Below are 57671 nucleotides of genomic sequence, written 5' to 3'. Positions count from 1 at the left end.
ACGAGGCAGGACCGGCTGAGGCGTGGGGATGGACGCGTTGGCGTCGCCCACCTGCGCGTACGCGATCTGCCCGCCCTTGATGACCAGGTGCGGTTTGACGCCGAAGAACTTCGGCTCCCACAGCACCAGGTCGGCCAGCTTGCCGGTCTCCACGGACCCGACGACTTCGTCGATACCCTGGGCCAACGCCGGGTTGATGGTGTACTTCGCGACGTAACGGCGGGCGCGCCGGTTGTCGGCGAGCGGCGGCTCGGCCTCCGCCGTCATGTCCACCGGTGATCCGGCCTTCGCCTTGCCACCCTTCGGCTCAGCTGCCGCCGGCTGATCCTCCTCCAGGAAGCCGCGTCGTGCCTTCATGACGTGCGCGGTCTGCCAGGTACGCATGATCATTTCGCCGATCCGGCCCATGGCCTGGGCGTCCGAGGACATGATCGAGATGGCGCCGAGGTCGTGGAGGATGTCCTCGGCGGCCATGGTGGAGGGCCGGATGCGGGAGTCGGCGAAGGCCAGGTCCTCCTCCACCTTCGGGTTGAGGTGGTGGCAGACCATCACCATGTCGAAGTGCTCCTTGACCGTGTTGACGGTCAGGGGGCGGGTGGGGTTGGTGGAGGCGGGCAGCACGTTCGGCTCGCTCACCATCTTGATCATGTCGGGAGCGTGGCCACCTCCGGCCCCTTCGACGTGAAAGACGTGGATGGAGCGGCCGTCGACGGCGGCGATGGTGTCCTGGACGAAACCTGCCTCGTTCAGCGAGTCGGCATGGAGCGCGAGCTGGACACCGGTCTCCTCGCAGACCTCCAGACACTTGCGGATGACGGCCGGGGTGGCACCCCAGTCCTCGTGGATCTTGAGTCCGAGGACACCGGCGTCCACCTGGTCGAGCATCGACTCCTTCGACATGGTGGCGCCCTTGCCGAGCAGTCCGATGTTGACCGGGAAGCCGTCCAGTGCCTCGAACATGCGGTCGATGTGCCATGACCCCGGTGTCACCGTGGTGGCCGTGCTGCCGTCCGCCGGGCCGGTGCCGCCTCCGATCAGGGTGGTGACCCCCGCGGCGAGTGCCTCGTCGACCTGGTCGGGGCAGATGAAGTGGACGTGGGTGTCGATACCACCTGCGGTGAGGATCCTGCCCCTGCCCGCGATGACCTCGGTGTCCGGACCGACGACGAAGTCGGTGGGCTCGGGCCCGATGCCGTTGTGCGGGGGTGCTCCCTCGTGCAGCGGGTTCATGGTCTCGGGGTTGTACGCCTTGCCGAGCGCGACGATGATGCCGCCGCGGATGGCCACATCGGCCTTCACGACGCCCCAGTGGTCCAGGACCACGGCGCCGGTGATGACGGTGTCCGGCGGGACAGCCCCCGGGGGGCCGGCGGACGCGTCGGCCTTGCCCCTGCCGGGGTCGCGCGGTACGACGGACTGGCCCATCGACTCACGGAGCACCTTGCCGCCGCCGAAGACCATCTCGTTGCCGCTGCGCCCAGGACCTCCGGACCAGTCGTCCTCGATCTTGATCCGCAGCGCCGTGTCGGCGAGGCGGATGCGGTCGCGGGTCGTCGGGCCGTACCGGTCCGCGTAGGCGGCGCGGGTCAACGGGTCGAAGGCGGTCGGTTCGTCCTGGCAGCAGGAGCAGTCGGGGCACTGGGTCATCGCGTTCACACCCGCTCCTCGTCGAAGGATCCCTTGACCTTGTCGAGCGAGCCCTTGACCTTCTCTGGGAGGCCCTTGACCTTGTCCCGCAGGCCGTGCACCACGCGGTCGCCCTCGATGGGCACGAGCTGCACGACCTCGGTGATGCCGGGCTCGAAGCGTACGGAGCTGCCGGCGGGGACGTTCAGACGCTTGCCCCACGCCTTCCGGCGGACGAACCGCAGCCCGTCGTTGGCTTCGGCGAAGTGGTAGTGGGAACCGACCTGGACGGGGCGGTCGGTGGGATTGCCGACCTCCAGCTCGGTGACCTCGTCCTGTTGTCTGTTGCGCTCGTTGAAGACGACCACGCGGTCCTCCTTCCGCGTGGAGAAGTCCACCTTGCCCGGACTCACGAGGGGTTCGTCGTCCTCGCCCGTCTCGGGGAAGGGGCCGTGGACGGTGACCAGCTTCGTGCCGTCGGGGAACGTCGCCTCGACCTGCACGTTCTCGATCATCTCGGGGACGCCTTCCATGACTTCCTCGCGGGACAGCACCTTCCGCCCCGAGGACATGAGGTCGGCGACGGTCCTGCCGTCCCTGGCGCCCTCGAGGACGTGCACGATCAACAACGCCATCGTCTCGGGGTAGTTCAGCCGGACTCCGCGTGCCCGCCGCTTCTCCGCGACGTCGGCCGCCACATGGATCATCAGGCGTTCCTGTTCGTGCGGTGTCAGATGCACAGCCACTTCCCTGCGTTCGCTCCTGTCCAGGACGTCTGTCGCTGGAGTCGCGTGCTGGGGACGTGGGCGTGCGCGGCTCCGTCTTCGGCCGCCCGGCCCCAACCCGACGTACGACATCTTGATCACGACGGGGAGTGGCCCCGGGGTATAACGGCGACAGGGCACCCGGATGAGTGATTTCACGGGCTGCGGCGACGAGGGGCCCGGGGGCCGGCAGTCAGACGGTGACCGGCGGGCGGCCCGGGCCCAGGTGGTGGACGGCGGTCTGCTCGGCGTGAGCTCCGAGCAGTCCCCGCAGCTCCAGTGCCGCGTCTTCGAGGAGCCGGCCGTCACGGGTGGCGTGGAGGGTCTCGAGGGCGAAGACGATGCGGGTGGAGTCCTCGGTGACGCGTGTGCGGTGGGCGTCGCGGTGGTTCCAGTGGCGGGTCAGGACGCCGGCGGTGTCCGCGTAGACGATCTCGCCCGGCCCGGGGTGCTCGACGGTGCCGGGTTCGCCGAGCGGGGTGAACTCCTCGCTGCCGTCCGCGTACCGGATGCCGACGTCCCCCGCGACACGATCGAGGTCGAAGGCCCCGGCCGGCAGGCCGTGGCGGACGGAGACGGCGTTGTACGAGTCGACGGCCGGATTGATGCGCGGCAGGGCCCCCTTCTTCGCGAGGCGGCGGCCGAGCGCGTCGACACTGGGACGGACGCGGCGCGGGTTGGTGCCGAACGAGCGGTAGGCGGTGTGCCAGGCCTCGATCCGCGGGTCGGTCTCGTCCGCCGGCTGCCAGGTGCCGTCGGCGAGTTGCCGCTCCAGCTCCTGGAGCGCGGTGGTGGTGCCGGGCCACGGCTCGCGGCCACGGAGGCCGGTGGCGGTGACCAGGGCGATGAGGGTGTCGGGGAATGCCTCGGCGACGGCGGGGGCGAGACGGAAGGTGGTGGTCATGTGCGGAGGACTCCTTCTCCGGGTGGGGGTGCGGGCTTGTGGGCCGGGGCTTCCGGACGCGCAGGGGCCAGGAGGTCCTGGACGAGACCGGCGCCGACGGCTTCCCCCCTTTCGAGCGGCCGACGGGCCGGACCACGGACTCAGGCCAGAGCGAGCAGGCTGACGGCGACGGCGGCGGTGCCGAGCCCGACCAGCTGGCCGCGGTGGACGCGTTCGCCCAGCACGCTGCGCGCCAGCAGCACGGTGCCCGCCGGATAGAGGGCGGTGATCACGGCGACGACGGCGAGGTCGCCGCTGCGGGCGGCCATGAGGAACAGCAGATTCGCCACCGAGTCCAGCACACCCGCGGCGGCCGACACCGCGTACGCGGGCCGCTCGGATCCCAGCTTCCGGTACATGAGCCCCGCCGCGGCCAGGGTGACGGCCGAGGAGACCGCCCGCCCCACGATCAACGGGGCCACGCCGCTGTCGGACGGCGCCTGATGCAGGAAGACCAGCTGGAGCGCGATCGCGGCGCCGGCGCCGAGGGCCAGCAGCAGAGCGGCGCGCGAAGGCCGCGCCTTCCCCGCGCCGTGACCGGCGCTGACCATCACCACCGCGGCCAGGGCGAGCGGCAGCCCCATCAGTCCGACGAGGCCCAGGTGCTCTCCCTGCAGCAGACCCACCCCGACCGGAAGCACGGCGGACACCAGCGCGGTCACGGGCGAGAGCACGTTCATCGGTCCGATCGCCAGGGTGCGGTAGAGCAGGGCGAAGGCGGCGGCCGAGGCGATGCCGGACGCTGCGCCCCAGCCGACGGCGCCGGCGTCGAACGAGGCGCCGAGTACCGGCCACAGCATCAGTTCGACCGCGAGTGAGGCCGGGGCCGCGATCATCACGGTGCGCAGCACATGGGCCCTGCGGGCGCCGAGGCCGCCGAGGAAGTCGGCGCAGCCGTAGGCGAGGGAGCTGCCCAGGGCCAGCAGCAGAGCGATCACGGCACATCCTTTAGTATTCGGTGGAACGACTGAAACGTACAACGAACCGACCGGGCTCTGTCAACCGAACGACCGCAGGGTGCATTCCAGTGGTCCATCGATGAGGATGGTGAGCAGATGGATGAGACGGACGCGGCCCTGCGGACCCTCGCGCGCAACGTCAGGGCGGCCCGCACCCGGGCCGGGCTGTCCCTGGACGAACTGGGCAGACGCGCCAAGGTCAGCAAGGGTGCTCTGGTCGTCCTGGAGAAGGCACAGGGAAACCCGAACTTCGCGACCCTCGTCCGGCTCGCCGACACGCTGGGCGTATCCGTGTCAGCCCTCCTGGAAGGCCGGGCGGAGGGCCGTGTGAGAGTCGTGTCCGGCGACGCGGTGACGCCGCTGTGGACCGGCGAGCAGGGCAGTGAAGCCCGGCTCATGCTGACGACCTCTGGCCCGGCCCCCACCGAGGTCTGGCGCTGGCGGCTCCAGCCGGGCGAGGAGTACCCCAGCCATCCCCACCAGGCAGGGGTCGTCGAAACCGTCAGCGTCACCTCAGGCCGGATGATCCTCGTCGTCGACGGTGCCGAGCACCCGGTCGACGCGGGAGAGACCGCCGCCTTCGACGGTGACGCCGCCCACACCTACCGCGGAGCCGGCACCGAGCCGTGCCACCTGATCATGACCGTCCACCTGCCTCCGGGGCCCGCTGCCTGAGCGGGTGCCGGGCGGGGGCGCCCAGCAGCGCGCAGGTGCGCGTCCCGTCGGGGTCGTCACGCAGCGAGTAGATCTCGATGCGCTGATCGGGCCGGTCCGCCTGGGCCCAGAGCTGGAAGTCGACGGTGATCTCGCCGGCCCGGGGATGGATCATGCGTTTGGTGCCGGCGACGCATTCGCCCACGCGCCCCGATGCCCACAGGGCGGCGAAAGCGTCGTCACGGACGCACAGCTCGCCGACCATGCGGGTAAGGGCCTCGTCCTCCGGGTACTTCCCGCTGATCAGCCGCAGGTAGGCGACGTAGTCCGCGGCTTCCTGGCTCCAGTCCCGGTACAGGGCGCGGGCCTGGGGGTCGAGGAAGAGGAGGCGGGGCAGGGAGGGCCGGGTGTCCGGGTGGTCGGGGGCGTCGGCGGGCAGGTGCGGGGCGACCAGCGCGTGCCCGGATCCGTTCCAGGCCAGGACGTCGTTGCGCCGGCCGAGGACGACCGCGGGGCGCGCGGCGACGAGAGAGAGCAGGGTCCGTGCGTTCGGGCTGACGCTCTCCGGGGCGGGGTCGGTGCCCGCGGCGGGGGTGCGTCTGGTCCGCGCCAGGTCCAGCAGGTGTTCCGTCTCGGTGACGGACAGCTGCAACGCCCGGGCCAGGGCGAGCAGGACCTCGTCGGAGGCGCGGCGGCTGTGGCCCTGCTCCAGGCGTGTGTAATACGTGACGCTGACCCCGGCCAGCTGTGCGACCTCCTCCCGCCGCAGTCCGGGCACCCGTCGGCGGACGCCGAACCCGTTCATGGGGGTCGCTTCCGGCGGGAGGGCGGCACGCTTGGCCCGGAGGAAAACGGCCAGATCACCGGGATCATTCATATATCAACCGTATGCGGTGGGACCGGACGCGACCATATCCCTGTCGGTGCCACCCTTCCTGAGGGGCGCAAAGAACGGGATCTGGTAGCTGACCTGCGTGTATCCCACGATCGGGAGCATGCCTCCACCCCTCCTCGCCCTCGCCCTGACCGCCTTCGCCCTGGGAACCGCCGAACTCGTCCCCAACGGTCTGCTGCCCCTCATCAGCGACGATCTCGGGGTCTCGGTGTCCCGGGCGGGCTGGGTGACCACCAGCTTCGCGCTCGGTGCGATGCTCGGCGGCCCGCTCGTCGCCGCCGCCACGCTCCGCCTTCCACGCAAGCCCCTCGTGACGGCCCTGGCTCTCGTCTTCATGATCGCCAACGCCGTCACCGCCCTCACCGGAAGCCTGCTCGTGGTGTCCCTCTCACGTGCCCTCGCCGGAGCGATGCTGGGCGGCTTCCTCGGCATCGCCATCACCATCGCCGGCGGCATGGTCGAACCCAACCGGCGCGCCATGGCCATTGCCGTGGTCTTCACCGGATTCACCGTCTCCAACGTGATCGGCGTCCCCATCGGCAACCTCGTCGGGCGCGCGGCCGGCTGGGAGTCGGCCTTCTGGGTCGTCTCGGGCCTCGCCGCCGTCGGAGCGCTCGCCATGTGGGTCCTGCTGCCCGGCACCCCTGCGGGCGGCGACGGAGCGGGCGAGGACCGGGGGTTCACGGTCCTGCGCAGCGGGGCGCTGTGGGCCGCGTTCCTCGCCATCGCGCTCAGCTACGGCGGCCTGTTCGTCGTGTACACCTACATCGCCCCGTACCTCACCACCGTCACCGGCGTGTCCGCCGGATCCGTCACCTGGCTGCTGCTCCTGTTCGGAGCGGGCCTGATCGCCGGCAACACCCTCGGCGGCCGCTACGCCGACCGCTCGGTGTCCCGCACGGTCATCGTCATCCTCGGCACACTGATCGCCGGGCTGCTGGCCCTGTGGGCGCTGGGCTCCGTGCTGCCCGCCGTGCTGGTTCTCCTGGTGCTGCTCGGCGGCGCGGGCTTCGGCATGGTGCCCCCGCTGCAGTCCTACGTCCTGCACATCGCCGGCACCGCGTCAGCCCTGGTCTCCGCGCTCGCCGCGGCGTCGTTCAACGGAGGCGTCGCCCTGGGGTCGGCGGTCGGAGGCCTGGCCCTTGATCGCGCCCCCCACTACCCCGCGCTTGCCCTGGCCGGCGCCGCCATGACGCTGCTCGGGCTGGTCGTCTTCCTGCTCACCCACCGGCACCACGTCCGCCGAGCCGCCCGGCAGGGCGATCCGGTGGCCCGGCCCGCCTGAACCGATCCGGGCCCCAGCCGCGCACTCGCTTCCCGCACCGGCCCGTTCAGAGACGCCTGGCCACGTCGGAGGCCGCCTGCCGCACCGCGGGGGCGAAGGCGCGCAACTCCTCGGGGCCGACCAGGAAGGTGAGCGCGGAGACCGAGACGGCGCCCACCGGGTAACCCTCCCCGTCGAGTACCGGAGCCGCCGGCGAGCAGCGTCCTGTCGCTGAGATGCTCAACGTCCGGTACGGCGACGGGACAGTGCTGCGGGCGAGCCTCGACGGCCGAGCGGCAGCACCCGGCGGGTGAACCGTGTCCGCCCGGTTCAGGGGCGGTACTCGTCCGTCAGCATCGCCGAGGCGAGCTCGACGCGGGAACGGTAGCCGGTCCGCTTGAAGAGCCTGCCCAGTCTGCCTTCCACACTCTTCTCGCTGCTGCCCAGCACGGCGGCGAGTTCGCGGTTGGTCAGGCCCTCGGTCACCAAGGTGGCCAGCAGCCGCTCGTTCTCCGCGATGACGACGCCCCTGTGCGGCACGGTGACGCCACGCTCGCGCATCAGGTTGCGCAGCTGTGCCCTGCGCAACAGCGCGCCCAGGCCGCCGTACAGTGCGTACGCCTCGTGCAGCAGCCGGGCGTCGGCCATGTCGTGACGGACCACCACGGCCATCGTGTCGGCCAGTTCCAGCGGCTGGCCGCGCTGCCGGGCGAGCTGGACCGCCGCCGCCGCGGCGGCGCGGTCGTGGTGCACCGTCGCGGTGGCGAGCAGGTGGCACACCCGGGCCAGGCCGGTGCCGATCAGCTCGGCCGTCCTGCGCGTCTCGTCCACGCACCCCTGTGCCGCGGGCAGGTCGCCGCGGGCCAGTTCCAGCTCGGCCATCCTCAGCCACAGGACGTCCGTGCCGACCACCAGGCCTCGCTCGACAGCCTGCTCCAGACCGCGGGCGACGACGCGGCGGGCGCGTTCGGCGGCGCCCAGGGCCTCGTCCAGGAGTGATTCCGGCCCAGCCAGCAGATGGAGCATCACGGGCTGTACGGAGCGTGCCCGCTCGATCACCGAGCGGGCCTCGGTGAGCCGGCCGCGCGCACCGAGGATGATGCTCGTCTCCCGGGTCACCAGGGTGTGGCTGGGCATGTAGCCGACGGAGAGTCCGGTGGCCAGGCCCAGCCGCGCCAGATCGAGGGCATGGTCCCAGCGCCCGCTCTGGCTGTCGGCCACGACCTGGTCGGGCACCGTCCGGTATCCGGCGGGCAGTTCGTGAGCTGTCAGCAGGCGGTCCGCGCGGTCCCGCTCGCCGAAGGCCAGCAGTGTGCGGGTCAGCTGTCGCAACCGCTCGAAGCGGTACCGTGCTCCCGACGTCCACAGGGGCCAGTCCGGTGGATCGGCCACGGCGCGGTCGAACGGCCCGGTCCGGCCCAAGTACGCCCCGACGCACTCGCTGATGAGCAGACCCCAGGCTGCGACATCGTTGTCCTCCTGCAGGACGCGCTGTTGGGACGCCAGGTGTTCGTCCGCTTCCCGCCACCGGTCCAGGTGGCACAGTGCGACATGGCGGGTCAGGACGCGGTGCAACTCCCCGCCCGGCAGGGAGCGCCAGTCGTTGTCGCAGAACTCGGTGAGCGCCGCCGTGTCCAGGGTTCCGGCCAGCGCGACGACGTAGGCCATCTCCGTCTCGAACAGCGACTGGGAGCTGATGAGATGGGCGTACTCGGACAGCACTTTCCACGCGCTGTCGATGGCTTCGGTGAACCGCAGATGGACGCAGCAGGTGGCAGCGTGCCTGACCAGTGCCTGAGCGCGTTGTCGCGGTTCGGTCATCAGCTCGACGGCGGCGCGCAGCCAGCGCTCCGCGGAGTATCCGTCGTCCAGCATGGCGGCGGTGCCCCGGGTGAGCAGTTCACCGGCCGCCCGCCGGGAGTCCACGAACCGTCCCGCCACCACGAGTTGCTCGGCCATGTACCGGTCGTCGGCCGCGGCGTCGCCCGCCCAGATGGCGGTGACGGCCAACTGGGCGAGTCTGCGCCGCTCGTAGGGGCCGAGGCAGCCGGTCAGGGCGGAGGTGAGCAGCGGGAGCCGGAACCTCCAGTGCCCCTCTTCCGGTTCCTGCCGGAGCACACCTTCGGCGCACAGCTCCGACAGCGCGCCTCGCACCTCTTCCTCGTTCCGGTTCACCGCTTCGGCGATCAGCCCGACGGCCGCTCCGCCCAGCGGGAGGAGTACCGCCGCCGCCTTGGCCACCGGCCAGACCGGAGCGCCCAGCCTGCGCAGGTACTCGATCGGCGGCAGGTCGACGGGCAGTTCGGGCGGCCGGTCCGGCGAGGTGAGGTAAACGTGCCGGTCGAACACGTAGAGTCCTCCGGTGCGCTGGTGCCCGGCCAGGGCGGCGAGCACGGCGGCGGGTCTGCCGCGGCACTCCCGTTGCAGGTAGGAGAGCAGCGCTGCCGTGGGCCTGGCCTGCAGTCTCCGGGCGATCAGGGCACTGATCTCCCGCTCGCGCAGTGGACGCAGCGGCACCACCTCGGCGAGGGAGGCGGCCCGCAACTGCTCCACCGCGGCCCGGTCGCCCGCCGGGTCGGCCGGTGACGGGCGCACCGTGCAGACGAACGTGACCGGGCCCCCCGCCAGCACACGGACGAGAGACAGCAGTACGGCGCGGGAGCCGGGGTCGGTCCAGTGCGCGTCGTCGATGAGCACCGTCAGTTTGTCGCCCGTGGTGAGTGCCGAGCGGAGCTCGGCGGCGACCTGTCGGCCGGCCTCCGCGAGCGGCGCCGTGGCCGAAATCTTCGCTGCACGCCGGACGTCACCGCCCCGGTGGAGGACGGCCACTTCGGCGGAGAGCCGGGAGACCAAGGAGTAGGGGCGGTCGCGCTCGTTGCGCGCGACCCGGAGGGACAGGGGGGTGAGCCCCCGCGCGGTCAACTCGTCGCGGACCGCGGTCAGTAACGAACTGCGTCCCATGCCGATGGGGCCGGTGACCAGGACGAGCGGTGCCGAGTCCGGTGAGGCGGCCAGGTCGACGACCTTCGCCACGACAGCGTCACGGCCGAACGGCGCCTGTGCCGACGAGGCCGTGTCGGGCGCACGGCGCCAATTGTCGATCATGCTTCCAGTATGCCCGCAGCGCCCGGCCGGCAGGCGGCTGAAAAGTATATGATCGGAGGGCGTTGCTGATTGTGGTGTGTGTCAACAAGGCTTTAACCGGTCGGAGTTGGTCATGGTGACCGGATCAGGCGGCCTGTGGGCCGCAGCCGCGCGAGGCGTCACAGGAGGAGCGGGCAAGTGGGCCGAGCGCGTGCCGTGGTGCGGGGCAGGGACCATGAACTGACAGCACTGCGCACAGCGCTGGCGTACGACGGCGGACGCCTGATCGTCCTCGACGGACCGGCCGGAATCGGAAGGACCACACTGCTGGACGCGGTGGGCCGGCTGCTGACGGCGGACGGGGTGCGGGTCCTTCCGCTGCGGCTGGGCACCGGTCCGGACGGTGGCGGCGACACGTTCGCCCTCGCCGCGCTGCTGCGCGCCGTGCGCGAGCGGTTCGAGGAGTTGCAGGAGACCGGGCTGGCCGAGGCGCTCAGTGCGGTGGCCCACCTGCATGACGCGGGTGGCCAGGACAGCGGTGGATGGACGCCGTCCATGGTCGCCGCGCTGGGCAGCCTGTTCGACACCCTCGGCCGGCAGGAACGCGTCGCGGTCCTCGCCGACGACGTGCACGCGGTGGCCGAACCCGCCCTCGTGCTGAGCGCGGCCCGCCGGTCCGGCTGCCTGGTCGTGGCGACCTGTGAGGAGGGCGCCGAACGCGGCGCGGGCCTCGCGGAGCTGCTGACCGACGCCGACCAGATGATGACGATCGGTCCGCTGGCCGACGACGTCGCGGAGTCCCTGGCCCGTCGCGCACTGGGTGCCCGCCTGGACGAGGCGGTGCCGACCGCCCTGCGCACGGCGCTGGGACCGCTGTTGGGCAACCCCGGCACCGTCCTAGGCACCCTCGAGGAGCTGCGCGGAGGCGGTCGGCTCATCGCCTTCCGCGGCCGGCTGTGCCTGAGCTCGCCGTCGGAACCCGTCGCACTGCCGGCCGACCACCCGCTCCTGCGCCGTGCGGCCGCGCTGGGTGATCCCGCGGTCCGGCTCATGGGCACGGTCGCGGTCCTGGACGGCCTCGACATGGACGACCTGCCACTGCTCGCCGAGATCCTCGGGGCCGAGCCGGTCGACTGCGGCCGGCTGCTCGACCTGCTGATCGAGGCGGGGGTGCTGACGGCCGACCCGGCGGGCCGGATCTCCTGCCTGTGCCCCGCCCTGGCGGCCACCGCGGCTGGCCGCTTCGGCGCCCGCCAGGGCATCGCGCTGCACGCGTCGATCGCCGAGCGGTTGCTGGCCCGGCAGCGCGAACAGGGGGGCGTCGACCCCGCGGCCCTCGCCGACCACATCGCGCACGGCGGAGCGGCCGTGGCGCTCGACGACGACATGGTCGGCCGACTGCTCGACATGAGCTCCGCCGCCGAGCAGGAGGAGCCCGAGCGCGCCGTCCTGTGGTACTCGGCAGCCCTGCGCCGCCTGCCGCCGAAGGGGCCCGAACACGCCCATGTGCTGTGCAGACTCCTCGTCCTGGTCGTCCGGACAGGCCGGTACGAGCTGCTGCGCGAGGTGCTGACCCGGTATGCGGAGCACGGCTGCGCCGAGAAGTCCCTGAAGGAGATCCGGCTCGCCGCCGTCCTCGTCGCCCTGCACACCGGCGAGCCGCCCGCCGAGCGTGCCGTACGGGCGCTGCTGGACGCACCGTTCCCGGGCCGCGGGCCCACAGCCTTCTCGGAGTGGTGGTTCGGCCGCCGTCTCGCTCCCGGCGCGCGTCAGCCGGTGCCCCCGGCCGCGGTGCGCGCCGGGGCGAGGGCCGGGCGGACGGACATGCTCAGTGCCGCACTCTGCGGTGACGTCGACGCCTGCGAGCGTGCCTGGTGGAGCTCGGGCGGCACCGCGCCCTCCCCGGAGCTGGACCGGTTGCACCAGGCCGCGTCGGTCGCCGACATGGCTGATGTGGCCAGACTGGTGATCGGCGCCGACTACCAGGTGCCGGTGACCGGCGTGCTCGGCGCCTACCACCGGGTGGTGCGCGGCTACGCCGACGCCGACTGGGCGCAGGCCATGTCCGCGGTCCGGGAACTCGAACTGTCCGGTACCGAGGACACACTGGCCCACCACGCGGCACGCCTGCTCGCCGCGGACATCTGTGCCGCCCGCGGCGAGTTCGCGCAGGCCAACGAGTGGATGGCCGTGGCGGCGCCGGTTCGCAGGTTCGCGGTGATGCGGACCTGGGTGCGCGTCGGGCTGGCAGCCAGGACGGGCGACGACGGCCAGGCGGTGCGGGTGGCGCTGCTCGCCGGACCGAGACTGCGCCGGGCCGGGCTGGGAGCGGGTCTGTCCTTCCTGTTGTCACGTGCGGTGCGGATCGCGGTGCTGAGTGATGACCACGAAGGCGCGGCGGAGCTGCTGGCGGAGGTCGAACTCCTGCCGCAGGAGGGCCGTGCGGACGAGCGGGAGACCCTGCTGCTGGCGCGCGGCCTGGTCATGCGGGACCTGGGGCACGCCCGGGCAGCCATCGACATGACGCGCGCGAGGGGGGATCTGCCCGCACTGCTGGAATCCTGCCTCGCCGTCGCCCGGTTCGCCGAGGATCCGCGGCCCTGGCTGCGCGAGGCCCACACCCTGGCCACGCGGTGCGGTGCGTCGGCGCTCCTCGAACGCGTCCGCGTGGTCACCCGTGAACGCGGCGTTCCGGCCCCGCGCGCCCGCGGCCGGCGTGACGCCCTGGCCGTCACCGAACAGCGGATCATCGAGCTGATCGGAGAGGGCCTGACCAACCGGCAGATCGCGTTGCGTCTGCAGCTCAGTGAGAAGACCGTGGAGAACTACCTGACTCGCCTGTTCGCACGCACCGGCTACCGTTCACGGGTCGAGCTGGCCGCGGCCAGCCTGAGCGGACGGCTCACACGACCCACGGTCTGAGAGCCGCGGCGCCCGGTCCGCCGGGGCCGAAGATGCCAGAGTGCGGTCCCACTCGGGCCCATGCGGAACAGCGTTGACGACAGCCGGATACGGCGTGCCTAACGTCGTGTGCATGACCGACATGGATGTGCCTCAGGTCGCGGATCGCGAACTGGCAGCGATTGTGGGGGCCGAGGTCGAGGGCCGGTGGCCGGACGACGTTTCGGGCCTCGACGAAATAGTTCGCTACGGACTGGTGCCTTTCGGGAAAATGATGGGGCCCTGGCTGGTGACCCACTCCAGCCTGGCGGTGGGTGGCGACATAGTGACCGTCCTGCCCGCCGCGGTGGCCGTGGAGTGTATCCAGGTCGGAGCGATGATGCACGACGACATCATCGACGACGACGGAGAGCGGCGCAGCAAGCCCGCGGCCCACACCGTGTACGGGCAGCCGACGGCGATCGTCGGGGGGGACGGCCTGTTCTTCCACGGCTTCGCCGCTCTCGCCGAGTGCCAGGAGGCCGGCGCGCCCCCGGAACGGGTGGCGCAAGCGCTGGTGGTGCTCTCCAAAGCGGGCCTGCGCATCGGGGACGCGGCCATCCGGGAGATCCGGATGAGCCGTGAGATCTGCTCCGTCGACGGCTATCTCAGCATGATCGCGGACAAGAGCGGTGCCCTCCTGTGGATGGCCTGCGGCGTCGGCGCCACGCTGGGCGGCGCGGACGACACGGCCCTGCGGGCACTCAGCCAGTACAGCGACCGACTGGGCATCGCCTACCAGATCCGCGACGACCTCATGGCCTACGACGGCACACGGGCGGGCAAGCCGAACGTCTCCGACGTCCGCAACGGCCGGCCCACCCTCCCCGTACTGCTCGCCCACGAACGTGCTCCCGCGGCGAAGCGCCGACGCATCGAGCGACTGCTCGCCGACACAGCCGTACCGGTCGAGGAACGCTACGAGGCCATGGCCCAACTGGTCCACGACCACGACGGCGTGCCGGCGGCGCGAGAGGTGTCGCACCGTTACGGGGAGACGGCCGGGAAGGCGCTGGAGGTCCTCCCGCCCGGCGTCCACAGGGACGCGCTGACCGATCTCACCGTGCCGGGGCGCCTGGTATAGCGCGGACCGAATCCTAGGAGCTGGGCCGATGACCTCCCCGAACTACGCGACATATCTGCACCTCGACGAACTGCTCGCCCTGCAGCGCCCGCTGACACCGGTCGGACAGCAGGACCTCAGTGACAGTGAACGGCTCTTCATCGTCGTGCACCAGGCATCCGAGACCCTGCTCAGCCAGGTCCTGGTCGACCTGCGGCACATCGACGCCGACCGGTGCGAACGGCAGTGCCACGACCGGCGCGTGGAGCGGGCGACGCGGCTGGTGGACTCCCTGGAGGGACAGCTGACGCTGCTGCGCCACACGCTGCCCCGGGAGGACTTCATGCTCTTCCGGGACCGGTTCGGCACGGCGAGCGGGCTCCAGTCGAAACAGTTCCACGAAATGTTCGGCCTGGTGAAGAAGTTGACGAGACGTGGTGATGAGGACCGCACCCCGTCCGACGTCCGGCGGCTGACCGAACTGGGCGACGCCGTACGCCGGTGGCGGCTCACCCACCTGGAACTGGTCAGTCACATGCTCGGCGACCTGCCGGGCTCGGCCGAGACCTCCGGACTGCGCTTCCTGGCCGCCCGGCTGGACGACACCTCCGAGGACGGACCGGCCGGCGCCGACCGGGTGCCCGCCGCGTCGCGACGGGGGCCGGACACCGAGGACCTCACCGACAGCCGACCGCTGCCCGCACCGCCCGTACGCTCCGGCCGGTCCGGGCAGGGACACGTGGTGGTGATGGGAGGCAGCGTCGCGGGGCTGCTGGCCGCACACGTCCTGGCCGACCACGCGGAACGGGTGACGATAATCGAACGTGACCGGTACGAGGACACCCCGGGGCCCCGCGCCGGTGTGCCGCAGTCCCGCCACACCCATGTCCTGCTCACCAGCGGCATGCGCGCCCTCGACGAACTGCTGCCCGGTCTGCTGTCCGCCATCGAGGACTCCGGGGCGCCGCGGCTCGCGATACCCGGGGACCTCGGAGTCTGGCAAGGGGGGCAGTGGGTCTCCCGCCGCAACCCGTCCCAGCCCATCATGACCCCGTCCCGCCCGCTGCTGGAGCACCACATCCGTCGACGCGTCCTGGACGACTCCCGCATCGACGTCCGCACAGGCGTGGAGGTGACCGGCCTGCTCGGCCGTCCAGGTCACATCACCGGCGTCGCGGTCCGGGACCGGGACGGCGACCCGCACACCCGGCTGGAGATCGAGGCCGACCTCGTGGTGGACGCGACCGGCCGCAGCAGCCGTACCCCGGGCTGGCTGGCCGACATGGACGCCCCGGTGCCGGCCGAGGAACTCGTGGAGACCGGGCGGGCGTACTCCACCTGCGTCTTCCACGCCGATGACCTGCCCGAGGACCTCAGCGGCTTCTACATCGTGCCCGACGCCGACCAGCCCCTCGGCGCGATCATCCTGCCCGCCGAGGGCGACCGCTGGATGGTCACCCTGTCCGGGCCGCGCGACCAGGCACCGCCCGGCGCCACCGAGGACTTCGTCGACTTCGCCGGCCGACTGCCCCACTCCGCCCCGCACAAGTGGCTCAGCTCGGCGCGGCCGGTCGGCCGGCCCGTGGGCTACCGGCACACCTCCAACCGGCGCCGCCGCTACGACCGCCTGGGACGGGACCACAGGGGACTGCTCGTCGTCGGGGACGCCTTCTGCGCACTCAACCCCGTCTACGGACAGGGCCTGTCCGTCGCCGCCCTGAACGCGCTCGCCCTCGGAAAGGCGCTGGCCGGGGACCGGGCCCTCTCCGCCAACGCCCTGCAACAGACGGTACTGCGCTCCTCCCGTTGGGCGTGGGAGGTGGCGACGGGCGCCGACAGCCCGATGCCGGGCGTCACGGGCAACGCGGTGCGGTCCGGGCCCGTCGCCCGGCTGCTGAACCGGTACCTGGCCCGCGTGCGCGCTCACGTGCCCCACGACCCGGTCGTGTGCGGAGCCAACCGTGACGTCCTCTTCCTGCTGGCTCCGCCCCGCACGCTCGTCACCTCCCCCGAGGTACTGCGGCGGACCCTGCGGAGTCCTGCCGGGCGGACGATCTCGCCCGACCTTCCCACTCCTTGACCATCACCAGCCGACAGCGAAGGTGCACCATGCGACACGCCAGCGTGCTCCCGGACCGTCCGGGACGGGGCCGGTACCGAACCGGGCCCCGGTTCCCCCTCCAACGAGCGGACGGCCGGTGGACTTCATGACGACGACGATCCGAAGCCTGACCGCCGTCCTCGACACCGGCCGCACCTTGCTCGAACCCGCCCTGCGCGACGCCGTGGATGTGCACCTGGGTCCGGAGATGAGCAGGATCGCGCACTACCACTTCGGCTGGGCGGACGCCGAGGGCCGCCCCACCGGAACCTGGGGCGGCAAGATGATCCGCCCCACCCTGGCGCTGCTGTCGGCCAGGGCGGCCGGCGGCGCCGCCGCGGACGGCCTGCCCGCCGCGGTGGCCGTCGAACTGGTGCACAACTTCTCCTTGCTGCACGACGACATCATGGACGGCGACGAGACCCGGCGGGGCCGGGCGACGGCGTGGACCCTCTTCGGAGTGCCGGGCGCCATCCTGGCCGGTGACGCCATGGTCACCGCGGCGACGTCCGTACTGATGAACGCGCCGGGTGCGGGCGCCCGGTCCGCCACCCTGGCGCTGATGACCGCGACCCAGCGGATGATCGACGGCCAGTCCTCCGACGCCGAGTTCGAACGGCGCGAGGACGTGACCCTCGCCGAGTGTGTGCGCATGGCCGGCGACAAGACCGGCGCCCTGCTCGGAAGCGCCTGCGCGCTGGGCGCCGATCTGCTGGGCGCCGAACGGAACATGGTCGAGCGGCTCGGCGCCTTCGGCGAACACGTCGGTCTCGCCTTCCAGCTCGTCGACGACCTGCTGGGCATCTGGGGCGACCCGGAGCGTACGGGGAAGCAGGTAGGGGCCGATCTGCGGGTCCGCAAGAAGTCCCTGCCCGTGGTGGCCGCGCTCGACTCGCCCGGAACGGATGAGCTGCGTGCCCTGTACTTCCGCCCGGAACCGCTGACCGAATCCGATGTCCGACGGGTCACCGAGCTCGTGGAACGGGCGGGCGGACGGGACTGGGCGCGCGACGAGGCGGACCGCCGGATCACCGCGGCGAAGGAGTGCCTGTCCGCCGTCGACATCCCCGACGACGTGCGCCGCGACTTCCAGGAGATCGCCGGGTTCGTGGTCGGCAGGCGGCTGTAGAGGGGAGACCACACCCCCTCACGCCGAGTGTCGCGACGCGCTCTCCGAGCGGCGGCCCGGCTCGGCGAGCGCCTCCTCCCCTCCTCCGTCCCGGTGGCCCCGGCCACCCCTCGAACGCCTTCCTCCCCAGACCAGAAAGGTCGCCCCATGACCGAGCCGACTACCATCCCCATCGGCGGACGGGCCGCCGGATGCCCGTTCGCCCCCGTCGCCGAGCTGTACGACGCGCAGAAGGACGACGAGCTGAGCCGCGTCAAGGTGCCCAGCCCGATGCTGGGCGAGTTCGACGCGGTGGTCGTCACCCGTTACGACGACGTCAAGAACGTGCTGGCGGACGACCTGCTGCGCATGGGCGGCTCCATGCCGCACCAGCCGGGCAACCTGCTGGGCTACGACGGCCCCGAACACACCCGGCTGCGGCGCATGCTGACCGCGTCGTTCACCACCAAGCGGGCGCGCGAGCTGAGGCCCGGCATCGAGGCCGCCGTCGATTCCGCACTGGACGCGCTGGAGGAGGCGGGTCCGGGCGCCGACCTGGTGCAGGTCTTCAGCACCCCGATCCCGACGCTCGTCATCTGCGACCTGCTGGGGGTGCCCTACAGCGACCGCGAAGGGTTCCAGCGCCGTACCGCTCTCGCGCTGGACTTCAGCCAGAGCCGCGAGAGCCAGATGGAGAAGGCCGCCGAGATGATGGCCTACATGGCCGGGCTCGTGGCGCAGCACCGGAAGGACCCGGGCGACAACGTACTGGGGCGCGTGGTGAGTGACTTCGGCGACCAGCTGAGCGACGAGGAGCTGGCCGGCATCGGCAACATGCTGCTCATCGCCGGGCACGAGACGATCGCCAACACCCTCTCGGCGAGCGTCGCCCTGCTGTTCCAGCACCCTGAGCAGCTCGCTGCGGTGCGCGACGACCCCTCGGTGACCGACGGCGCGGTCGAGGAACTGCTGCGGTACACCGCCCCTGCCACCGTCCTGCCGCGGCAGGCGGCCGGGAACATCTGCGTGCGCGACCAGGAGATCAAGGAGGGTGAGCACGTCGTGGCGTCCGTACTGGCCGCCAACCGGGACCCCGGCACGATCGACGGGGACGACGCGGACCTGGACAGCCTGGACGTCCGCCGGACCCCGCACCGCCACCTCACCTTCGGCTTCGGCCCGCACCAGTGCCTGGGCCAGCAACTGGCGCGCATGGAACTCCGCGTCGCCCTGCCGGCCCTGTTCACCAGGTTCCCCACGCTGCGCTCGGCGGTCCCGCACGAGGAACTGGACTACCGCACCAACGCGTTGGTCTTCGGCCTGAACGCCCTGCCGGTCACCTGGTGACCCGCGGCGGGAGGGAGACGACCGTGAAGATCGAGGTGGACGACAGCAGATGCCGCTCCATCGGGAACTGCGCGCTGTACGCGCCGGCGGTCTTCGACCAGAACGACGAGGACGGCAGGGTGACGCTGCTCGACGCGATGCCGCCGGTCCACGAGCACGCACAGGTCCGGGAAGCCGCCTCGCGGTGCCCGGCCTCGGCCATCGCCGTGCACGAGAACACGTCGGCCCACGACGGGTGACCCGCTCGGCCAGCAGTCCGTCCGCAGCTCAGAGGGAAAGCGATGTTTGACATAGAAGTGCCTGTTCTCCTGGTCGGCGGTGGCGGCTGTGGACTCGCCGCGTCGGTCTTCCTGTCCGACGCGGGGGTGCGCCACCTGGTGGTGGAGCGCCGCGAGTCGACGTCCGTCCTGCCCAGGGCGCACTATCTGAACCAACGCACCATGGAGATCTTCCGGCAGCACGGCATCGCCGACGACGTCTACCGGATCAGCTGCCCGCTGCCGAACATGAGCGAGGTGGCCTGGCGCACCTCCCTGGGCGGCGACGGCCCGGCGGACGGGCGGGAGCTGCACCGGATGGACGCCTTCGGCGGCGGCAGCACCGCCGGCCCCTACGCCGCCGACAGCACGGGACCCTCGACCAACCTCCCGCAGCACCGGCTCGAACCACTGCTGCGCCGGCACGCGGAGCGACGGGCACCCACCAGCCTGCTGTTCAACCATCAGATGGAGGAGTTCACCCAGGACGAGAACGGGGTCCGGGCGCGGGTGACCGACCGGGTCACCGGTGAGGTGGGCACCGTCCGGGCCCGGTACCTGGTGGGCACCGACGGCGGCAGGAGTGTCGGGCCTTCGCTCGGCATCCCGATGGACGGGGCCGGCGGCGGGTTCACCATCATCTCGGTCCACTTCAGCGCGGACCTCTCCCGCTGGTGGAGCGACTCGGTGCTGATGACCCACATCTTCGGTCTCGACGGCGAGGTCTCGGTACTCGTCGCGTCGGGGCCCGACTGGGGCTCGGCGTCCGAGGAGTGGGCACTGCACTTCCGGGTACCGCCGGGCACGACCGCGGGCGACCTCGAGGCGGAGGCGATCACGACCCGGGTGCGGGGGCTGCTGAAGCTGCCGGAGGACCTCGGCGTACGGATCCACCATGTGAGCGAGTACCGGCCGGAGGCGGTGGTGGCCCGGTCGTTCCGGTCCGGCCGTGTCCTCCTCGCGGGCGATGCCGCGCACCGGCAGCCCCCCGCCGCCGGCGGCGGCCTGAACACCGCGATCCAGGACGCCCACAATCTCGCCTGGAAGCTCAGGGCCGTGCTCGACGGCCGGGCCGGCGACGCGCTGCTCGACTCCTACGAGGCGGAGCGGCTGCCCGTCGCCCGGCGGAACGTGGACTGGGCGATGGGCTGTCTGCTCAACTACGGCCTCCTGTTCGCGGCCCTCGGCATGGCGCACGGGAAACCGGCGGCCACCGAGGCCAATATCAGCGAACTGCTGAAGGACACACCGATGGGCGAGACCCGGCGCTCCGTGGTGCGGGAGGTGTTCGGCACCCAGCGCATCGAGTACCAGGCACACGACATCGAGCTCGGTCACCACTACGAGGCCGGTGCGGTGCTCCCGGACGGCACCCAGCCGCCGCCCCGGGACCCGTACGGCGCGGTCTACCGGCCGACGACCCGGCCGGGGCACCGGCTGCCGCACGCATGGCTGAGGCGCGGCGACACCAGGGTCTCCACGCACGACCTGGTCGGTGGTGACGGCGGCTTCGTGCTGATCACCGGGCCGCTGGGCGAGGCATGGGCGTCCGCGGCGAAGAAGGCCGCGAGCACCCACGGGGTGGAGCTCACCGTGGTGCCCATCGACAACGAGCCCGATGGGGTGGGCCACTGGGACGCCGAGGGCGCCTGGGCCGCGGTGCGGGGTATCGACGACGACGGCGCCGTCCTGGTGCGGCCGGACCAGCACGTGGCCTGGCGCAGTGCCCGGGGGAGCCGCCACGCCGACCAGGAGCTCGGTGCGGCGTTCGACCGTGTACTCGGCCGGTCCGACGCCACGGACGACGGGAGATGACCATGCCTGCCACCGACGGCGAGCGTCTCGTCCACGACTTCCTGACGTCGATGGGGCCGGCCCCGGCAGATGTCCGGGCGGCCGTGGACCGCTACCTGACCGACGACTGCGTGTGGGAGAACCCCGGCTCCCCGGTGTGCCGGGGCAAGGCGGAGATCGTCCGGCTCCTGCCACCCGACTTCGCGCGGCTGGAGGTGAAGTTCCGGCACCTGGCCACGGCCGGGGGAGTCGTCCTGACCGAGCGTGTGGAGAACATGCTCCGCGTCGACGGCACCCACCTCGCCCTGAACCTGAAGGTGATGGGGGCCTTCGAGCTGCGGGCCGGCCGGATCAGTGCCTGGCGGGACTACTTCGACTTCACCCATCTCATCACCGAAAGCCCGGAATGGTGACCATGACGAACATCCGAACGGACCCGACGGAACTGCGGACCGAACTGGTGGACAGGGTCCACAAATTCGGGCCGGTCTTCGCGGACGGCGTCGCCGAGGGGGAGCGGGAGCGGCGGCTGCCCGACGCCACGGTCCGGGCCATCGACCAGTCGCAGCTCGCCATGATCTGGACGGCCAAGGCCTACGGCGGCCTCGAGGCCGACGTCCGGACGATGAGCGAGGTCGCCAAGGCCCTCTCCCACTACTGCCCGTCCACCTCGTGGGTGGTCAACAACATCAACGGCTCCAACCTGCTCGCCGCGAAGTTCCCGCAGGCGGCGCGGGACGAGGTGTTCGGGGACGATCCCGGCGCCAAGCTGGCGTCGATCTTCGCGGCCGCGGGCACCGCGGTGCGCACCGACGGCGGCTATCTGCTCTCGGGCACCTGGCCCTACGGCACCGGCATCCTGCATGACGACTGGGCGATCCTGGTCGCCCGGGAGCTGGGTGCCGACGGAGAGCCCGTCGGCGGGTTGTCCGTGCTGGTGCCCGTCGCGGATCTGACGATCGAGGACACCTGGCACACCGTCGGTATGCGCGCCACCGGCAGCCACACCGTCGTGCTCCGGGACGCGTTCGTCCCCGAGCACCGGGTGATCCCCGCCGAGTTGCAGCGCGGGCGGGAGAACACCACCGACGACAGCCTGCCGCCGCTGTTCCGCACCGCGGCGATCGCGGCCATGGCCGTCGTCTGCGCGTCCGTGGTGCTCGGCGCCGGCCAGGCGGCCCGCGCCTTCGTCGTGGAGAAGGCGCCCACCCGGGGCATCGCGCCCACCAGCTACACCCGCCAGACCGACTCACGGACCTTCGTGTCCTCGCTCGGCAGGACGGCTCTGTCGATCGACGCCGCCGAGATGCACGTGAACCGGGCCGCGACCGTGCTCGACGAGGCGGCCCAAGGGGCCGTCGCGCTCCCGGAGAGCGAACTCCTGCGCATCCGCGGCGACGTCGGACAGGCGGTCGCCCTGGTGACCACCGCGCTGGACGAACTGCTGTGGGCGCACGGTGCGGCGTCCTTCGCCGAGTCGAACCGTTTGCAGCAGTACTGGCGGGACGCCAACACCGCGGCCCGCCACGCGATGCTCAACGTGCACGTCGGTCACGAGCTGTACGGCGGGTCGTACTTCGGCCTGGAGCCCGTCGTGCCCAGTCTCTGACCCGTCTCCCGCCCGCCCGTCCGTGCCGCCCGTCCGTCCCGCCCGTCCCGTGCTCCGACCCACGAGGAATCCCCATGGCCTGGTTGCCCCCCTTCCTTATCCCGATGTCGGAGGTCCCACCGGTCTCGGTGGGGGCGGCCGATGTCCCGGACGCGCTGTTCGCGGCCGTCGCCGGGCCGACCGCGCTGGGCTGGATGGTGACGTACGTCCTGGCGATCCGGCAGGGGGCCCGGGACGGGCGCGTGGGAATCCCCGCCTACCTGGTGGCGGTCAACATCGCCTGGGAGTTCAGTCTGACCTTCCTTCTGGAGCAGACGCCGACCCAGCGACAGATCAACTTCCTCTGGCTCGTGTTCAACGTCGTCCTGCTGTACCAGGCACTGAGGTACGGGCCGCGCGATCACCCCACCCTGTCGGCGCGGGTCTTCCGGTGGACGCTCGCCGGTGTGCTGGTGTGGGCGTCGGTGGTGGTCATGGTCGGTGCGAACGAGTTCCACGACCTCGACGGCATGTACACCGGAATGATCATCCAGGTACCGCTGAGCGCCTCGTTCATCTACCTGCTCAGGAGGCGCGGGTCCAGTGCGGGACAGTCGATGTACATCGCCGTCGCGAAGACCGTGGGGTCGCTCTTCGCCGGGCTGACGGCCGTCGTGGTCTACCCCTCCCACCACCTGCTTCAGGTGCTCGTGCCGACCTACGTGGCTCTGGACATCGTCTACATGGTGCTGTTGCGCAGGACGATGCGCCGGGAGGGACGGCCGCCGTGGGCCTTTCGCGCTCAGACGGCCGTCACCGGGGCTCCGAGGGGATCCTCGACCACGGGTTCCGGGACCGGGCCGACGCCCCGTGCGGGCGTCGGCCCCCGGTCAGATGACGCCGCTGCGTAGGGCGTACGCCACCGCGTGAGGCCGGTTGCGGAGATTCAGGCGTTGGGTGACCCCGAAGACGACCCGTTTGACAGCCCGTTCGGACAGGCACATGCGGACGGCTATCTCGGCGGTGTCCAGGCCCTCCGACATCAGGCGCAGCACGTCGATCTCCCGGGGGGTCAGCCCGGAGGTGTGCAGGCCGTGCGGTGAGAGGACCTCACGCTGCATCCGCTCGAACTGCCGGAGCAGTTCGCCCAGCAGCTTCGCGGGGAGCACGCCCCCGCCGGCCGCCGCGGTCAGCACCGCCTCCTCGATGCGGCTGCTGGTGGCGGCGGCCCGCGGCAGTACCGCGACCACGTTGCACTCCACCGCGGTCAGCAGGTCGGCACGGTCGATCTCCGACGGGATGAGCACGACCGGTATGCGTAAGGAGTTCTTGAACTTGCGCAGTAGCGAGGTCACTTCCACCGTCATGCGCTCGGTGACGACCACAGCCACGTCTGCGGGACCGGGGTGGTCCACCGTGACGACTTCAATGTTCGGCGCGGCGCCGAGCTGACTGCTGACCGCCGAATGCGTCAGAGGATCCGGTGCGCGGACCAGTGTTCTCACCGGACGTATCGCGGTTTCGGCGGTTCTGGTGTTGGTGATCATGGCAAGCCTCCAGGAAATAAGCAGCGCGGCATCTGGAGCATTCGTTCCTGCCCGATTCGGGTGCGGGGCTGCCCGAATCGGTTTTGTTTTTCGCTTTCCTCTTTTTGCGCGGCCTCGTCCGCTCAGTGTGGCCGGAAAGTGGGGGTGGCCAGGGGGGATCGACAACAGGGCCGGGCGTGCGGGCCGCTGGGGGAGGTGCGACGGAAGCCGCTCCGGCGCTGCCAAATCTCCGTTACCCGTAGCGAAGTCCGCGTCCGGGGCCCGTTTAGCGTCAATCGATGTACTGCGGTCACGTCAAAACTCCCCGAAAGTGGCCCGATATGGTCATTGGCAGTCGGAAAGGCGACGTCAATGACCTTACTGGGGTCCACTTCGGGGAGCCGAGTGATCTACCTGTTTCTGTTCCTCCAGGGGGAATCCCTCATTCAGCCGGCGACGACCGTGACGGAGCCTCCCGCTTCCCGCTCCATCGTCTCGGCGAGGTTCATGGCCTCCTCGATGAGGGTCTCCACGATCTTCGACTCCGGGACGGTCTTGATGACCTCACCCTTGACGAAGATCTGACCCTTGCCGTTGCCGGACGCCACTCCGAGGTCGGCCTCGCGCGCCTCCCCGGGACCGTTCACCACACAACCCATGACGGCCACCCGCAGGGGTACCTCCATGCCCTCCAGGCCGGCGGTCACCTCCTCGGCGAGCTTGTAGACGTCCACCTGCGCCCGGCCGCACGAGGGGCAGGAGACGATCTCCAGCTTGCGGGGTCGCAGATTGAGCGACTGGAGGATCTGGGAACCGACCTTGACCTCCTCCACCGGCGGCGCCGAGAGGGAGACGCGGATGGTGTCACCGATGCCCTGGCGCAGCAGCGCGCCGAAGGCCACAGAGGACTTGACGGTGCCCTGGAACGCCGGCCCCGCCTCGGTGACGCCCAGGTGCAGCGGGTAGTCGCACTGCTCGGCGAGGATCTCGTAGGCGCGGATCATGACCACGGGGTCGTTGTGCTTGACCGAGATCTTCAGTTCGTGGAAGTCGTGCTCGGCGAAGAGCGACGCCTCCCACAGCGCGGACTCGGCCAGCGCCTCCGGGGTGGCCTTCCCGTACTTGCGCATCAGTCGTGCGTCCAGTGACCCGGCGTTCACCCCGATACGGATCGGGGTGCCGTGGTCCTTGGCCGCCCGGGCGATCGCACCCACCTGGTCGTCGAACTTCTTGATGTTGCCGGGATTGACACGTACCGCGGCGCAGCCGGCCTCGATGGCGGCGAAGACGTACTTGGGCTGGAAGTGGATGTCGGCGATGACAGGGATCTTCGACTTCCGGGCGATCGCGGGCAACGCCTCGGCGTCGTCCGCGCTCGGGCAGGCGACGCGGACGATGTCGCAGCCGGCGGCCGTGAGTTCGGCTATCTGCTGCAGGGTGGCGTTGATGTCGGCCGTGACGGTCGTGGTCATCGACTGCACCGAGACGGGGTGGTCGCTGCCCACCCCGACCGCTCCGACCCCCAACTGGCGGGTCTTACGGCGGTCGGAAAGCGTGATGGGCGGCAAAGCGGGCATTCCGAGCGCTACCTGGGTCACCGTGGTGTCCTCTCCCGACGAGATGCGGGTGCGTGTGATGTCGCCGTGGCGTTGTGGAGGGCGAGCGCGGTGTCGGCGACGGACCGCGCGCTGAGACCGTGTTCGGCGAGGATGTCCGCTCGATCACCGTGGTCGAGGAACGCGCGGGGCAGCCCCAGAGCATGCACCGGCGTGGGTACCCGGGCGTCGGCGCACGCCTGGGCCAGGGCCGCGCCCACGCCGCCCGCACGTACCCCGTCCTCGATCGAGAGGGTCAGCCGGTGCCGGGCGGCCAGATGGGTCAGGACAGGATTGACCGGCAGGACCCAGCGGGGGTCGACGACCGTGACACCGATACCCTCCTCGGCCAGCAGCTCCGCCGCGCGCAGCGCCGTCCCCGCGAGCACACCGGTGCTGACGAGCAGGACGTCCAGCGGCCGGGACCGGGTGCGGTGCAGGATGTCCACGCCCTCCATACGGTTCAGGGCGGGGATCTCCGGGCCGGCCCCTCCCTTCGGGAAGCGCAGTGCCGTGGGGCCGTCGCGCGTGTCCAGCGCCTCGTCCAGCAGTTCCGTGAGGCGTGCGGGATCGCGCGGCGAGGCGACACGCATGCCCGGCACCGTCCCCAGCAGGGCGAGGTCCCACATGCCGTGGTGGCTGGGTCCGTCGGGACCGGTGACGCCCGCGCGGTCCAGGACGAAGGTCACCGGCAGTTCGTGCAGGGCGACGTCCATCATGATCTGGTCCACCGCCCGGTTGAGGAAGGTGGCGTACAGACAGACCACCGGGTGCAGGCCGCCCATGGCCATTCCCGCGGCGCTGGTGACCGCGTGCTGCTCCGCGATGCCGACGTCGAACACCCGGTCGGGGAAGCGCTGGGAGAACCGGTGCAGACCGACCGGTCGCAGCATCGCGGCGGTCAGCGCCACGACGTCGGGCCGCGCTTCACCGACGCGTTCCATCTCACCGCCGAACGTGCCGGTCCACGACGGCGACGAGCCGCCCCGCGACCGGCCCGTCGCGGAATCGATGACACCGATACCGTGCATGCGGTCGGCCTCGTCGTTCTCGGCGTGGGCGTATCCCCGGCCCTTCTCGGTGACGCAGTGCACCACGACCGGACCGCTCAGTTCCGTCGCCCGGCGGAACGCCTGCTCGACGGCGGCGATGTCGTGCCCGTCCACCGGGCCTATGTAGGTGAAGCCGATGGTCTCGAAGAGGTTGGGCCCAGGGTGCCGACCGGCACGCAGGGCGGTCAGATGCTCGGCCAGCCCACCGACCGTGGGGTCGTAGGAGCGGCCGTTGTCGTTGAGGACGACCACCACGGGACCGGCGCCGCGGCCGAGGTTGTTCATGGCCTCCCAGGCCATGCCACCGGTCAGCGCGCCGTCGCCGGTGACCGCGACCACGCGGCGGTGGTCCTCGCCGAGCAGCCGCTGTGCCTTGGCCAGGCCGTCCGCGTAGGACAGGGCTGTGGAGGCGTGCGAGTTCTCCACGAGATCGTGCTCGGACTCCTCGCGGAACGGATAGCCGGACAGGCCCCCGGCCACGCGCAGTGAGTCGAATGCGGTCTGTCGGCCGGTGAGCATCTTGTGGACGTAGGACTGGTGTCCGGTGTCGAACACCATCCGGTCCGTGGGGGAGTCGAACACCCGATGCAGCGCGATGGTCAGTTCCACCACGCCGAGGTTCGGGCCGAGGTGTCCGCCGGCCGCGCAGACCTTCTCGACCAGGAACCCCCTGATCTCACTCGCCAATGTGGGCAGTTGTTCCGGACGCAGTCTCTTGAGGTCCTCGGGGCCGGTGATACGGCCGAGCACAGAGAATGACACGGCTCTCCTCGCTCAGCTGGGTCGGCCGTCCGCCGGCCGCCGCGTGTCGCCACGCACCGCCGAGGGAAGGTCGAAATGTATGTTCTCGCGGGTGATCTCGCGTTCTTCGACGCTGACAGGACCCAGGGCTTCCAACCAGGTCACGACCTCCGTCACCAGGGCGGGCGGCGCCGAGGCGCCGGCCGTGAGCCCTACCGTCCGTACGCCCTGAAGCCACTCCGGCCGGATGTCGGCGGCACGGTCGATCAGCTCGGCGCGAGTGTCCTCGCGACGCGCCATCTCCACCAGGCGGACCGAGTTGGAGGAGTTCTCCGAGCCGACGACCAGGACGAGGTCCGACTCCGCGACGATCGCCTTGAGTGCGGCCTGCCGGTTGGTGGTGGCGTAACAGATGTCGTCGGACGGTGGTTCCTGGAGCAGTGGGAATCTCTCCCGCAGAGCGCCGACGACCTCCGCGGTCTCATCGACGGCCAGCGTGGTCTGGGTCAGGTATGACACGTTCCGCCCGTCGGCTCCGGTCAGTGCGCGTGCCTCCTCGGCCGTCTGGACCAGCACCATGGACTCGGGCGCCTCGCCGAGGGTGCCCTCGACCTCCTCGTGTCCCGCGTGTCCGACGAGGACGACGGTGTCACCCCGGGCGGCGAAGCGACGCGCCTCGGCGTGCACCTTGGCGACCAGGGGACAGGTTCCGTCGATCACGTCGAGACCACGCCGGTCCGCCTCCTCACGCACCGCGGGTGAGACCCCGTGCGCGGAGAACACCACCGTCGAGTCGTCCGGCACCTCGTCCAGTTCGTCGACGAACACCGCACCGCGCTCGGCGAGGTCGTCGACGACGGTGACGTTGTGCACGATCTGTTTACGGACGTAGACAGGTGCGCCGCGGGACTCCAGCGCCCGCTCGACGATCTCGATGGCCCGCTCGACACCCGCGCAGAAGGATCGAGGACCCGCCAGCAGGACGCGGCGGGTCACACCGCTGTCCTCGTACTTATCCGAGCTCACATTAGCCACGCCCCGGAGATTAGGGAGGACGAGGTCCCGCCCTCAACACCCGTTTCCACTTTCCGGAACGGGCGTGGAAACCGTTGCCCCGGACCGCCCGGCACGGGCCACGGCTGTCAAAAGGGCCTGATGCCGTGGCCCCACGGGACAACCGGCCCGGTTGATCTTGAGTTCGCCGTCCGCGCGCAGGTAAGCATGGACCGGTTGGATGCGACTCAGCGACGGGAGTTCCGCGTGGACGACGAGCGAGATCCTCCGGCGCCCGGATTGGCGGGAGGCCCGCTGCGCAAGACGCTCGCCGTCCTGGAGGTGCTGGCCGAGTCGGCACGGCCGCTGACCCTGTCGGAACTGTCGCGCCTGGTGGACCTTCCCAAGTCCACGCTGCACCGCCTGATGAGGGTGCTCACCGACAACGGCCTCGCGGTGCGGAAGGAGTCGAAGTCCTACGAACTCGGCACCTACCTGCTGCGCTTGGCGGCCACCAGCGGTCCTGCTTCGGCGCAGTGGCACAACTACCCGATCACTCCCTTCCTGATCGAACTGTTCCAACTGACGAACAGGATCGTCAGCCTCGGTACGCTGTCGGGCACCAAGGTCCAGCACGTCGGGACCCTCTACGGCCAGGAACACGTCCGTCTGGCGATGGCGCTGCGGCAGCCCGTCCCCGCCCACCGCTCGGCGGCGGGCAGGCTCCTGCTCGCGATGGCCCGGCGGAACCCCGCCGACATCTTCGCCACCACGATGCCCGGCTCACGCATGATCCCGGCCAGGACGGACGCGATGCGGCGCGAGTTCGAACAGATCCGGCGGACGGGACTGTCCTACGCGAGGAGCGAGCACATTCCCGAACTGGTCGAACTGGCCGCCCCCGTCCGTCTGGGCCGGGCCGGGCCGATGGCCGCGATCGTGGTGGCCGACACGGTCACGAACCGGGACCTGCGCAGCGTCGCACGGGCCCTGCTGGACACGGTGGACGCCATCGAGCAGGACCTCGTCGCCGCGTGCTGAACGCTCCTTGGGACCGGCCGGTGTTCCGCCCGGCTCGAACGAGTGGGGGAAGGTGAAGGCGTACGGCGCGGAGCCGTGGTCGTGGAGGTGTTCCAGCCTGGCGACCCCGTCCTGCCAGGTGGGTATCGTCCCCTCGGCGACCCACCAGCACACGTGACCCGGATGTCCCGTCCTCTCGAACCAGTCGTGACGCCTGCTGAGCGCCGCGCGGTGCAGACCGGTGTGGACGGATTCGAAGGCGGACCGGAGGTCGGTCCAGAGCGAGAGGGTCGCGGCCAGGGCGATGGTTTCCGCGGTGCGGCCCTTCCCGTACCAGGCCGGTACGGCGAACTCTCCCCACTCACCCCAGTCCGAGTCGAAATCCGTCCGTGCGCCCAGGCTGCGGTCCGCCGCTTCGGCGCGAGCGACATATCCGGGGTGCCGGCCGATCTCCTCGTAGACGGCTCGGCCGCTCTCGTGGAACTCCCGCGTGAGAGGGGCGGGATCGGCGAGGGCCGATGTGAGGACACCGAACGTGTACAGAGCAAGGTGCGGCATGCGTTTCTCCCTGGCCGAGGTGCCTGGTGCGGACGTCCCTGACGCTCCCGCTGTCCGGGCGTGGGGGCGGGGAACTGCGAGCGGCGCCGAATGTCTGGAGAAGGTAGCCCCGACCTCGGGCCCTGTCGAAGTTGCCTTTTCCCTGTCCGAGTGGCCTCCCACGCTCGTACATCTCCCCTCCCGCAATCACCCTCGGTCACTGTGCTCAGTTCGGGAGTCGGAGGCCGCCGCGAGTGGCGTCGCTGCGCGTGCTGCCCCTATGGAGACGGCGGGCAGGACGAACCCATAGGTAAAAGGCTGAAACGCCTGCGAGATCGTCTAACGTTGCTCCATGGACGCCTTCGAAGACATGTTCCGTAACGTGCGGGCTCAAGGGTCGTTGTTCGGCAGCTCAACCGTTACCGCCCCCTGGGCGTTGCGGTTCGTCGACGGCGCGCCGCTGACGCTGTGCACCGTGCTCGAAGGGTCCGGGTGGATCCTTCCGGAGGGGCGCCCGCCCGAGCACCTCACGGCCGGTGAAACGCTGATCCTGCGCGGACCCGCGCTGTTCTCCTTCGTCGACGGGATCGACACCGCGGCCGAACCGATCGAATGCGGGGAGAGCTGCGCGACGCCTGATGAGGGCGGGACCTACCACCGGCTGGGCTGGCACGACGCCGCTCCGGGCGACTCGAACAGCGCGACGACGCTGGTCACCGGCGCCTACCCCGTCCGCGGCGAGATCGGCCGGCAACTGCTCGACGCGGTGCCCGACGTCCTGCGTATCGCGGGCGACGGCACGGTCGACGCCGTGCGAGCCCTCCTGGCCGCGGAGGTCGCGGTCGATGCCCCGGGCCAGCAGATCGTGCTCGACCGGCTTCTGGACTGGATGCTGGTGTGTTCCCTGCGCGACTGGTTCGACCGGCCCGGCGGCAACCCCCCGGCCTGGTACACCGCACACCGTGACCCGGTCGTCGGGCACACACTGAGGCTGCTGCACGAAAAGCCGGCTGCGCCGTGGACGGTGTCCTCCCTGGCCAAAAGGGCTGGGGTGTCACGCGCCACCTTCGCGAAACGCTTCACCGACCTGGTCGGCGAGCCGCCGCTGACGTTCCTCACCCGCCGGCGAATGATGATCGCAGCGGACCTCATGCGGGAACGGAGGACGGCGACCCTCGCCGAGATCGCCCGCGAGGTCGGCTACTCGGACGCCTTCGGCTTCAGTGCCGCGTTCAAACGCATCCGCGGCGTCAACCCGACGGAGTTCCGGCGTGAACTCGTATAGCTTCCCGACCCCGGCAGCCCTCACGCCGCAGACGAATGGACAGGCTCTTCGGCTTCCTGCCCATGGGATCGTGCGGCCGGGTCGGGTTGCCTGGAGATCATGAGCGTAGACATCCAAGTCCGGCTGGGCTTCCTCCCGCATTCGTCACGCCACCCCGGACCCGTGCGCCGACGTCCCCTGTGACCGCCCGCACAGGGCGCACAGTCACCCCGACGGAACCACACTCCCTACTCCTCACCTCTCGACAAGGAAGCACCGGAATGAACACCGGCCACATGCCGCGGACTTTGCTGGTCACCGCGAACCCAGACCCTCGGTCCCTGACGCATCACGTGTCGGCCAGGCTCCAATCGGCCCTGCACCCCCTGCCGGTCGAGGTGGCCGACCTGCACCAGGAGCAGTTCGACCCCAGGTTCAACCCGGCGGATCGCCGTGCGTACCACGAGGGCGGCGACTACCCGTCCGACGTCGTCCGTGAGCACCGTCGTCTCGAGCAGGCCACTGACGTCGTTCTGATCTTTCCCGTGTACTGGTGGTCGATGCCGGCACTGCTGAAGGGGTGGATCGACCGGGTCTTCGTCAACGGCTGGGCCTTCGAGTACTCAGCGGACTCGGGCCTGCGCCCCAAGCTGCAGCAGCTCACGACGCATCTTCTGCCCGTGGCCGCCAGTGATCCGGGCCTGTTCGAGCGGCACGGATACGAGAAGGCCCTGCGGACGCAGATCGAGCATGGCATCGTCGACTACTGCGGAAGCCGCCGCGGCGCCACCGCCTTCATCTACGAATCCGAACTGCCTTCCCCCGAAGCCACGGCGGAGAAGGTCGAGCGCGCGGTGAGCATGATCAGCACGGCTGTCCGGGCTCCTGCACCCCGGTGACGAAGCACTACCAGCTGACCTGCGTACGCCTTCGTGGTGGCCCGCAGGACCTCGGCGGTCGGCCTGTCCTCTGATTCCGCTGATCGGACGCCCCTGCCCTTCGCGCTTCGCCCACCCGGGCACGCCTGCGATCACTCTCGGTTACTATGCTCACTTCATGCCGGAGGCCGGTAGCAGGGCCGCCGCACCGTCGAGGGTCTGCCCGGGGAGCGCGGGGGCGGGATCGCCGGCCGGAGTTCCTCGGCGCCTCCCCGGCGCCGCCGGCCGGTGATTCCCGCTACGCGCCCCCGAGAGGCTCTCCATGGATTGCAAGGCTAAAGAGATGGGTGGCCTGAGAAAGTGTTGCAAGAGGTCGTAGCGACTCGCTATGTCACGCCCCTTAGGGAGGGCGGGTCGCTCCCCGGGATCGTCGAGGCCGACGACCTGGGCACGTATGTCATGAAGTTCACCGGAGCCGGACAGGGGCGCAAGACCCTGGTCGCCGAGGTCATCTGCGGAGAGCTCGGCCGGAGGCTGGGGCTGCGGGTGCCGGAGCTGGTGACCATCCAGCTCGACCCGGTCATCGGACTCGCCGAGCCGGACCAGGAGGTGCAGGAGCTCCTCAAGGCCAGCGCCGGGCTGAACCTCGGGATGGACTACCTGCCCGGCTCGCTCGGCTTCGACCCGCTCGCCTACGAGGTCGGCGCGGAGGAAGCGGGGCGGGTCGTCTGGTTCGACGCGCTGATCAACAACGTCGACCGGTCGTGGCGGAATCCCAACATGCTCGTCTGGCACGGCGATCCATGGCTGATCGACCACGGGGCCACCATGATCTGGCACCACAACTGGCCAGGCGCGCAGGCCTCGGCCGCGAAGCCGTACAACGCCTCCGATCACGTCCTCGCACCGTTCGGGCCGGACATCGCGGCCGCGGCCGCCGCGCTGGCTCCGCTCGTCACCGAGGAGCTGGTCACCGAGGTGGCGGCCGAGGTGCCGGACGCGTGGCTGGCCGGTGAGCCGGGCTTCGAGACCACGGACCAGCTGCGCCGGGCGTACGTCGAGCCGCTGCTGGCCCGCGCCGGGAGCATCCACGAACGCATCGTCCTGGAGGCGCCCACGAAGACCCGGCCCTCCCAGGTGCCCGGGTGGCTCACCGACCATCTCGGCGCCTGGCCGCATCCGGCCAAGAAGGACCGCGACGCACAGGCCGGCGCCGGCCGCACGGGTAAGGACGGCGGCCGATGAGCGAGCGTCACGTCTTCGAGTACGCGGTCCTGCGCGTCGTGCCGCGCGTGGAGCGTGGGGAGTGCTTCAACGCCGGCGTGCTGGTCTACTGCCGGGCCAAGTCGTTCGTCGCGGCCCGGACCCATCTGGACGAACGCAAGCTCGAAGCGCTGGATCCGCAGGCCGACGTACTCGGTGTGCGGGCGGCTCTGCGGGCGGTCGAGGGCGTCTGCGGCGGGGGCGAGGGGGCGGGCCAGGCGGCCGGCGACGACCCGGGGCGACGCTTTCGCTGGCTGATCGCGCCGCGCTCCACGGTCGTCCAGCCCGGTGTCGTGCACAGCGGTCTGACCGCGGATCCGGCTGCCGAGCTCGATCGGCTGCTCGACGTCCTGGTGCGCTGACGGCGGGCGGGTGCCGCCGCCCGGACCTGTGAGGCGGCGGCGCCGTCCGGTGTGACATGCGCCCGGCTCCCCGCGTGCCGTTGACACCGGGTGCCGGGGCTTCTAGCGTCTCGTCTGCTGAAGGTACTAAGCGGTTGCTCAGTTATCGGGAACTTCCTGACGTCCGCTGAGCCGCGATCCAAGGGCGAGGAGAACCAAGCATGTCCACCACCGAGCAGCGTGTCGCCATCGTGACGGGAGCGGCACGGGGCATCGGCGCCGCCACTGCCGTGCGCCTGGCGGCCGAGGGCCGTGCCGTCGCCGTACTCGACCTCGACGAGGCGGCCTGCAAGGACACGGTCGAGAAGATCACCGGCGCCGGGGGCAAGGCCCTCGCCGTCGGCTGCGATGTGTCGGACAGCGCTCAGGTCGAGGCAGCCGTCGCGCGCGTCGCCGCCGAGCTCGGCGCCCCGACGATCCTCGTCAATAACGCGGGTGTGCTCCGCGACAACCTGCTCTTCAAGATGAGCGAGTCCGACTGGGACCTCGTGATGAACGTGCACCTCAAGGGCGCGTTCCTCATGGCGAAGGCCGTCCAGTCGCACATGGTCGAGGCCAAGTTCGGCCGTATCGTCTCGCTCTCGTCCTCCTCGGCGCTGGGCAACCGTGGTCAGGCCAACTACTCCGCGGTCAAGGCCGGTCTCCAGGGCTTCACCAAGACGCTCGCCAAGGAGCTCGGCAAGTTCGGTGTCACCGCCAACGCCGTGGCTCCCGGCTTCATCGTCACCGAGATGACCGCCCAGACCGCGGCCCGTGTCGGCATGGGCTTCGAGGAGTTCCAGGCCGCCGCCGCGACGCAGATCCCGGTGCAGCGCGTGGGGCGCCCGGAGGACATCGCCAACGCCATCGCCTTCTTCACCGGCGAGGACGCGGGCTTCGTCTCCGGGCAGGTCATGTACGTCGCCGGCGGACCGCTCAACTGACCCCGGAAGGGCAACGGACAACATGACTGTGCAGGACAGTGGCAAGGTCGCGCTCATCACGGGCGCGAGCCGGGGCATCGGCTACGGCATCGCCCAGGCGCTCGTGGCCCGGGGCGACCGGGTCGTCATCACGGGCCGTGGTGAGGACGCCCTGAAAGAGGCCGTCGAGAGGCTCGGCGCCGAACGGGCCATCGGAATCGCGGGCAAGGCGCACGACGAGGCGCACCAGGCGGCGGCCGTCGAACGCGCCATGGAGGAGTTCGGCCGGGTCGACTACCTGGTCAACAACGCCGGTACGAACCCGGTCTTCGGGCCGATGGCCGAGCTGGATCTCAACGTCGCCCGCAAGGTCTACGAGACGAACGTGATCTCGGCGCTCGGGTTCGCACAGCAGACCTGGAAGGCGTGGCAGCGGGAGAACGGCGGGGCGATCGTCAACATCGCCTCGGTAGCGGGTGTTTCCGCGTCCCCGTTCATCGGTGCCTACGGCATGAGCAAGGCCGCCATGGTCAATCTGACCCTCCAGCTGGCGCACGAGTTCGCACCGGTGGTACGGGTCAACGCGATCGCCCCGGCGGTGGTGAAGACCAAGTTCGCCGAGGCGCTGTACGAGGGCCGCGAGGCCGAGGCCGCAGCCGCCTATCCGCTGGGCCGGCTCGGGGTCCCGGAGGACATCGGCGGGGCAGCGGCGTTCCTCACGTCCGCGCAGTCCGACTGGGTGACCGGGCAGACACTCGTGGTCGACGGCGGGATTTTCCTGAACGCAGGCGTGGCCTGAGGGAGGCCTGCGCCGCTTTGGTCGTGATTGACTCAAGTGCCCTGCCGGGTCAGCGAATTGACCCGGTGGGGCGCTGCGGTATGGTCTGCCGACCTTAAGGCCGATCGAGGAGCGTTCACGTGTTCTACCGGGCCAGTGTGCGGGCTGTCGCAGCCCTTTCTTCCCTTTCTGTGCTCGCCGGCTGCGGCCTGCTGTCCGACGGCAGTTCAGAAGTGGACCAGCACATATCGGTCGGAACGACGAGCTCGCCCTCGACCCTTGACCCGGCGGCAGCGTGGGACGGCTCCTGGGAGCTGATGAGGAACGTCTTCCAGACCCTGGTGAGCTTCCCGACCGGCAGCACCAGCCCCGAGCCCGACGCGGCGGAGGAATGCCGGTTCGCCGACGCGTCGAGCCGGGAGTACCGGTGCACCCTGCGTGCGGGCCTGCAGTTCTCCAACGGGGAGAAGATCGACGCCGAGGACGTGAAGTACTCCATCGACCGGATCAAGAAGATCAAGGTCAAGGGCGGTCCGGCCGGTCTCCTCGGCTCTCTCGACCGGGTGGAGACCAAGGGCGAGGACACCGTCGTCTTCCACCTCGCCAAGTCGGACGCGACCTTCCCGTTCATCCTGGCCACCCCGGCGATGTCGATCGTCTCCCCCGACGAGTACCCGGCGGACAGCATCCGCGACGACGGCGAGGTCACCGGTTCGGGGCCGTACGTCCTGGACTCCTACGAGCCCGGCAAGCAGGCCGAGCTGACCAGGAACGCCGACTACAAGGGCTTCGCCGACAGGAGGAACGAAGCGGTCACGATCCGTTACTTCGACGGCTCCGCCCCCATGGTGGCGGCTCTGAAGAGCAAGGAGATCGACGCCACCTACCGCGGCCTGACCGCGGAGGAGGTCATCGGTCTCGAGGACGACAAGTCGGACAACAACGGTCTGCAGATCATCGAGTCGGTCGGCGCGGACATCCGGTTCCTGGTCTTCAACCCCCAGGACCCGGCGGCCGGGAAGCTCGCCGTCCGGCAGGCCGTCGCGCAGGTGGTGAACCGCGACGCCCTCGTCGCCAAGGTGTACCGGGGCACCGCGGAACCGCTCTACTCCATGATCCCGAAGGGCATCGCCGGGCACGCGACCAGCTTCTTCGACGTCTACGGCGACGCGGACGCGGCCGAGGCCAGGGAGATCCTCGCCGAGGAGGGCATCACCGAACCGGTCGAGATGACCTTCTGGTACACCACGGACCGCTACGGCTCCTCCACCGCTCCCGAGTTCGCCGAGCTGAAGCGCCAGCTGGAGGCGTCCGGCCTGTTCCGGATCACGCTGAAGAGCGCGCCGTGGAAGTCCTTCCAGGAGGGCTTCACCAAGGGTGAGTACCCGGTCTTCGGGCGCGGCTGGTTCCCCGACTTCCCGGACCCGGACAACTTCGTGGCTCCCTTCGTGGGCCAGGACAGCGTCACCGGCACCCCGTACGTGTCCGAGGAGATCACCGAGGACCTGCTGCCCTCGTCCCGTGAGGAGAGTGACCGCGGAGCCGTCTCCAAGCAGTTCAAGCGGGCCCAGGAGATCCTGGTCAAGGACGTCCGCCTGCTGCCCCTGTGGCAGGGCAAGCTGTACGTGGCGGCGGGCGAGGACATCGGCGGCGGCGAGCGTGCGCTCGACCCGCAGACGGTCATGCAGATGTGGGAGCTGTACCGCAAGACCAGCTGGTAGGAGGGCGGGCGGCAGGCTCGGCGGGTCCGTTGTCAGTCCTCCCCGGTAGGTTCTGTACTCAAGAACCGATTGCTTACCGGAGGTTGTGGACGTGACCGACACCGACCTGCTGCCCGAGTCCTGGCGCGGCGTCCTCGGCGAAGAGCTGCAGAAGCCCTACTTCAAGGAGCTCACCGATTTCGTCGAGGAGGAGCGGGCCAAGGGGCCGGTGTATCCCCCGCGAGAGCAGGTCTTCGCGGCCTTGGAGGCCACGCCGTACGACCGGGTGAAGGTCCTCGTTCTCGGCCAGGACCCCTACCACGGCGAGGGACAGGGGCACGGGCTGTGCTTCTCGGTCCGGCCGGGTGTCAAGACGCCCCCTTCGCTGCGCAACATCTACAAGGAGATGAACGACGAGCTCGGTCTGCCCGTCCCGGACAACGGATATCTGATGCCGTGGGCACAGCAGGGTGTCCTGCTGCTCAACGCGGTGCTCACCGTCCGGGCCGGCGAGGCGAATTCGCACAAGGCCAAGGGGTGGGAGAAGGTCACCGACGCGGTGATCCGTGCGGTGGCCGAGCGGCCCGACCCGGCGGTCTTCGTGCTCTGGGGCAACTACGCCCAGAAGAAGATCCCGCTGATCGACCAGGACCGTCACGCGGTGGTCAAGGGCGCGCATCCTTCACCGCTCTCCGCCAAGAAGTGGTTCGGCTCCCGTCCGTTCACCCAGATCAACGAGGCCGTCGCGGCGCAGGGCCACGAGCCCATCGACTGGCGGATCCCTGACCTGGGCCTGCAGACGACCCGACCGACCGCCGGGGCCCGCGCCTGAGCGGGATTGCCGGTGGCTGCGGCTAGCGTCTGAGCGACCGGAACAGGCCGGGCGGTGATCAGGGAGACCTCTGTAGTGGAGCAGCGGGAAATGCCGGGGGACGCCGTCATGACCAGGATCGGCCAGGCGGCCATACTGCTCCATGCCGGGGACAGGGAAGAGGCCCGCAACAGGTTCGGGATCATCTGGTCGGAGATCGGTGAGCGCGGTGCCGCCCTGCACCGCTGCACCCTCGCCCATTACATGGCCGGTACCCAGGACGACCCGGGGGACGAGCTGGCCTGGGACCTGAGGGCGCTGGCCGCCGCGGAGTGCCTGACCGGTGGGGTGGTCCCGAACCCGGGCACGGAGGGGGAGCACCGTGACGCGGCCGCCGTGCGGGCCCTCGTCCCCTCGCTGCACCTGAGCCTGGCGGCGGACTATCTGGAGCTGCAGCGTTTCGAGGCCGCCCGCACCCACCTGGACCGGGCCTGGGACGCCGTCGGTCTGCTGGAGGGCGACGGGTACGGCGAAGACGTCCGGGCCGCCATCGGGCGTATGGAGCAGCGCCTGCGGGGGAGCGCGCCGGGGGAGTGACAAGGGCGGCGCGCCGCCCGGGCCTCACTCGCCGGTCGCTCCGCCGACCCGTTCCCGTGCTGTCGTCGGGCACCGGCGATCAGCGCCGGCGACGCTCACGCGTCCTCCGTGCCGAGCATCCCCCGCAGCAGCTCGGTGCAGCCCCTGCGTAGCTCCTCCTCGGTAGGCACGGCCCGGTGGTAGGAGCCCACGGCGCACGCGAACATCATTCCCTCGGCCCAGGCCACGACCGACAGGGCGTGGCGCTCCGGTTCGGCTGATCCCGCCAGGGCCATCAGAGCCACCAGCGGCTCACGGAACCGCCCACCCGCGTCGTCGTAGAACGCGCGGAGACCGGGGCGCCGGGTGGCCTCCAGGGCGAGTTCGTAGCGGCAGACCAGAAGCTCGGTGCCGCTGGTCAGATAGCGGTGCAGCGCGCGCGCCAGACCTTCGGCGGCCCCGGCCGGATCGCCGACCGCGAGCAGATCCCCCGGCGCGAGCATCAGTGCCTCCCGCTCGGCGAGCCGGCGTACAGCGGTTTCCAGCAGGGCCTGCCGGGTGCGGGCGTGGTTGGAGGTCGAACCTTGGGGGAGCCCTGCCCGCTCGTCCACGGCCCGGTGGGTCAGGCCCCTCATCCCGCGCTCGGCGAGAAGTGACAGCGCGGCATCGGCGATCAGGCCGGCGCGGGAGGAGGTGGGCTGCCCGGTGGAGGAGGGGGCGGTGCGTGCGGGTGCGGAACGTGTGGGCATGAGACCAACCTACCGCCCTCACTACACCTGTAGTACGGTGGAATTCACGTACTACAGGTGTAGTTGCGAGGAGGGGTCAGTCATGGCGACATCCCGTGCGGTGGTCATCGGCAGCGGAATCGGTGGGCTCACCGCCGCGGCGGCCCTGTACCGGAGCGGGTGGCAGATCACCGTGCTCGAGCGTGCGGCCTCACTGGAACCCATCGGCGCCGGCATCAGCCTCGCCCCCAACTCCCAGCGCGCCCTCGACATCATCGGGCTCGGCGACGAGGTCAGGTCCCTCGCGGCGTGGCAGGGCGACGGCAGCCTGTGTACACCGTCCGGGCGCCGGCTCGCCCGCACGGACAGTGCCGCCGCGGCCGAGCGGTTCGGCGGGCCGCTCGTCGTGCTGCGCCGCTCGGCGCTCATGGACCTGCTCCGTGCGCGGCTCCCCGAGGACGTGGTGCGCACCGGTACAACGGCGCGGCTCGTCGATCCGGGCCGCGCGGGCGGGAGCCCGGCCCTCGTCAGGACGGACTCCGGTGACATCGAGGCCGACCTGGTGATCGGCGCCGACGGCATCGGATCGGCCGTGCGCACCGCGCTCTTCCCGAGCCATCCCGGCCCCGCGTACAGCGGATTCACCACCTGGCGGGTCCTCGCCCCCGGCGTGGGCCGTACCTTCGGCTCCCACGAGACCTGGGGCCGCGGCGCGCTCTGGGGCAGCCACCCGCTGAAGGACGGCGGAACATACGCCTACGCGGCGGCCGCCGTCCAGGCCGGCACCCGGGCCGCCGACGACGAGAAGGCGGAACTGCTGCGGCGGTACGGCGACTGGCACGACCCCATTCCCGCGATCATCGACGCCGTGGAGCCGGACCGGGTCCTGCGCCACGACGTGTACCAGCTGGCCGAACGCTGCCGTCCTTCCACCGGGGACGCGCGGTGCTCGTGGGCGACTCCGCGCACGCCATGGTTCCCTTCCTCGGGCAGGGCGGTAATCAGGCCATCGAGGACGCCGTCGTACTCGCCCACCACGTCACGCCGGACGGTGACCTGGGGGTGGGCGTCGCCGCCTACAGCGCGGCCAGACACCCTCGTACGACCGCCATGGTCCGCAAGGCGGCGCGGGTGTCCCGGCTGACCGGGCTGACCGGCGTGCCGGCCGTCGCTCTCCGGAACGGGCTGATGTCCGCGGTCTCCCGTCTCGGCCCGGGGCTGGTCCTGCGCACGTTCGACGGCATCTGCGACTGGCAGCCGCCCGGCGCACGTATGCTGCCGTGACCAGGGAAGGGCGGACGGCACAACCGTGACAAGGCCCTGGTCAGGACGACAGGGAGAACCTCGTGAAGGTCGGCTGCATCGGGCTCGGCGACATCGCGCAGAAGGCGTATCTGCCGGTACTGACAACCCTGCCCGGCGTCGAGCCGCACCTGCAGACCCGCACCCCGGCCACACTCGACGCCGTCGCGGCGGCCCACCGGATCCCCGGGGCGCAGCGCCACGAGGATCTCGGATCGCTCCTGGACCAGGGGCTGGACGCCGCCTTCGTGCACGCGCCGACCACCGCCCACGCGGAGATCGTCGGACGGCTGCTCGAAGCGGGCGTCCCCACCTTCGTCGACAAGCCGCTCAGTTACGAACTCGCCGAGTCCGAGCGGCTGGTGGCTCTCGCGGAGGAGCGCGGTGTCTCTCTCGCCGTGGGGTTCAACCGCAGGCTCGCCCCGTCGTACGCGCAGTGCGCCGATCACCCGCGCGAGCTGATCCTCATGCAGAAGAACAGGGTGGGGCTGCCGGAGGACCCCCGCACCATGGTGCTCGACGACTTCATCCATGTCGTCGACACCCTGCGCTTCCTGGTCCCCGGCCCCGTCTCGAACATCGTGGTGCGGGCGCGGATCGCCGACGGGCTCATGCACCACGTGGTGCTCCAGCTGTCCGGGGACGGATTCACCGCCATCGGCATGATGAACCGGCTCAACGGATCCACGGAGGAGATCCTCGAGGTCTCGGGCCAGGACACCAAGCGGCAGATCCTCAACCTCTCCGACGTCCTCGACCACAAGGGACAGCCGACCCTGCGACGGCGCGGAGACTGGGTGCCGGTCGCCCGCCAGCGCGGCATCGAGCAGGGCGTGCTGTCCTTCCTCGACGCGGTGCGGGCCGGGAAGGTGCTCAGCGCTGGGGACGCCCTGGAGACCCACCGGCTCTGCGAGCGGGTGGTCCTGGACGCGGCGGAGCAAGCGTTCTGACCGACCGGATCCCCGCCGCTCCGAAGAAGACGGCCAGCACCACCAGCGCGCCGTACACCGGCCAGGCACCCAACCGCACGTAGAGGGTGGAGCCCCGGGCGAGCGGTACGTCGTACACGCGGGCCTCGCTCGCGTCCGTACCGAGCGGGGCTCCCAGCCGTTCGCCCCCCGGGCCGTACACCGCGCTCACCCCCGTGAGCGTGGCGTGCACCATCGGCCGGCCCGACTCGGCCGCCCGCAGTGCCCCCAGCGAGGCGTGCTGTTCGGGGGCCCAGCTGTGCTGGAACGTCGAGGTGGAGGACTGGGCGACCAGCACCTGGGCCCCGTCCTCCGTCAACTGCCGGCTCATGTCGGGGAACGCGGTCTCGAAGCACACCAGCGGGCCCACCCGCAGCCCGCCCCGCAGGTCCATCACCACGGGTTCGCTGCCGCGCAGCCGGTCCTCGCCCGCCGCCTTGCCCACGGAGGTCGCCCAGCCGAGCAGCGCGCGGGCCGGTACGTACTCCCCGAACGGCACCAGGCGCATCTTGTCGTAACGGTCCCCGGTCGGGCCGTCCGGGCCCACCAGCACCGCGGACTTGAAGATCCCGGCACGGCCGGGTCCGTCCGTGCGCCGGGCGTCCATGTTGACCAGTACCTCGGCACCGACCAGACGGGACAGTGCCGCGAGGCGGTGCGCCGTCCTCGGGCTCCTGGCCAGGTCCACGGCCACGCTGCTCTCGCCCCACACCACCAGATCCACGCCTCGCCCTGCCAGGCCCCGGGTCAGCTCCTCACCGCGCGCGAACCGGCGGTCGATGCTGCCGGGTCCCTCGACCACACCCGGCTGCACGACGGCGATCCGGACCGTACCGGTCTCCTCGGCCCGCGGCGCCCACAGCGCCGTCGCGCCCACACCGAGGGCACCGGCCACCAGGCACGCGACCGCGCCCGTCCGGGCGGCCGGTACGCCGATCAGCAGGACGACTGCGGTGTTCGCGGCCACCACACCCAGACTGACCAGCCATACGCCGCCCACCGAGGCGACACGCAGCGCCGGCGGGACCTCCCACTGACTGGCGCCCAGCAGTCCCCAGGGACCGCCGAGCCCCTCCCAGGAACGGACCAGTTCGATCATCAGCCACCCGGAGGGCACCACGGCCACAGCGGCCACGGACCGCCGGACGGACGGCGAGCCTCCGAGGAGCCGGGCCACGAGCAGGCCCCAGGGAGCCCACAACAGCCCGAGCAGGGCGGCCAGCACCAGGATGAACACATGGAGGCTCGGCATCAGCCAGTGGTGCACGGCCAGGACGAAACCCGTACCGCCGAGCCAGCCGTCGACCGCCGCACGGCGGTCCGTGCCCGCCGACCGGATCAGCAGCAGCCAGGGCACCAGGGTGACGTAGGCGACCCACCAGAGGGAGGGCGCGGGAAACGCGAGGGCGGGCAGAGAACCCGCGCACAGAGCCGCGACGCCGCGCCCGGAACGGGAACGCAGCAGCCGCTCGGCCGGCCGTGCGCCGCCCCCGGCCGCCCGTCCGGCCGGAAGCCACCCGCCCCGCATCGGCATGCGTCTCCTCCTCGCCCGTCCTGCGCCTGATCCCAGTGTGGTGCAGAGGATCAGCAGAGCACAGGGGGCGTGCCGCGGCTCAGCCTGCGGCGGCCCCGGGCGCGTACCGCCACTTCCGGTGCGCCGTGACGGCCCGGATCCGCCAGCCCGGTTCCGTGCGCAGCAGTTCGAAGGCGTACCGGCCGCCGGTGACCAGCGCCGGGGCCGACTCCCCGTCCCAGGCTTCCGAACCCGTCGGGCTGAGGTAGTCGGCCCGCACCTGCGCCCGGTCACCGGGATAGCCGCCCAGGTCCTGGAGGTCCAGGCGCCGGTTGACGATCAGATGCTGGCGGGCGGGGAAGAGACGCAGACTCTCCCCGAGCCACCGCGCCGCCTCGGCGGCGGCCCCCTCGTCCCCGCCCGCCTCGCGGTAGTCGGCGCGCCCGTCGGGTGTGAACAGGGCGCCGTAGTCCTCCCACGCGCCGTCCTCCAGGGCCACGGCGTAATCGGTGATCACTGCATCGATGGAGAGCCGGTCCATCACCGTCGCGAGAGCCACGCGCTGAGTCATCGCCCAAGTCTCGGCTGTCGGACGCCGCACGCCAAGGGGCCGCGCACGGCCCGGGGCCCCGGACCTGGTGGATCCGGGATCAGACGGGGACGACGGCGACCGGGCCGAGGGCGTGCGTCACCGTCGTCTGCGCGACGGGGGAGAGGCCGAGCCCCAGGGACTCGCCGCCCTTCCGCCGCCCGACCACGGTCAGCGCGGCGGTGGCCGAAGCCGTGACCAGGGTGCGTGACGCCGAGCCCCGGACAGGCTCTCGGACGATCTCCACCTGCGGATACCTCTCACTCCGGCCCGCGGTGATCTCGGCCAGGGTCCGCTCCGCCGTGTCGGCCGCGGCCTCACTGTCGAAAATGGGGCCGCCGGACAGCATCGACGAGAACATCGTCCACCCGTGTACGAGCCGCAGCCGTGCGCCCGGCCTGGAGACGGCGGCTTCGAAGGCGAAATCGAGGACCGCTCCACTGCTCTCGTCGCCGGCGACCCCGGCGACGACGTCGGGGAAGGCGTCCGCCGGCTCCGCCTCGCTCTCGTCGGTGCGGCCGGTGTGGACGACGACGACCGGGCACTGTGCCATCGACGCGGTGGCCAGGCTGTTGGATCCGATCATCAGCGAGCGGAACCCGCCGAGACCCCGCGATCCGACGACCACGGTCGAGGCGTCACGGCTGAGCGAGACGAGTGCCGCCGACGGGAAGTCCAGCGGGGCCAGCGTCGCGACGGCCAGGCCGGGGGCGAGCCGGGACGCCCGCGCCTCGGCCCGCGCGAGCGACTCCTCGGCCTCCCGAAGCCCCGCGGCCTCCTCCGCGCGCCGACCGGGCGGACGGACGCGCACGATCAGCAGCGGCAGTCCGCGGCGGGCGGCTTCGCCCACGGCCCAGTCGAGTGCCTCCCAGCTGTGCGCGGAACCGTCCACGGCGGCGATCACGGGAAGGTCGTCGGCGGTCATGAATTCTCCCAGGCAGTCCGGACGTCTGCGGGGCCGAGTCGGAGCACCCCGACTCGTGATTATCGCCTGGCCGCACGGGAGCGACCCGGCGGCCCCACCGGCCTACGACCACCGTGCGGCGTGCGTGACCGTGCCGACCGTCCGGAGTGACACGGTCATCAGCTCCCGGTCACGGCCGCCGTGAACGCCGGGAGGTACGCGGATCGGTGTCCCTCCGCCGTCGGGTGGATGTTCGAGCCGCTGATCCACGCGTCGCGGGTACAGATCTCGTGCCCGGCGAACGCGGGCCGGCCGTCCGCGAAGGCGAACCCGGCCGCCTCCGCACGCCCCGCGATCGTGTCGTTGAGCAGATCCGAACCCTCGTTGACGGCCGTGCGCTTGGCGGAGCTGAGCCCGCCGAGGCAGAGACCGCCCTCCTCGTAGAGGTACGGGTACCCGATGACGACGACCTCGGCGTGGGGCGCGCGGGCGCGGACCGTCGCGTAGAGGCTGTCCAACTCACCCGGCAGCTCGTTCACGACGTACTCCCCGGCGGTTTTCAGGGCCCGCTCGCACGCCGACCGGGTGGAGTACTGGCAACTGAGCATGGTCGAGGCGAACCCGGAGTCGTTGCCCCCGATGCTCAGGCTCACCAGGGTGGTGTCCTCGTCGAGTTCGCCCACCTGGTCACCGAGCACGTCGGGGATCGTGGCACCGCCACAGGCGGCGAAGGTGAACGACGCCGGGTCGTTGGCATCGGCCCAGAGCGCGGGATAGGCGTTGCGGCTCCGGGTGCACGCGACGTCGGAGTAGTCTCCGGCGCCGGTGCCGGAGGCGTACGAGTCACCGAGGGCCACGTAGTTCACGTCGGCTGCCGCCGTGCCCGCCGCCGCCGTCGACACGGGGACCGAGGCGAGCGCGAGGGTCAGGAGAGCGGCTCCGGCTGTACGGGACAGGGGCATGGGGATCCTCCGTGGTGTGGGGAGCGAGGACGACGGTGCACGGCTGCCGTGACCACGCCCAACTTCCCGCCCCCGGGCCGCCACGTCATCGGTGTAATCGCCGATGGCCGAGGCCTGGACCACGTCCCGGCACGCACGGGACCCGGACATGTCCGGATTCACCGGATCGGGTATTCGCCCACCGTGCCCCGCCACGTTCGGGCAAGGTCGTCGGGAGGGCGCGTCCAGGCTTCGCTCGGTGCGGCTCTCCAGGTGTCACCGGTGCCCGGCCGGTGGGGAAGGGGTGTGCCATGTGGGAATCCGAGGAGTTCGGCAGCGAGCACGAGGGACGGCCCGGTGTCCTGCCGGCCGACGGCAGTGACCGCCGACGGCCCCCCGTGGGGCACCGTCGCCCGAGCGCTCGGCGTCAGTGAACAGGCCGCCCGCTCCCGCCTGACCCGGTACGATCGCTGCCCTGCTCAGCCGGCGGACTCGCCCGCGTGCGGGCTCAGCACACCCGCGCCGACCAGGATGAACAGCACGATGCCCAGGATCACGCGGTAGACGACGAACGGCATGAAGCTCTTCGTCGTGATGAACTTCATGAACCAGGCGATCACGGCGTAGCCGACCGCGAAGGCGATGACCGTCGCGAAGATCGTGGGCCCCCAGGAGACGTGTCCCTCGCCCGCGTCCTTCAACGTGAACCCACCGGAGGCGATGACCGCGGGGATCGCCAGCAGGAAGGAGTAGCGGGCCGCCGCCTCACGCGTGTAGCCCATGAGCAGCCCACCGCTGATCGTCGCGCCGGAGCGGGACACCCCCGGCACCAGAGCCATCGCCTGGCAGAACCCGAAGATCAGTCCGTCCTTGACGCCCAGCTCCTTCAGCGACTTGCGTTCCTTGACCACCCGGTGCTTGCCGCCGGACTCGTCGCGGGCAGCCAGCCGGTCCGCGACACCGAGGACGATGCCCATGCCGATCAGCGTCGTGGCGATCAGGCGGAGGTCACGGAAGGGGCCCTCGATCTGGTCCTTGAAGGCCACGCCGAGGACGCCGATGGGGATCGAACCGACGATGACCAGCCAGCCCATCTTGGCGTCGTGGTCGCTGCGCATCGAGGAATCGGTCAGCGACCGGAACCAGGCCGAGAGGATCCGCGCGATGTCCTTGCGGAAGTAGATGAGGACCGCAGCCTCCGTGCCGATCTGTGTGATGGCGGTGAACGCGGCTCCCGGATCCTGCCAGCCGGCGAACGCCGCGGTCAGCCGCAGATGCGCGCTGGAGGAGATCGGAAGGAACTCGGTCAGTCCCTGAACGAGGCCCAGGACGAATGATTCGAACCAGCTCATGGGGCTTAGGCCATCCCGGAGGTACTCATGCAACGGCCGACGGACGCGAAGGCCGTCGGCGGCGTGCGGATGCGGTCAGAAAGGGGGACGGGACGCCACGGCCCCGGACATCCTCTGTCGGTCGCGCGCAGCGTATCGCCTGCAGGTGAACAGGCTTCCGTCTGCCCCCGTCTACGTGCCGCCCGCCTCCGGTGCCGGCGCGTCCCCCGTGCCACCCAGCCGGTGCCGCCTGCGCCAGGCCACCAGCGCCGCCCCCACGCCGGACAGCACGATGAAGCCCGTCGCCGCCAGGAAGACCGGCGAGGTCGGAGAGGAGGCCGTGCTGCCCGCGACGACGTAGGCGGCCGTGTTCGGGATCGAGCCCAGCCCGGTGGCCAGGAGGAACGGCGGGTAACCCATGCGGGAGGTCGCCGCACAGTAGTTGGCCGCGGCGAACGGCACCCCGGGGAAGAGCCGCAGCGCCAGCATGGACCGGAATCCGTGGCGGCTCAGCAGCCCGTCGGCCGCCTTCAGGTACTTGCCCCGCAACAGGGTCCGGAGGGCGTCCTGCCCCAGCACCCTGCCGAGGAGGAAGGAGACACCGGCACCGAGGACGGTTCCGGCCAGCGCCGCCGCGAGACCGGCCTGGGCACCGAACAACGCGCCGGCGGCCAGATTGAGCAGCGGGCGCGGCACGAAGGCCACGGTGCACACGCCGTACGCGAGTCCGAAGAGCATCGCGGCGGTGGAGCCCGTGAGTTGTGGTGGCCAGCCGGAGGCCAGCAGCCGCTGTGGTTCGAACAGCAGCATCATGGTGGCGGCGGCCAGCAGGACCGCCACGAGCAGGGAGAACCGGGACCAGGGGGAGAGCAGCGCCCTCGTACAGCGCACTGCGAGGCCGGTGGACGGCCGTGTCGCGGGGACGGGGTCGAACATTTGGGGAGCGTAACCGAAACACGAGTGTGATCGCCGCACCGTGCTCGTGACGGGTGACGGGTCACTCGGGCCCGGAGGCCCATGTCCGCGCCGCGCTCGGGACATCGGGCTCGCCGCCTCCGCCCGGGGCGACGGTGACCACGCCCGACACGTGTGGCGCCACGCGAAAACCATTCGACGCTGCCGCACCGCTCCGGCATGCTCAGGCACATGTTCCGGTACGCCTTCCTCGCAGCGCAGTCCGCAGTCGCGGACACGCCGAAGGCTGCCGCGAGCCCGGTGGCCGCATGCACAGCAGCAGCGGTCGAAGCAGCACCTGACGCGGCGTTCGCCGCTGCCGCAGCGCCCTTCGGCGGCGCCCGAAGCTGACCCTCCCCCGACAGTCCGGCGGACCCCGCAAGGGGAGGGTCGGCGGGGCCCTGGGGTCTTCTTCTCTCAGCTTCGACATCCGAGGAACGAGCCATGCCCAAGACGGCATACGTGCGCACCAAGCCCCACCTCAACATCGGCACCATGGGCCACGTCGACCACGGCAAGACCACTCTGACCGCCGCCATCACCAAGGTGCTCAGCGACCGCGGCACCGGCACCTTCGTGCCCTTCGACCGGATCGACCGGGCCCCCGAGGAGGCGCAGCGCGGCATCACCATCAACATCGCGCACGTCGAGTACGAGACCGACACCCGGCACTACGCGCACGTCGACATGCCCGGACACGCCGACTACGTCAAGAACATGGTCACCGGAGCGGCGCAGCTCGACGGTGCGATCCTCGTCGTCTCCGCGCTCGACGGCATCATGCCGCAGACCGCCGAGCACGTCCTGCTGGCCCGTCAGGTCGGTGTCGACCACATCGTCGTCGCCCTCAACAAGGCCGACGCCGGTGACCCCGAGCTCACCGACCTGGTCGAGCTGGAGGTACGCGAGCTGCTCTCCGCGCACGGTTACGGCGGGGACACCCTGCCTGTCGTACGGGTGTCGGGGCTCGGCGCGCTCCAGGGCGACCCACGCTGGACGGCGTCCGTCGAGGGGCTGCTGGACGCGGTCGACACGTACGTACCGATGCCGGTGCGCTACACCGACGCGCCGTTCCTCCTGTCCGTGGAGAACGTGCTCACCATCACGGGCCGCGGCACCGTCGTCACCGGGGCCGTGGAGCGCGGCACGGTGCGCGTCGGGGACCGTGTGTCGGTGCTCGGCGCGGACGTGGAGACGGTCGTCACCGGTCTGGAGACCTTCGGCAAGCCGATGGAGTCCGCGGAGGCCGGCGACAACGTCGCCCTGCTCCTGCGTGGGGTCGAGCGCGACCGGGTGCGCCGCGGCCATGTGGTGGCGGCGCCCGGCAGCGTCACTCCGAGCCGGCGTTTCACGGCGCGGGTGTACGTCCTGTCGGCCCGTGAGGGAGGCAGGACGACGCCGGTCACCACGGGATACCGGCCGCAGTTCTACATCCGTACGGCGGATGTCGTCGGGGACGTCGACCTCGGCGAGGCGGCGGTGGCACGGCCCGGCGACACGGTCACCATGACCGTCGAGCTCGGCCGTGACGTCCCGCTGGAGTCGGGCCTCGGCTTCGCGATCCGGGAGGGCGGACGCACGGTCGGCGCCGGTACGGTCACCGGCCTGCTCTGAGGACAGGGCCGCGACCCGCCCCTCCCGGCCGGGAGGGGCGGGTCGCGCCCGTTGCGGCAGACTGGGGTCATGGCAGACACAGCTCTCGTACTGGGTGCCGGAGGCGTCACCGGCACGGCCTGGGAGACCGGCATCCTGCACGGACTCGCCAAGGCGGGCGTCGACCTCTCCACCGCTGATCTGATCGTCGGAAGCTCGGCTGGCGCCGTAGTCGGGGCGCGGCTCGCGTTCGGGCCCGCCGGTATCGGTGACCTCTACGAACTGCAGCTCGCCGCCCCGGAGAACGGGAAGGGGGCAGCCGACAGGCTCGGTCCCGTCACCGTCCTGCGGTACGCGAGAGCGGTGCTCTCCTCCCGGACGCCCGACGAGTACGGCCGGAAGCTGGGAGCTCTGGCCCGCGAAAGCCGGCCCGGGGTGACCGCGGCCGAACGGCGGGAGATGATCGCGGCGCTGCTTCCGTCGCCCGAATGGCCCGAGCGGCACCTGCTGGTCACCGCCGTGAACGCCGTCACCGGGGCGCTGCACACCTTCGACAGGACGGGCACGGTCACCCTCGCCGACGCGGTCACCGCCAGCTGCGCGGTCCCCGTGGTCCGGCCCGTGGTCAGCGCCGGCGGAGGGAGCTGGATCGACGGAGGTGTGCACTCCCCGGCCAATGCCCATCTCGCCTCCGGCTACGGACGCGTCATCGTGATCGCGCCCACGGCCGGTGGCAACAAGGTGATCGTCTCCCCTCGCGCACAAGCCGCCGAACTGGAGGCAGAGGGCGCCCGCGTCGAAGTCATCACCCCGGACGCCGGCACCCGGAAGGCCGTCGGCCGCAACTCGCTGGACCCCGCACGACGGGCCGCGGCGGCCAGGGCCGGTCTCGCCCAGTCCGCCGCGCACACCGAGGAGGTCGCCGCGGTGTGGCACGGCTGACCCGGCGGGAGGAGGTTCCGGAGCCCGGCACAATGGGGGAGTGAACGAGCCGATACCCGTCATCCGCGACACCGACCGCGGCACCGCCAGGCTGCTGCCCGACGTCGACCGGGACCGGGCCTGGCTGCTCACGGTCGACGGAGCCCCGCAGTCGTACGTGGACCTCGACGAGCCGGCGCACCTCGAATTCGAGTACGTACGCCGCCTCGGCCATGTCGTGGACCGGGCCGGCGCGCCGGGGACGCCCCTGGACGTGGTGCATCTCGGCGGCGGCGCGCTCACGCTTCCGCGCTACGTCGCGGCGACCCGCCCGGGATCACGGCAGGACGTGGCCGAGGCGGACCGGGGGCTCGTGGAGCTCGTGGGGGAGCATCTGCCCTTGCCCGAGGGGGCCGGTGTCACCGTGCACGGCACCGATGCGAGGGGCTGGATCGAGGAGGCACCGGAGGATTCCGCGGACCTTCTGATCGCCGATGTCTTCGGTGGCTCGCGCGTGCCGGCGCATCTCACGTCCGTCGAGTACGCACGGGCCGCCGGACGGGTGCTGCGGGCGGACGGCGTCTACGCGGCGAATCTGGCCGACGGCGCTCCCTTCACCTTCCTGCGATCACAACTGGCCAACTTCGCCGAGGTGTTCGGCGAACTCGCGCTCATCGCCGAGCCGGCCGTACTGCGCGGCAGGCGGTTCGGCAACGCCGTGCTGCTCGCCTCCCGCGGCCCCCTCGACGTCGCGCCGCTCACCCGGCTGTGCGCCGCCGACGCGTTCCCCGCGCGGGTCGTGCACGGTGCGGCGATCACTCGGTTCATCGGTGGTGCGAGGCCGGTCCGCGACCGTGAGGCCGTGGCCTCACCCGAGCCCCCCGACGGCGCCTTCGGTATCGGCTGACTCCAGGGGCCGCGCGGGGACGCCGGCTTCCTTCACCGTGCTGCGGCGGGTCAGGTTCCGTACGTCCGGAACGAGCAGCACCCCCGCCGTCACCAGCACGATCAGCGCGGCACAGCCCCACAGGGCCTCGCTGCGGCCGACGAGCGTCTCCACCGGGCCGGCCGCCGCCGTGGCCAGCGGAACCATCGCGACCGAGCCGAACCAGTCGTACGCCGCGACCCGGGACAGCTTCTCCTCCGGGATCTCCTGGTGGAGGGCTGTCATCCAGGACACGCCGAACACCTCGATGGCGACCCCGGTCACGAACATCACCGTGCAGAGACCGGCCACCGGCAGCGGGATCGCGAGCCCCGCGGACGGCAGGGCCAGCGGGAACACGCAGAGCGTCCCTGCCAGCAGCAGCCGCCGGGGTTTCCACCGCATCATCAGCAGCGCACCGCCCAGCGTGCCGACTCCGAACGCCGCGAGGGCGAATCCCCAGGGACGGGCACCTCCGAGTTCGTCCCGCGCCACCAGTGGCCCGTAAACGGCCTCGGCGGCACCGACGACGGCCACGACCACGGAGAACTGCAGGACGACGGCCCAGAGCCAGGGACGCCCGACGACCTCCTGCCAGCCCTCCCGGAGATCGGCGAGCAGCCCACCGCCCGGTGCACGTGCGGGGATGTGGCTGACGTTCAGGAAGGCCCGGAGCACACCGGCGACGGCGAAGGCGGCCGCGTCGACGGCCAGCACCCAGCCCGGGTCCATGGCCGCGATCATGGCGCCGCCGAGTGCGGCACCGCCGATGGCCGCGCCGTGCATCGACATCCGGAAGAAGGCGAAGGCGCGGGCCGCCTGGTCGCCGGTGACGCTGGACATCAGCATGCCCTCGGCCGCCGGACCGAAGAAGGCCTGCCCGGTACCGCAGAGTGCCGTCAGCAGCATCATCTGCCACAGTTCGGCACCCCCGGTGAGCACAAGCCAGGCGAACACCGCCTGCGAGACGCAGTTGAGCGTGTTCGCGGCCACCATCACCCGGTGACGCGGCAGCCGGTCCGCGACCGCGCCGCCGATCAGCAGGAAGAGCACCAGCGGCGCCGTGCGCGCGGCGGCGACCAGCCCGACGTCGCCGCTGTCGCCGCCCGACTCCAGAACCGCGAACGCCGCCGCGATCAGAGCGCCGTTGCTGCCCAGGCTCGTGATGATCGCGGCGGCGGTCAGCAGACCGAAGTTGCGCCCTGCCGGAGCGGGGGACAGGGCGGGCGAGGGGGAGGAGTCGGCGGAAGTCACCAGGGGACTATCCCCGCCCCGGCCCCCTCCCGCCAAATGAGCGGGCCCCGCCGTGTGCGCCGGAGGCTCAGGAAGCGGTCTCCGCGCCCTCCGCCAGGCGCACCGTGCTGAGGATCTTCTGGATGGTGGCGTCCGGGAGTTCGTCGTCGACACCGGCGTTGGCGTGGAGGATCCAGGACGAGTACTCGTCCTTGGCGTTCTTGAAGGTGAACGCGATGGACTTGCCGTCCGTGTCGCACTTGTTCTCGTTGGCCAGCCCGGTGGCGGTGGCCGTGACGACACTGCCCGAGAGACCCGACTCGGTCGTGTAGGGCTTGGGCTTGCCGACCTTGACCTTCTCCTTCGGGTCCTCCTGCGCGTAGGCGGCCCAGACCCAGTTGGCGGCCTCGTTCGTGGCGGCCTGGTCCGCGCTCTTGGCGCCCTGGGCACCCTTGGTGCCGACACCCGCCAGGCCGGTGTCCTCCTTGGTGCCGTCCTTGTCGGTGTCGTCGATGCACCACTTGCTCTTGTAGAAGGCGGGCGCGGAGAAGCCGACCGCCGGCGGGCCGGTGGGGTCCTTGACGTCCTCGAAACCCGAGATCAGCCCGGTGCTCGCCACCTCCCAGTCCCCGGGCACGTCGAACTGCGTGCCCCACTTGGGATTGGTCACGACCTTCCAGCCCGGGATCGTGGGCGCGGCGTCCTCACCGCCCCGCGGGTTCGCCGCGGGTGGGGACGCCGCCTCGGACGCCTTCGCCGACGGGGACGCCGTGCCTTCGGCGACCTTCGCGCTTCCCTCGTCGTCCTTGTTCATGACGACCACGCCGGTGACGACCGCCGCGACGACGACCGCGGCGGCGGCGACGACGGCGACGATCGTCGTCTTCTTCTTGTCGTCCGGCTGCGGGCCGCCCGGCCCGCCGGGTACGGCGTACTGCGGCACGGTGGGCTGCTGGTACGGGTTCGGCTGCGGGTACCCGGGCGGCTGACCCGGCTGCTGATATCCAGGCTGCTGATATCCCGGCTGCTGGTGTCCCGGTTGCTGGTAGGGATTCGGCTGTTGATGACCCGGCTGTTGGTACCCCGGCTGCTGGTACGGGTTCTGATTCTGGTCCTGCGGGTTCTGCTCGCCCCCGGGCGGCTGCTGTCCTGGCCACATGGCCAGTAACCATAGAGGTGCGGGGCGGCCTCTGCTACGGGCGCCCCTGTGAGGGGATGGTCAAAGAGTGCTACTCGCTAGTAACATTCCGGTCATGAGTACCGAAGAGATGACGGTCGGCGACATCCTGTCCGCGAGCGTCCCGATGGTCCGCACCCTAGGCATCACCTATCTGGAGACGACGGCGGAGCGCGCCGTCCTCTCGCTCCCGGACCGGGCTGAATATCACAATCACCTCGGCGGACCCCACGCCGGCGCGATGTTCACGCTGGCGGAGTCGGCGAGCGGCGCGATCGTGGTCGCGGCGTTCGGCGACCAGATGTCCAGGGCCGTGCCGCTGCCCGTCACCACGGAGATGGCCTTCAAAAAGGTGGCCATGGGCGACCTCACGGCCACCGCTGTGCTGGACCGGCCGGCGGCCGAAGTCGTGGCCGAACTGGACGAGGGGAAGCGTCCGGAGTTTCCCGTGCGCGTCGAGATCCGGCGCGCGGACGGTGCTGTCACCAGCGAGATGAACGTGGTCTGGACGCTGCGCCCGAACCGCTGACCGCCGCCGGGCCCCCGTCCCCCGGCCCGGGCCCGGAGAGCCGCGGCGGCCGTCCGGACCGGTAGGCTGCCCGCCGTGCTCCACCCGTGGCGCACGGCCACAGACCTGTTGAGGGAAGGACCCGCGTTGCACGTCCAGGAGTGGCTCGAGACCGTCCCCGCGGTCAGCATCTACCTCCTGGTGGGGGTCGTCATCGGACTCGAGAGCCTGGGAATTCCGCTTCCCGGCGAGATCGTCCTCGTGAGTGCGGCGCTCCTCGCCTCCCAGCACGGCGACATCGACCCCGTGGTGCTCGGCGCCTGCGCGTCCGCAGGGGCGATCATCGGTGACTCGATCGGCTACGCCATCGGCCGTAAGGGAGGGCGCCCACTGCTCGCGTGGTGCGGCGGGAAGTTCCCCGCCCACTTCGGGGAAGCACAGATCGCCATGGCCGAGCGGTCGTTCGAGAAGTGGGGCATGTGGGCGGTCTTCTTCGGCCGTTTCGTCGCCCTGCTCCGAATCTTCGCGGGACCGCTGGCCGGTGTCCTGCGCATGCCGTACTGGAAGTTCCTGACCGCCAACGTGCTCGGCGGCATCGTCTGGGCCGGAGGCACCACCGCTGTCATCTACTCGGTGGGTGTCGTCGCCGAGGCCTGGCTCAAGCGCTTCTCGTGGCTGGGGCTGCTGGCCGCCGTGCTGATCGGCGTGGTCTCGATGCTGGTGCTGAAGAACCGTGCCAAGAAGGCGGCGGAGCAGTCCGGCCCTCCCGTGGCGGCGCCCGAGCCGGAGGCCGTCCCGGCCGACTGAGCCGACGCCGGCCGGGGGTGCTCCAGGTCCCGGCCGGGGCGGGCCGTGCCCGGCGTCAGTCCGCCCGGTGTGCCTCGCGGTGTGCCTTCGCCAGCTCCACGTAACCGGCCGCGTTGAAGGCGATGCCCTCACGCTCCTCCGCGGTCAGCTCCCGTTTGACCTTGGCGGGTACGCCCGCGACGAGCGAGCCCGGCGGCACCCGCATCCCCTGCGGTACGAGAGCCTGCGCAGCGATCAGTGAACCCGCGCCGATGTGCGCGCCGTTGAGCACGGTGGCGCCCATCCCGACGAGGACGTCGTCCTCGATGACGCAGCCGTGCAGGACGGCGTTGTGACCGACCGAGACCCGGGCGCCCACCGTCATCGGGAAGCCGGGGTCGGTGTGCACGCTGCAGTTGTCCTGGATGTTGCTCTCGGGGCCGAGGGAGATCGGACCGCCGTCGCCGCGCAGCACGGCGTGGTACCAGACACTGGAGCCCGCGGCCATCGACACCTCGCCGACGACGACGGAGGTCGGTGCGAGGAACGCGTCCGGGTCGATGTCGGGTTCCTTGCCGCCGACACCGGTGACCAACGCCCGCTCTGTCATCGCCTGCTCCTCCGGTCGGATGTGGTCGCGCTCGGCGCTCCCCGCTCCGCACGAACCGTAATGGACGGCCCCGGTGCCCCGGACAGGTGGGGTGAACATCACAGCTCGTCGCGCGGATCCGGCCCGGCCGGGCCGACTACCGTGAGCGGGTGCCGAAGAACCGGAACCTGCTCTCCTCCCTGGCCCTCCGGCGGCGTGGGGTCACGTCCCGCGTGGTCCACCGCGTCTGGGCCTGGGCGCAGGAGACGGGAGCGGTCACCGCGCAGCACCCCGGGCGGCTCCGGTTCGGACGTATCGGTACGGGTACGCGGCTCGCCTTCCCGCAAGGCACGGTCTTCGGGGAGCCGTGGATCGAGCTGGGCGACCACTGCATCATCGGCGAACAGGTGACGCTCACGGCGGGCCTGATGCCCGATCTGGACCTCGGGTCCGAGACGGTCCTGACCCTGGGCGACGGTGTGGTGCTGGGCAGGGGCAGCCATGTAATCGCCGACACCACGGTGTCGATCGGCTCGGACACGTACTGCGGCCCCTACGTCTACATCACCTCCACCAACCACAGTTACGACGATCCCCACGAGCCGGTCGGCAAGCAGTGGCCGCGCATGGAGCCGGTCGTGATCGGTCCCGGGTGCTGGATCGGCACCGGAGCGGTGATCCTCCCGGGGGCGAGGCTCGGCCGCAACGTGGTGGTGGCGGCAGGGGCCGTCGTACGTGGGGAGGTCCCCGACCACGCGGTGGTCGCGGGGGCACCGGCTCGGGTGGTGCGGAGCTGGGATCCCGGCAAGGGCTGGCAGCCGCCGCTGCGCACGCCCGCCCCCGTGCCGATCCCCGACGGGGTCACGCCCGAGCAGTTGGCCGCTGTGGCGCTGTTGCGTGAGGATCCGGCGAGCGGGGCCTGAGCCGCTGACCATGCTGTCATCGCGCGCCTCGCAGTACAGTGCGTCGACCGGACGGGTGCACCGCACCGTAGTGCGGTGTCCACGACCTCGAATCCGGAATATTGGACGGAACGTGTCTGACCTCGATCAGCTCACCCAGTCGCTCGCGCGGAACCTCAGGCGCTGGCGAGGTGAGCGCGGTTTCACCCTTGACGCGCTCGCGGCGCGAGCGGGAGTCAGCCGGGGCATGATCATCCAGGTCGAGCAGGCGCGTACGAACCCGAGCGTCGGCACCACCGTCAAGCTCGCGGACGCGCTGGGCGTCAGCATCACCACGCTGCTCGACCACGAGCAGGGATCCCATGTGAGGCTGGTGCCCGAGGGCCGGGCGGTGCGCATGTGGTCGACGGAGTCCGGCAGCGCCGGCACCCTGCTGGTGGGCACGGAGGCGGGTGGGCCGGTCGAGCTCTGGTCCTGGCACCTGATGCCCGGCGACAGCAGCGTCTCGGATCCGCACCCCGAAGGCACGGTGGAACTCCTCCACGTGACGGCAGGTGTGCTGACCCTCGTCGTGGACGGCGAGGCCCACGCGGTGCCCGCCGGCACGTCGGCGACCTTCGCGGCCCATGTGCCGCACAGCTACCGCAACGACGGCTCCGAACCCGCCGACCTGACCATGGCGGTATCGATCCCGCCCGTCCGCCGCGAGGGCAAGTAGGCAGCTGGGCACCGATCGTCCCGGGCGAGGCGTCCGCGACACCGGCGGGAGCGCTCCTGGTGGAGGGCCTCGGGATCCGGCGGGGCCCTCGTCAGCCGTCGGCCCGATGGTCCGTCAGCCATTCCACGGCGAAGTCCACAGCCGTACGGAGAGAGAACACGTGGCTTCGGGCAGCCCCCACCCGGCCGACGCCGACCGCGTCGGCCCGCGCGCGGACGAAGTCGGCGCCCAGGGCGGCGAAGTCGCTGTCGTCCAGGGTGATGTCCTCGTACTCCCACCAGCTCCCCCCTCCGTTCTCCGAGGCCACCACGCAACGGTAGAGACGGCGCGGTGGGGCGGGGCGGCGGTACTCCGCGAGGTGGAAGGCGGTGCAGCTGTCGAAGCCCGTGCCCAGCATCAGGACCTGCGCGTCGGCCTCGTACAGTCTGGCGAGCGGGGAGCGCTCGCCCAGGTGGCAGTCCTGGCGGTGGCCGGCCAGGAGCTTCCCGGCCGCCGGACCGAGGGCGGCGAACGAGGTCTGCGGGTGGGTGCTGCGCAGCGCACCCGGAGCCCTCCGCACCGCCTCGGCGAGGGCGCCCATCGTGGGTGCGGGGGTGACCGACGGGTCGAAGGCGGGCATCGCCGCACGCACCGCCGCGCGGGCCTCGGTGCTCAGGCCGCGGACG

Annotated in this window: 52 protein-coding genes and 2 pseudogenes (2 of these 54 running past the window's edge); 31 read left to right on the top strand and 23 right to left on the bottom strand. The window is 71.1% G+C overall.

Translation table 11 applies throughout. From position 1 onward, the window contains the following. The 4 genes from ABT001_RS20450 to ABT001_RS20435 form a co-directional block, all read right to left on the bottom strand. On the bottom strand, positions 1-1647 hold the 5' portion of the coding sequence (locus ABT001_RS20450) for an urease subunit alpha (RefSeq protein WP_351279418.1). The gene continues 318 nt to the left of window position 1, outside the view; 1647 of the gene's 1965 nt are visible here — the first part of the coding sequence; its start codon is at positions 1645-1647; the stop codon falls past the left edge of the window. Between the two features lie 5 nt (positions 1648-1652). Beyond that, positions 1653-2366, bottom strand: a complete 714-nt coding sequence (locus ABT001_RS20445; protein ID WP_351279327.1) for an urease subunit gamma — start codon at positions 2364-2366, stop codon at positions 1653-1655. A 217-nt stretch (positions 2367-2583) separates the two neighbouring features. Further along, positions 2584-3294: a B3/B4 domain-containing protein gene (locus ABT001_RS20440; protein WP_351279325.1), complete on the bottom strand. Its 711-nt coding sequence runs from the start codon at positions 3292-3294 to the stop codon at positions 2584-2586. 140 nt (positions 3295-3434) lie between these two features. After that, positions 3435-4271 (bottom strand): EamA family transporter, encoded by an 837-nt coding sequence (locus tag ABT001_RS20435; RefSeq protein WP_351279323.1) that lies wholly within the window; start codon positions 4269-4271, stop codon positions 3435-3437. 117 nt (positions 4272-4388) lie between these two features. On the opposite strand from ABT001_RS20435, the gene ABT001_RS20430 reads away from it, so the two are divergent. Then, the gene (locus ABT001_RS20430) at positions 4389-4967 is read left to right on the top strand and encodes a helix-turn-helix domain-containing protein (protein WP_351279322.1); all 579 of its coding nucleotides are present in this window, start codon (positions 4389-4391) and stop codon (positions 4965-4967) included. Here the strand turns inward: ABT001_RS20430 and ABT001_RS20425 are convergent. Continuing rightward, the gene (locus ABT001_RS20425) at positions 4930-5823 is read right to left on the bottom strand and encodes a helix-turn-helix domain-containing protein (RefSeq protein WP_351279319.1); all 894 of its coding nucleotides are present in this window, start codon (positions 5821-5823) and stop codon (positions 4930-4932) included. The genes ABT001_RS20430 and ABT001_RS20425 overlap by 38 nt on opposite strands. A gap of 118 nt (positions 5824-5941) precedes the next feature. On the opposite strand from ABT001_RS20425, the gene ABT001_RS20420 reads away from it, so the two are divergent. Then, entirely contained in the window at positions 5942-7126 is a 1185-nt protein-coding gene (locus ABT001_RS20420) for an MFS transporter (RefSeq protein WP_351279316.1), read from the top strand. A gap of 46 nt (positions 7127-7172) precedes the next feature. On the opposite strand, the gene ABT001_RS20415 is transcribed toward ABT001_RS20420, so the two are convergent. After that, positions 7173-7349 (bottom strand): IclR family transcriptional regulator domain-containing protein, encoded by a 177-nt coding sequence (locus ABT001_RS20415; RefSeq protein WP_351279313.1) that lies wholly within the window; start codon positions 7347-7349, stop codon positions 7173-7175. Between the two features lie 86 nt (positions 7350-7435). Then, positions 7436-10210 (bottom strand): AAA family ATPase, encoded by a 2775-nt coding sequence (locus tag ABT001_RS20410; RefSeq protein ID WP_351279311.1) that lies wholly within the window; start codon positions 10208-10210, stop codon positions 7436-7438. Positions 10211-10387: 177 nt separating this feature from the next. Between ABT001_RS20410 and ABT001_RS20405 the strand changes: the two genes are divergently transcribed. The 10 genes from ABT001_RS20405 (at position 10388) to ABT001_RS20360 (ending at position 23298) form a co-directional block, all read left to right on the top strand. After that, positions 10388-13111 carry a helix-turn-helix transcriptional regulator gene (locus ABT001_RS20405; RefSeq protein ID WP_351279309.1) on the top strand — a complete coding sequence of 908 codons (2724 nt, stop codon included), beginning with the start codon at positions 10388-10390 and terminating at the stop codon, positions 13109-13111. Between the two features lie 112 nt (positions 13112-13223). Next, a complete protein-coding gene (locus ABT001_RS20400) occupies positions 13224-14213 on the top strand; it encodes a polyprenyl synthetase family protein (RefSeq protein ID WP_351279306.1) in 990 nt (329 codons plus the stop codon). A gap of 28 nt (positions 14214-14241) precedes the next feature. After that, a complete protein-coding gene (locus tag ABT001_RS20395) occupies positions 14242-16272 on the top strand; it encodes a tryptophan 2,3-dioxygenase family protein (protein ID WP_351279304.1) in 2031 nt (676 codons plus the stop codon). A 127-nt stretch (positions 16273-16399) separates the two neighbouring features. Further along, positions 16400-17422, top strand: a complete 1023-nt coding sequence (locus ABT001_RS20390; RefSeq protein ID WP_351279301.1) for a polyprenyl synthetase family protein — start codon at positions 16400-16402, stop codon at positions 17420-17422. 147 nt (positions 17423-17569) lie between these two features. After that, positions 17570-18748, top strand: coding sequence for a cytochrome P450 (locus ABT001_RS20385; protein WP_351279298.1), 1179 nt, complete (start codon positions 17570-17572; stop codon positions 18746-18748). A 23-nt stretch (positions 18749-18771) separates the two neighbouring features. Beyond that, positions 18772-18987 carry a ferredoxin gene (locus ABT001_RS20380; RefSeq protein ID WP_351279296.1) on the top strand — a complete coding sequence of 72 codons (216 nt, stop codon included), beginning with the start codon at positions 18772-18774 and terminating at the stop codon, positions 18985-18987. A 42-nt stretch (positions 18988-19029) separates the two neighbouring features. Further along, positions 19030-20820 (top strand): FAD-dependent monooxygenase, encoded by a 1791-nt coding sequence (locus ABT001_RS20375; protein WP_351279293.1) that lies wholly within the window; start codon positions 19030-19032, stop codon positions 20818-20820. Between the two features lie 2 nt (positions 20821-20822). Then, positions 20823-21212 (top strand): limonene-1,2-epoxide hydrolase family protein, encoded by a 390-nt coding sequence (locus tag ABT001_RS20370; RefSeq protein ID WP_351279291.1) that lies wholly within the window; start codon positions 20823-20825, stop codon positions 21210-21212. Positions 21213-21214: 2 nt separating this feature from the next. Further along, positions 21215-22408, top strand: a complete 1194-nt coding sequence (locus ABT001_RS20365; RefSeq protein ID WP_351279288.1) for an acyl-CoA dehydrogenase family protein — start codon at positions 21215-21217, stop codon at positions 22406-22408. A 74-nt stretch (positions 22409-22482) separates the two neighbouring features. Next, positions 22483-23298 (top strand): transmembrane-type terpene cyclase, encoded by an 816-nt coding sequence (locus ABT001_RS20360; RefSeq protein ID WP_351279286.1) that lies wholly within the window; start codon positions 22483-22485, stop codon positions 23296-23298. Here ABT001_RS20360 and ABT001_RS20355 read toward each other — a convergent pair. The 4 genes from ABT001_RS20355 to ABT001_RS20340 all read right to left on the bottom strand — a co-directional run bounded on the left by ABT001_RS20355 (position 23278) and on the right by ABT001_RS20340 (position 28336). After that, positions 23278-23934: a helix-turn-helix transcriptional regulator gene (locus ABT001_RS20355; protein ID WP_351279284.1), complete on the bottom strand. Its 657-nt coding sequence runs from the start codon at positions 23932-23934 to the stop codon at positions 23278-23280. The two genes, ABT001_RS20360 and ABT001_RS20355, sit on opposite strands and share 21 nt — an antisense overlap. A gap of 425 nt (positions 23935-24359) precedes the next feature. Continuing rightward, positions 24360-25511, bottom strand: coding sequence for a flavodoxin-dependent (E)-4-hydroxy-3-methylbut-2-enyl-diphosphate synthase (ispG, locus tag ABT001_RS20350; RefSeq protein WP_351279281.1), 1152 nt, complete (start codon positions 25509-25511; stop codon positions 24360-24362). After that, positions 25508-27322, bottom strand: coding sequence for a 1-deoxy-D-xylulose-5-phosphate synthase (locus tag ABT001_RS20345; RefSeq protein WP_351279279.1), 1815 nt, complete (start codon positions 27320-27322; stop codon positions 25508-25510). The genes ispG and ABT001_RS20345 overlap by 4 nt, the downstream gene beginning before the upstream one ends. Positions 27323-27334: 12 nt before the next feature. After that, the gene (locus tag ABT001_RS20340; RefSeq protein WP_351279276.1) at positions 27335-28336 is read right to left on the bottom strand and encodes a 4-hydroxy-3-methylbut-2-enyl diphosphate reductase; all 1002 of its coding nucleotides are present in this window, start codon (positions 28334-28336) and stop codon (positions 27335-27337) included. Between the two features lie 225 nt (positions 28337-28561). On the opposite strand from ABT001_RS20340, the gene ABT001_RS20335 reads away from it, so the two are divergent. Then, on the top strand, positions 28562-29335 hold the full coding sequence (locus tag ABT001_RS20335; RefSeq protein WP_351279274.1) for an IclR family transcriptional regulator: 774 nt from the start codon (positions 28562-28564) through the stop codon (positions 29333-29335). Positions 29336-29338: 3 nt separating this feature from the next. On the opposite strand, the pseudogene ABT001_RS20330 reads toward ABT001_RS20335, so the two are convergent. After that, a pseudogene (locus ABT001_RS20330) lies at positions 29339-29872 on the bottom strand (DUF3291 domain-containing protein); the annotation flags it as partial. A gap of 331 nt (positions 29873-30203) precedes the next feature. On the opposite strand from ABT001_RS20330, the gene ABT001_RS20325 reads away from it, so the two are divergent. The 9 genes from ABT001_RS20325 (at position 30204) to ABT001_RS20285 (ending at position 38445) form a co-directional block, all read left to right on the top strand. Further along, positions 30204-31136 carry an AraC family transcriptional regulator gene (locus tag ABT001_RS20325; RefSeq protein WP_351279271.1) on the top strand — a complete coding sequence of 311 codons (933 nt, stop codon included), beginning with the start codon at positions 30204-30206 and terminating at the stop codon, positions 31134-31136. A 260-nt stretch (positions 31137-31396) separates the two neighbouring features. Further along, on the top strand, positions 31397-32014 hold the full coding sequence (locus ABT001_RS20320; RefSeq protein WP_351279269.1) for an NAD(P)H-dependent oxidoreductase: 618 nt from the start codon (positions 31397-31399) through the stop codon (positions 32012-32014). Between the two features lie 339 nt (positions 32015-32353). Continuing rightward, entirely contained in the window at positions 32354-33238 is an 885-nt protein-coding gene (locus ABT001_RS20315; RefSeq protein ID WP_351279267.1) for a HipA family kinase, read from the top strand. Further along, positions 33235-33618 (top strand): DUF3037 domain-containing protein, encoded by a 384-nt coding sequence (locus tag ABT001_RS20310; protein ID WP_351279264.1) that lies wholly within the window; start codon positions 33235-33237, stop codon positions 33616-33618. The genes ABT001_RS20315 and ABT001_RS20310 overlap by 4 nt, the downstream gene beginning before the upstream one ends. 200 nt (positions 33619-33818) lie before the next feature. Next, positions 33819-34580, top strand: a complete 762-nt coding sequence (gene fabG, locus ABT001_RS20305; protein ID WP_351279261.1) for a 3-oxoacyl-ACP reductase FabG — start codon at positions 33819-33821, stop codon at positions 34578-34580. Positions 34581-34602: 22 nt separating this feature from the next. Beyond that, positions 34603-35358 carry an SDR family oxidoreductase gene (locus tag ABT001_RS20300; protein WP_351279258.1) on the top strand — a complete coding sequence of 252 codons (756 nt, stop codon included), beginning with the start codon at positions 34603-34605 and terminating at the stop codon, positions 35356-35358. Positions 35359-35477: 119 nt separating this feature from the next. Continuing rightward, complete coding sequence (locus tag ABT001_RS20295; RefSeq protein ID WP_351279255.1) at positions 35478-37058, top strand: ABC transporter substrate-binding protein; 1581 nt, start codon at positions 35478-35480, stop codon at positions 37056-37058. Between the two features lie 91 nt (positions 37059-37149). Next, positions 37150-37869 (top strand): uracil-DNA glycosylase, encoded by a 720-nt coding sequence (locus ABT001_RS20290; protein ID WP_351279253.1) that lies wholly within the window; start codon positions 37150-37152, stop codon positions 37867-37869. Between the two features lie 75 nt (positions 37870-37944). Then, a complete protein-coding gene (locus ABT001_RS20285; protein WP_351279251.1) occupies positions 37945-38445 on the top strand; it encodes a hypothetical protein in 501 nt (166 codons plus the stop codon). Positions 38446-38540: 95 nt separating this feature from the next. Here the strand turns inward: ABT001_RS20285 and ABT001_RS20280 are convergent, their stop codons facing one another. Further along, on the bottom strand, positions 38541-39173 hold the full coding sequence (locus ABT001_RS20280) for a TetR/AcrR family transcriptional regulator (protein WP_351279250.1): 633 nt from the start codon (positions 39171-39173) through the stop codon (positions 38541-38543). A gap of 82 nt (positions 39174-39255) precedes the next feature. Between ABT001_RS20280 and ABT001_RS20275 the strand changes: the two are divergent. Together ABT001_RS20275 and ABT001_RS20270 are read left to right on the top strand one after the other, a co-directional pair. Next, positions 39256-40436 (top strand): annotated as a pseudogene (locus ABT001_RS20275) (FAD-dependent monooxygenase). A gap of 62 nt (positions 40437-40498) precedes the next feature. Continuing rightward, positions 40499-41404 carry a Gfo/Idh/MocA family protein gene (locus ABT001_RS20270; protein WP_351279247.1) on the top strand — a complete coding sequence of 302 codons (906 nt, stop codon included), beginning with the start codon at positions 40499-40501 and terminating at the stop codon, positions 41402-41404. On the opposite strand, the gene lnt is transcribed toward ABT001_RS20270, so the two are convergent. The 6 genes from lnt to ABT001_RS20240 form a co-directional block, all read right to left on the bottom strand. After that, entirely contained in the window at positions 41328-42956 is a 1629-nt protein-coding gene (gene lnt / locus ABT001_RS20265; protein WP_351279245.1) for an apolipoprotein N-acyltransferase, read from the bottom strand. The genes ABT001_RS20270 and lnt overlap by 77 nt on opposite strands. 79 nt (positions 42957-43035) lie before the next feature. After that, positions 43036-43506 (bottom strand): nuclear transport factor 2 family protein, encoded by a 471-nt coding sequence (locus ABT001_RS20260; RefSeq protein ID WP_351279243.1) that lies wholly within the window; start codon positions 43504-43506, stop codon positions 43036-43038. Positions 43507-43585: 79 nt separating this feature from the next. Then, complete coding sequence (locus ABT001_RS20255) at positions 43586-44449, bottom strand: universal stress protein (protein WP_351279240.1); 864 nt, start codon at positions 44447-44449, stop codon at positions 43586-43588. A 158-nt stretch (positions 44450-44607) separates the two neighbouring features. Continuing rightward, positions 44608-45390 carry an SGNH/GDSL hydrolase family protein gene (locus ABT001_RS20250; RefSeq protein WP_351279238.1) on the bottom strand — a complete coding sequence of 261 codons (783 nt, stop codon included), beginning with the start codon at positions 45388-45390 and terminating at the stop codon, positions 44608-44610. 458 nt (positions 45391-45848) lie between these two features. Next, positions 45849-46721: an undecaprenyl-diphosphate phosphatase gene (locus ABT001_RS20245; protein ID WP_351279236.1), complete on the bottom strand. Its 873-nt coding sequence runs from the start codon at positions 46719-46721 to the stop codon at positions 45849-45851. A 171-nt stretch (positions 46722-46892) separates the two neighbouring features. Then, positions 46893-47636 (bottom strand): TVP38/TMEM64 family protein, encoded by a 744-nt coding sequence (locus ABT001_RS20240; protein ID WP_351279233.1) that lies wholly within the window; start codon positions 47634-47636, stop codon positions 46893-46895. Between the two features lie 462 nt (positions 47637-48098). Between ABT001_RS20240 and tuf the strand changes: the two genes are divergently transcribed. From tuf to ABT001_RS20225, 3 genes are all read left to right on the top strand, one after another. Further along, entirely contained in the window at positions 48099-49268 is a 1170-nt protein-coding gene (gene tuf / locus ABT001_RS20235) for an elongation factor Tu (RefSeq protein WP_351279230.1), read from the top strand. Positions 49269-49337: 69 nt separating this feature from the next. Beyond that, positions 49338-50189, top strand: coding sequence for a patatin-like phospholipase family protein (locus tag ABT001_RS20230; RefSeq protein ID WP_351279228.1), 852 nt, complete (start codon positions 49338-49340; stop codon positions 50187-50189). 40 nt (positions 50190-50229) lie between these two features. Beyond that, positions 50230-51075, top strand: coding sequence for a spermidine synthase (locus tag ABT001_RS20225; RefSeq protein WP_351279225.1), 846 nt, complete (start codon positions 50230-50232; stop codon positions 51073-51075). On the opposite strand, the gene ABT001_RS20220 is transcribed toward ABT001_RS20225, so the two are convergent. Both ABT001_RS20220 and ABT001_RS20215 read right to left on the bottom strand, forming a co-directional pair. Next, the gene (locus tag ABT001_RS20220) at positions 51037-52347 is read right to left on the bottom strand and encodes an MFS transporter (protein ID WP_351279224.1); all 1311 of its coding nucleotides are present in this window, start codon (positions 52345-52347) and stop codon (positions 51037-51039) included. The genes ABT001_RS20225 and ABT001_RS20220 overlap by 39 nt on opposite strands. 67 nt (positions 52348-52414) lie before the next feature. After that, complete coding sequence (locus tag ABT001_RS20215) at positions 52415-53485, bottom strand: DUF8017 domain-containing protein (RefSeq protein WP_351279221.1); 1071 nt, start codon at positions 53483-53485, stop codon at positions 52415-52417. Between the two features lie 109 nt (positions 53486-53594). On the opposite strand from ABT001_RS20215, the gene ABT001_RS20210 reads away from it, so the two are divergent. Both ABT001_RS20210 and ABT001_RS20205 read left to right on the top strand, forming a co-directional pair. Beyond that, the gene (locus ABT001_RS20210) at positions 53595-54032 is read left to right on the top strand and encodes a DUF4442 domain-containing protein (RefSeq protein ID WP_351279415.1); all 438 of its coding nucleotides are present in this window, start codon (positions 53595-53597) and stop codon (positions 54030-54032) included. A gap of 126 nt (positions 54033-54158) precedes the next feature. Further along, positions 54159-54818: a DedA family protein gene (locus ABT001_RS20205; RefSeq protein WP_351279218.1), complete on the top strand. Its 660-nt coding sequence runs from the start codon at positions 54159-54161 to the stop codon at positions 54816-54818. A 55-nt stretch (positions 54819-54873) separates the two neighbouring features. On the opposite strand, the gene ABT001_RS20200 is transcribed toward ABT001_RS20205, so the two are convergent. Beyond that, positions 54874-55407, bottom strand: coding sequence for a gamma carbonic anhydrase family protein (locus ABT001_RS20200; protein ID WP_351279215.1), 534 nt, complete (start codon positions 55405-55407; stop codon positions 54874-54876). A gap of 149 nt (positions 55408-55556) precedes the next feature. Here ABT001_RS20200 and ABT001_RS20195 point away from each other — a divergent pair, with 149 nt between their 5' ends. Further along, complete coding sequence (locus ABT001_RS20195) at positions 55557-56309, top strand: acyltransferase (protein WP_351279213.1); 753 nt, start codon at positions 55557-55559, stop codon at positions 56307-56309. Positions 56310-56421: 112 nt separating this feature from the next. Further along, a complete protein-coding gene (locus tag ABT001_RS20190) occupies positions 56422-57006 on the top strand; it encodes a helix-turn-helix domain-containing protein (RefSeq protein WP_351279210.1) in 585 nt (194 codons plus the stop codon). A gap of 91 nt (positions 57007-57097) precedes the next feature. Here the strand turns inward: ABT001_RS20190 and ABT001_RS20185 are convergent, their stop codons facing one another. Continuing rightward, a protein-coding gene (locus tag ABT001_RS20185) for an AAC(3) family N-acetyltransferase (RefSeq protein ID WP_351279207.1) crosses the window boundary here: on the bottom strand, positions 57098-57671 show its 3' portion. Its footprint extends 236 nt past the window's final position; only the last 574 of its 810 coding nucleotides appear in the window; its start codon lies off the right edge, out of view — the gene reads right to left on this strand; the stop codon is at positions 57098-57100.

It is taken from the genome of Streptomyces sp. NPDC002793, assembly GCF_040295485.1.
Lineage (GTDB): Bacteria > Actinomycetota > Actinomycetes > Streptomycetales > Streptomycetaceae > Streptomyces.
This window is presented reverse-complemented; position numbering and strand designations above follow the sequence as displayed.

Coding starts and splice junctions, on each gene's coding strand:
- lnt (WP_351279245.1), bottom strand. CDS start 42,956: ATGCCGATGCGGGGCGGGTGGCTTCCGGCCGGACGGGCGGCCGGGGGC.
- ABT001_RS20240 (WP_351279233.1), bottom strand. CDS start 47,636: ATGTTCGACCCCGTCCCCGCGACACGGCCGTCCACCGGCCTCGCAGTG.
- ABT001_RS20210 (WP_351279415.1), top strand. CDS start 53,595: ATGACGGTCGGCGACATCCTGTCCGCGAGCGTCCCGATGGTCCGCACC.
- ABT001_RS20425 (WP_351279319.1), bottom strand. CDS start 5,823: ATGAATGATCCCGGTGATCTGGCCGTTTTCCTCCGGGCCAAGCGTGCC.
- ABT001_RS20420 (WP_351279316.1), top strand. CDS start 5,942: ATGCCTCCACCCCTCCTCGCCCTCGCCCTGACCGCCTTCGCCCTGGGA.
- ABT001_RS20230 (WP_351279228.1), top strand. CDS start 49,338: ATGGCAGACACAGCTCTCGTACTGGGTGCCGGAGGCGTCACCGGCACG.
- ABT001_RS20375 (WP_351279293.1), top strand. CDS start 19,030: ATGTTTGACATAGAAGTGCCTGTTCTCCTGGTCGGCGGTGGCGGCTGT.
- ABT001_RS20215 (WP_351279221.1), bottom strand. CDS start 53,485: ATGTGGCCAGGACAGCAGCCGCCCGGGGGCGAGCAGAACCCGCAGGAC.
- ABT001_RS20280 (WP_351279250.1), bottom strand. CDS start 39,173: ATGCCCACACGTTCCGCACCCGCACGCACCGCCCCCTCCTCCACCGGG.
- fabG (WP_351279261.1), top strand. CDS start 33,819: ATGTCCACCACCGAGCAGCGTGTCGCCATCGTGACGGGAGCGGCACGG.
- ABT001_RS20250 (WP_351279238.1), bottom strand. CDS start 45,390: ATGCCCCTGTCCCGTACAGCCGGAGCCGCTCTCCTGACCCTCGCGCTC.
- ABT001_RS20440 (WP_351279325.1), bottom strand. CDS start 3,294: ATGACCACCACCTTCCGTCTCGCCCCCGCCGTCGCCGAGGCATTCCCC.
- ABT001_RS20395 (WP_351279304.1), top strand. CDS start 14,242: ATGACCTCCCCGAACTACGCGACATATCTGCACCTCGACGAACTGCTC.
- ABT001_RS20370 (WP_351279291.1), top strand. CDS start 20,823: ATGCCTGCCACCGACGGCGAGCGTCTCGTCCACGACTTCCTGACGTCG.
- ABT001_RS20260 (WP_351279243.1), bottom strand. CDS start 43,506: ATGACTCAGCGCGTGGCTCTCGCGACGGTGATGGACCGGCTCTCCATC.
- ABT001_RS20365 (WP_351279288.1), top strand. CDS start 21,215: ATGACGAACATCCGAACGGACCCGACGGAACTGCGGACCGAACTGGTG.
- ABT001_RS20325 (WP_351279271.1), top strand. CDS start 30,204: ATGGACGCCTTCGAAGACATGTTCCGTAACGTGCGGGCTCAAGGGTCG.
- ABT001_RS20360 (WP_351279286.1), top strand. CDS start 22,483: ATGGCCTGGTTGCCCCCCTTCCTTATCCCGATGTCGGAGGTCCCACCG.
- ABT001_RS20355 (WP_351279284.1), bottom strand. CDS start 23,934: ATGATCACCAACACCAGAACCGCCGAAACCGCGATACGTCCGGTGAGA.
- ABT001_RS20410 (WP_351279311.1), bottom strand. CDS start 10,210: ATGATCGACAATTGGCGCCGTGCGCCCGACACGGCCTCGTCGGCACAG.
- ABT001_RS20320 (WP_351279269.1), top strand. CDS start 31,397: ATGAACACCGGCCACATGCCGCGGACTTTGCTGGTCACCGCGAACCCA.
- ABT001_RS20385 (WP_351279298.1), top strand. CDS start 17,570: ATGACCGAGCCGACTACCATCCCCATCGGCGGACGGGCCGCCGGATGC.
- ABT001_RS20245 (WP_351279236.1), bottom strand. CDS start 46,721: ATGAGCTGGTTCGAATCATTCGTCCTGGGCCTCGTTCAGGGACTGACC.
- ABT001_RS20310 (WP_351279264.1), top strand. CDS start 33,235: ATGAGCGAGCGTCACGTCTTCGAGTACGCGGTCCTGCGCGTCGTGCCG.
- tuf (WP_351279230.1), top strand. CDS start 48,099: ATGCCCAAGACGGCATACGTGCGCACCAAGCCCCACCTCAACATCGGC.
- ABT001_RS20430 (WP_351279322.1), top strand. CDS start 4,389: ATGGATGAGACGGACGCGGCCCTGCGGACCCTCGCGCGCAACGTCAGG.
- ABT001_RS20300 (WP_351279258.1), top strand. CDS start 34,603: ATGACTGTGCAGGACAGTGGCAAGGTCGCGCTCATCACGGGCGCGAGC.
- ABT001_RS20200 (WP_351279215.1), bottom strand. CDS start 55,407: ATGACAGAGCGGGCGTTGGTCACCGGTGTCGGCGGCAAGGAACCCGAC.
- ABT001_RS20255 (WP_351279240.1), bottom strand. CDS start 44,449: ATGACCGCCGACGACCTTCCCGTGATCGCCGCCGTGGACGGTTCCGCG.
- ABT001_RS20390 (WP_351279301.1), top strand. CDS start 16,400: ATGACGACGACGATCCGAAGCCTGACCGCCGTCCTCGACACCGGCCGC.
- ABT001_RS20400 (WP_351279306.1), top strand. CDS start 13,224: ATGACCGACATGGATGTGCCTCAGGTCGCGGATCGCGAACTGGCAGCG.